The sequence below is a fragment of the Variovorax paradoxus genome, assembly GCF_902712855.1.
Lineage (GTDB): Bacteria > Pseudomonadota > Gammaproteobacteria > Burkholderiales > Burkholderiaceae_C > Variovorax > Variovorax paradoxus_Q.
This window is the reverse complement of the sequence record NZ_LR743507.1, coordinates 4710951-4767006: the sequence shown is the minus strand read 5'-3', so window position 1 is coordinate 4767006 and position 56056 is coordinate 4710951. Positions and strand designations below refer to the sequence as shown.

53 protein-coding genes and 7 tRNA genes (1 of these 60 running past the window's edge) are annotated in these 56056 nt (G+C 66.7%); 42 read left to right on the top strand and 18 right to left on the bottom strand.

The window, feature by feature from the left end; genetic code table 11:
- Positions 1-150: 150 nt before the first annotated feature.
- Positions 151-978, bottom strand: a complete 828-nt coding sequence (locus AACL56_RS22450) for an ABC transporter substrate-binding protein (RefSeq protein ID WP_339092009.1) — start codon at positions 976-978, stop codon at positions 151-153.
- 108 nt (positions 979-1086) lie between these two features.
- Positions 1087-1698, bottom strand: coding sequence for a hypothetical protein (locus tag AACL56_RS22445; protein WP_339092008.1), 612 nt, complete (start codon positions 1696-1698; stop codon positions 1087-1089).
- Between the two features lie 153 nt (positions 1699-1851).
- On the opposite strand from AACL56_RS22445, the gene fabV reads away from it, so the two are divergent.
- From fabV to AACL56_RS22425, 4 genes are all read left to right on the top strand, one after another.
- Entirely contained in the window at positions 1852-3048 is a 1197-nt protein-coding gene (gene fabV / locus AACL56_RS22440; RefSeq protein WP_339092007.1) for an enoyl-ACP reductase FabV, read from the top strand.
- Between the two features lie 26 nt (positions 3049-3074).
- A complete protein-coding gene (locus AACL56_RS22435) occupies positions 3075-3485 on the top strand; it encodes a group II truncated hemoglobin (RefSeq protein ID WP_339092006.1) in 411 nt (136 codons plus the stop codon).
- A 152-nt stretch (positions 3486-3637) separates the two neighbouring features.
- Entirely contained in the window at positions 3638-4861 is a 1224-nt protein-coding gene (locus AACL56_RS22430) for an NAD(P)/FAD-dependent oxidoreductase (RefSeq protein ID WP_339092005.1), read from the top strand.
- Between the two features lie 189 nt (positions 4862-5050).
- On the top strand, positions 5051-7120 hold the full coding sequence (locus AACL56_RS22425; protein WP_339092004.1) for a bifunctional 2',3'-cyclic-nucleotide 2'-phosphodiesterase/3'-nucleotidase: 2070 nt from the start codon (positions 5051-5053) through the stop codon (positions 7118-7120).
- Between the two features lie 131 nt (positions 7121-7251).
- Here AACL56_RS22425 and AACL56_RS22420 read toward each other — a convergent pair whose 3' ends face one another.
- Both AACL56_RS22420 and radC read right to left on the bottom strand, forming a co-directional pair.
- Positions 7252-7920, bottom strand: a complete 669-nt coding sequence (locus AACL56_RS22420; protein ID WP_339092003.1) for a Smr/MutS family protein — start codon at positions 7918-7920, stop codon at positions 7252-7254.
- Positions 7920-8597 (bottom strand): RadC family protein, encoded by a 678-nt coding sequence (radC, locus tag AACL56_RS22415; RefSeq protein ID WP_339092002.1) that lies wholly within the window; start codon positions 8595-8597, stop codon positions 7920-7922. The genes AACL56_RS22420 and radC overlap by 1 nt, the downstream gene beginning before the upstream one ends.
- Before the next feature lie 107 nt (positions 8598-8704).
- On the opposite strand from radC, the gene AACL56_RS22410 reads away from it, so the two are divergent.
- From AACL56_RS22410 to AACL56_RS22375, 8 genes are all read left to right on the top strand, one after another.
- Entirely contained in the window at positions 8705-9148 is a 444-nt protein-coding gene (locus AACL56_RS22410) for an FKBP-type peptidyl-prolyl cis-trans isomerase (protein WP_339092001.1), read from the top strand.
- Positions 9145-10113 (top strand): 4-hydroxy-3-methylbut-2-enyl diphosphate reductase, encoded by a 969-nt coding sequence (ispH, locus tag AACL56_RS22405; RefSeq protein WP_339092000.1) that lies wholly within the window; start codon positions 9145-9147, stop codon positions 10111-10113. The genes AACL56_RS22410 and ispH overlap by 4 nt, the downstream gene beginning before the upstream one ends.
- Positions 10110-11075 (top strand): threonine/serine dehydratase, encoded by a 966-nt coding sequence (locus AACL56_RS22400; protein ID WP_339091999.1) that lies wholly within the window; start codon positions 10110-10112, stop codon positions 11073-11075. Before ispH ends, AACL56_RS22400 begins: the two co-directional genes overlap by 4 nt.
- A gap of 23 nt (positions 11076-11098) precedes the next feature.
- A complete protein-coding gene (gene serS / locus AACL56_RS22395; protein WP_339091998.1) occupies positions 11099-12430 on the top strand; it encodes a serine--tRNA ligase in 1332 nt (443 codons plus the stop codon).
- A 57-nt stretch (positions 12431-12487) separates the two neighbouring features.
- Positions 12488-12577, top strand: a tRNA-Ser gene (locus AACL56_RS22390).
- A 251-nt stretch (positions 12578-12828) separates the two neighbouring features.
- Positions 12829-13353 carry an OB-fold protein gene (locus AACL56_RS22385; RefSeq protein WP_339091997.1) on the top strand — a complete coding sequence of 175 codons (525 nt, stop codon included), beginning with the start codon at positions 12829-12831 and terminating at the stop codon, positions 13351-13353.
- 234 nt (positions 13354-13587) lie between these two features.
- Positions 13588-15660 (top strand): carbon starvation CstA family protein, encoded by a 2073-nt coding sequence (locus AACL56_RS22380; RefSeq protein ID WP_339091996.1) that lies wholly within the window; start codon positions 13588-13590, stop codon positions 15658-15660.
- Between the two features lie 4 nt (positions 15661-15664).
- A complete protein-coding gene (locus AACL56_RS22375) occupies positions 15665-15871 on the top strand; it encodes a YbdD/YjiX family protein (RefSeq protein WP_339091995.1) in 207 nt (68 codons plus the stop codon).
- On the opposite strand, the gene AACL56_RS22370 is transcribed toward AACL56_RS22375, so the two are convergent.
- Complete coding sequence (locus AACL56_RS22370; RefSeq protein ID WP_339091994.1) at positions 15868-16797, bottom strand: AraC family transcriptional regulator; 930 nt, start codon at positions 16795-16797, stop codon at positions 15868-15870. The genes AACL56_RS22375 and AACL56_RS22370 overlap by 4 nt on opposite strands.
- A gap of 97 nt (positions 16798-16894) precedes the next feature.
- Between AACL56_RS22370 and AACL56_RS22365 the strand changes: the two genes are divergently transcribed.
- Positions 16895-17665 (top strand): SDR family oxidoreductase, encoded by a 771-nt coding sequence (locus AACL56_RS22365; protein WP_339091993.1) that lies wholly within the window; start codon positions 16895-16897, stop codon positions 17663-17665.
- Between the two features lie 24 nt (positions 17666-17689).
- On the opposite strand, the gene AACL56_RS22360 is transcribed toward AACL56_RS22365, so the two are convergent.
- Positions 17690-18592 (bottom strand): LysR substrate-binding domain-containing protein, encoded by a 903-nt coding sequence (locus AACL56_RS22360; RefSeq protein ID WP_339091992.1) that lies wholly within the window; start codon positions 18590-18592, stop codon positions 17690-17692.
- Between the two features lie 76 nt (positions 18593-18668).
- On the opposite strand from AACL56_RS22360, the gene AACL56_RS22355 reads away from it, so the two are divergent.
- Together AACL56_RS22355 and AACL56_RS22350 are read left to right on the top strand one after the other, a co-directional pair.
- The gene (locus AACL56_RS22355; protein WP_339091991.1) at positions 18669-19727 is read left to right on the top strand and encodes a YeiH family protein; all 1059 of its coding nucleotides are present in this window, start codon (positions 18669-18671) and stop codon (positions 19725-19727) included.
- Positions 19728-19848: 121 nt separating this feature from the next.
- Positions 19849-20262, top strand: a complete 414-nt coding sequence (locus AACL56_RS22350; RefSeq protein ID WP_339091990.1) for a sel1 repeat family protein — start codon at positions 19849-19851, stop codon at positions 20260-20262.
- Positions 20263-20276: 14 nt separating this feature from the next.
- Here the strand turns inward: AACL56_RS22350 and AACL56_RS22345 are convergent, their stop codons facing one another.
- From AACL56_RS22345 to AACL56_RS22335, 3 genes are read right to left on the bottom strand one after another with little or no spacing between them, the layout of a single operon-like run.
- On the bottom strand, positions 20277-21119 hold the full coding sequence (locus AACL56_RS22345; protein ID WP_339091989.1) for a hypothetical protein: 843 nt from the start codon (positions 21117-21119) through the stop codon (positions 20277-20279).
- On the bottom strand, positions 21116-21919 hold the full coding sequence (locus AACL56_RS22340; protein ID WP_339091988.1) for a DUF2314 domain-containing protein: 804 nt from the start codon (positions 21917-21919) through the stop codon (positions 21116-21118). The genes AACL56_RS22345 and AACL56_RS22340 overlap by 4 nt, the downstream gene beginning before the upstream one ends.
- Positions 21820-22554, bottom strand: a complete 735-nt coding sequence (locus tag AACL56_RS22335) for a hypothetical protein (RefSeq protein WP_339091987.1) — start codon at positions 22552-22554, stop codon at positions 21820-21822. The genes AACL56_RS22340 and AACL56_RS22335 overlap by 100 nt, the downstream gene beginning before the upstream one ends.
- A 459-nt stretch (positions 22555-23013) precedes the next feature.
- Here AACL56_RS22335 and AACL56_RS22330 point away from each other — a divergent pair.
- From AACL56_RS22330 to AACL56_RS22220, 23 genes are all read left to right on the top strand, one after another.
- Positions 23014-23090, top strand: a tRNA-Leu gene (locus tag AACL56_RS22330).
- Positions 23091-23114: 24 nt separating this feature from the next.
- Positions 23115-23192, top strand: a tRNA-Pro gene (locus AACL56_RS22325).
- 14 nt (positions 23193-23206) lie between these two features.
- Positions 23207-23282, top strand: a tRNA-Trp gene (locus AACL56_RS22320).
- Between the two features lie 209 nt (positions 23283-23491).
- Positions 23492-23565: transfer RNA gene (locus AACL56_RS22315), tRNA-Cys, on the top strand.
- A gap of 17 nt (positions 23566-23582) precedes the next feature.
- Positions 23583-23668, top strand: a tRNA-Leu gene (locus AACL56_RS22310).
- 42 nt (positions 23669-23710) lie between these two features.
- Positions 23711-24457, top strand: coding sequence for an SIR2 family NAD-dependent protein deacylase (locus AACL56_RS22305; protein WP_339091986.1), 747 nt, complete (start codon positions 23711-23713; stop codon positions 24455-24457).
- Positions 24458-24721: 264 nt separating this feature from the next.
- The gene (locus AACL56_RS22300; protein ID WP_339091985.1) at positions 24722-26953 is read left to right on the top strand and encodes a type VI secretion system Vgr family protein; all 2232 of its coding nucleotides are present in this window, start codon (positions 24722-24724) and stop codon (positions 26951-26953) included.
- Positions 26953-27513, top strand: a complete 561-nt coding sequence (locus AACL56_RS22295; RefSeq protein ID WP_339091984.1) for a DUF6484 domain-containing protein — start codon at positions 26953-26955, stop codon at positions 27511-27513. The genes AACL56_RS22300 and AACL56_RS22295 overlap by 1 nt, the downstream gene beginning before the upstream one ends.
- 21 nt (positions 27514-27534) lie before the next feature.
- Positions 27535-28653, top strand: a complete 1119-nt coding sequence (locus AACL56_RS22290) for a DUF2169 family type VI secretion system accessory protein (RefSeq protein ID WP_339091983.1) — start codon at positions 27535-27537, stop codon at positions 28651-28653.
- Positions 28650-29693, top strand: coding sequence for a hypothetical protein (locus AACL56_RS22285; protein ID WP_339091982.1), 1044 nt, complete (start codon positions 28650-28652; stop codon positions 29691-29693). The genes AACL56_RS22290 and AACL56_RS22285 overlap by 4 nt, the downstream gene beginning before the upstream one ends.
- Before the next feature lie 9 nt (positions 29694-29702).
- Positions 29703-30092: a DUF4150 domain-containing protein gene (locus tag AACL56_RS22280; RefSeq protein ID WP_339091981.1), complete on the top strand. Its 390-nt coding sequence runs from the start codon at positions 29703-29705 to the stop codon at positions 30090-30092.
- A 5-nt stretch (positions 30093-30097) separates the two neighbouring features.
- Positions 30098-31306, top strand: a complete 1209-nt coding sequence (locus AACL56_RS22275) for an HNH/endonuclease VII fold toxin-2 domain-containing protein (protein ID WP_339091980.1) — start codon at positions 30098-30100, stop codon at positions 31304-31306.
- A gap of 15 nt (positions 31307-31321) precedes the next feature.
- A complete protein-coding gene (locus tag AACL56_RS22270) occupies positions 31322-32320 on the top strand; it encodes a WD40/YVTN/BNR-like repeat-containing protein (RefSeq protein WP_339091979.1) in 999 nt (332 codons plus the stop codon).
- A 2-nt stretch (positions 32321-32322) separates the two neighbouring features.
- Positions 32323-33627 (top strand): hypothetical protein, encoded by a 1305-nt coding sequence (locus AACL56_RS22265; protein ID WP_339091978.1) that lies wholly within the window; start codon positions 32323-32325, stop codon positions 33625-33627.
- Positions 33624-34058, top strand: a complete 435-nt coding sequence (locus AACL56_RS22260) for a thioredoxin (protein WP_339091977.1) — start codon at positions 33624-33626, stop codon at positions 34056-34058. The genes AACL56_RS22265 and AACL56_RS22260 overlap by 4 nt, the downstream gene beginning before the upstream one ends.
- Positions 34059-34399: 341 nt before the next feature.
- Positions 34400-34882 (top strand): Hcp family type VI secretion system effector, encoded by a 483-nt coding sequence (locus tag AACL56_RS22255; RefSeq protein WP_339091976.1) that lies wholly within the window; start codon positions 34400-34402, stop codon positions 34880-34882.
- A gap of 24 nt (positions 34883-34906) precedes the next feature.
- Positions 34907-38080, top strand: a complete 3174-nt coding sequence (locus AACL56_RS22250) for a type VI secretion system Vgr family protein (protein WP_339091975.1) — start codon at positions 34907-34909, stop codon at positions 38078-38080.
- Positions 38081-38087: 7 nt separating this feature from the next.
- Complete coding sequence (locus AACL56_RS22245) at positions 38088-38528, top strand: hypothetical protein (protein ID WP_339091974.1); 441 nt, start codon at positions 38088-38090, stop codon at positions 38526-38528.
- A 58-nt stretch (positions 38529-38586) separates the two neighbouring features.
- On the top strand, positions 38587-39027 hold the full coding sequence (locus AACL56_RS22240) for a DcrB-related protein (RefSeq protein WP_339091973.1): 441 nt from the start codon (positions 38587-38589) through the stop codon (positions 39025-39027).
- A 15-nt stretch (positions 39028-39042) separates the two neighbouring features.
- Positions 39043-43530: an RHS repeat-associated core domain-containing protein gene (locus tag AACL56_RS22235; protein ID WP_339091972.1), complete on the top strand. Its 4488-nt coding sequence runs from the start codon at positions 39043-39045 to the stop codon at positions 43528-43530.
- 2 nt (positions 43531-43532) lie between these two features.
- Positions 43533-43859 (top strand): hypothetical protein, encoded by a 327-nt coding sequence (locus AACL56_RS22230; RefSeq protein ID WP_339091971.1) that lies wholly within the window; start codon positions 43533-43535, stop codon positions 43857-43859.
- Positions 43860-44040: 181 nt separating this feature from the next.
- Positions 44041-44220, top strand: coding sequence for a hypothetical protein (locus AACL56_RS22225; RefSeq protein ID WP_339091970.1), 180 nt, complete (start codon positions 44041-44043; stop codon positions 44218-44220).
- A gap of 9 nt (positions 44221-44229) precedes the next feature.
- Positions 44230-44556, top strand: a complete 327-nt coding sequence (locus AACL56_RS22220; protein ID WP_339091969.1) for a hypothetical protein — start codon at positions 44230-44232, stop codon at positions 44554-44556.
- Positions 44557-44702: 146 nt separating this feature from the next.
- Here AACL56_RS22220 and AACL56_RS22215 read toward each other — a convergent pair whose 3' ends face one another.
- Complete coding sequence (locus AACL56_RS22215; protein WP_339091968.1) at positions 44703-45086, bottom strand: DUF4431 domain-containing protein; 384 nt, start codon at positions 45084-45086, stop codon at positions 44703-44705.
- A 468-nt stretch (positions 45087-45554) separates the two neighbouring features.
- Here AACL56_RS22215 and AACL56_RS22210 point away from each other — a divergent pair, with 468 nt between their 5' ends.
- Complete coding sequence (locus tag AACL56_RS22210; RefSeq protein ID WP_339091967.1) at positions 45555-45830, top strand: hypothetical protein; 276 nt, start codon at positions 45555-45557, stop codon at positions 45828-45830.
- Here the strand turns inward: AACL56_RS22210 and AACL56_RS34345 are convergent.
- Together AACL56_RS34345 and AACL56_RS22205 are read right to left on the bottom strand one after the other, a co-directional pair.
- A complete protein-coding gene (locus tag AACL56_RS34345; RefSeq protein WP_425337074.1) occupies positions 45799-45945 on the bottom strand; it encodes a DNA/RNA helicase domain-containing protein in 147 nt (48 codons plus the stop codon). The genes AACL56_RS22210 and AACL56_RS34345 overlap by 32 nt on opposite strands.
- Entirely contained in the window at positions 45881-46165 is a 285-nt protein-coding gene (locus AACL56_RS22205) for a hypothetical protein (RefSeq protein WP_339091966.1), read from the bottom strand. Before AACL56_RS22205 ends, AACL56_RS34345 begins: the two co-directional genes overlap by 65 nt.
- Before the next feature lie 428 nt (positions 46166-46593).
- On the opposite strand from AACL56_RS22205, the gene AACL56_RS22200 reads away from it, so the two are divergent.
- Complete coding sequence (locus AACL56_RS22200) at positions 46594-47853, top strand: restriction endonuclease (protein WP_339091965.1); 1260 nt, start codon at positions 46594-46596, stop codon at positions 47851-47853.
- Between the two features lie 309 nt (positions 47854-48162).
- Here the strand turns inward: AACL56_RS22200 and AACL56_RS22195 are convergent.
- The 6 genes from AACL56_RS22195 to AACL56_RS22170 form a co-directional block, all read right to left on the bottom strand.
- Positions 48163-48238, bottom strand: a tRNA-Thr gene (locus tag AACL56_RS22195).
- Between the two features lie 25 nt (positions 48239-48263).
- Positions 48264-49277 (bottom strand): class 1 fructose-bisphosphatase, encoded by a 1014-nt coding sequence (locus AACL56_RS22190; RefSeq protein WP_339091964.1) that lies wholly within the window; start codon positions 49275-49277, stop codon positions 48264-48266.
- A 132-nt stretch (positions 49278-49409) separates the two neighbouring features.
- Positions 49410-52103, bottom strand: a complete 2694-nt coding sequence (pepN, locus tag AACL56_RS22185; protein ID WP_339091963.1) for an aminopeptidase N — start codon at positions 52101-52103, stop codon at positions 49410-49412.
- Entirely contained in the window at positions 52090-52776 is a 687-nt protein-coding gene (locus AACL56_RS22180) for an HAD family hydrolase (RefSeq protein ID WP_339091962.1), read from the bottom strand. Before AACL56_RS22180 ends, pepN begins: the two co-directional genes overlap by 14 nt.
- Before the next feature lie 6 nt (positions 52777-52782).
- Positions 52783-53887, bottom strand: a protein-coding gene (gene prfB, locus AACL56_RS22175) for a peptide chain release factor 2 (RefSeq protein WP_339091961.1) whose coding sequence is annotated in 2 segments (ribosomal slippage) — positions 52783-53805 and positions 53807-53887 — 1104 coding nt in all. Because the reading frame shifts where the segments join, the coding sequence is not laid out codon by codon here.
- A gap of 208 nt (positions 53888-54095) precedes the next feature.
- A complete protein-coding gene (locus AACL56_RS22170; RefSeq protein ID WP_339091960.1) occupies positions 54096-54917 on the bottom strand; it encodes a MetQ/NlpA family ABC transporter substrate-binding protein in 822 nt (273 codons plus the stop codon).
- A gap of 233 nt (positions 54918-55150) precedes the next feature.
- Here AACL56_RS22170 and AACL56_RS22165 point away from each other — a divergent pair, with 233 nt between their 5' ends.
- Positions 55151-56035 (top strand): methionine ABC transporter ATP-binding protein, encoded by an 885-nt coding sequence (locus AACL56_RS22165; protein ID WP_339091959.1) that lies wholly within the window; start codon positions 55151-55153, stop codon positions 56033-56035.
- Positions 56028-56056: the 5' end (the start) of a methionine ABC transporter permease gene (locus AACL56_RS22160; RefSeq protein WP_339091958.1), read on the top strand. 634 nt of this gene lie beyond the right edge of the window; the window shows 29 of its 663 coding nt (coding positions 1-29); its start codon is at positions 56028-56030; the stop codon falls past the right edge of the window. The genes AACL56_RS22165 and AACL56_RS22160 overlap by 8 nt, the downstream gene beginning before the upstream one ends.

The following is a 56056-nucleotide window of genomic DNA, read 5'->3' as shown; positions in this document are numbered from 1 at the left end:
ACCGCCGCGAGCGGGGCGCTCCTCCCCGCTGGGGAGGGTTGGGATGGGGGCATGACGGCGTCTGGAAAGACGCGGCGCTCATGCCAAGGCCGCCTGTTCCCCATCCCGGCCTTCCCCCAGCAGGGGAAGGAGAAAGACCCGGGGCCGGGCTCAGTCGATCTTGTCGCTTTCGAGCTTGAAGTCGCGCGTCTGGAAGCCCGAGGCCGTGTTCGGGCCATACCATTTGATGAAGATCTTCTCGGCCTCGCCCGACTTCTCGAGCTCGCGCAGCGTGTCGTCCACCACCGCCTTCAGGCCGCTCTCACCCTTCTTGATGCCGATGGCCAGCGCCTCGGTGCTCAGGTTCTGCTTGAGGACCACGTACTGCGCCTTCTGCGGGCCCAGCTTGGCGTAGCTGCGCAGCAGCGCGGCCTCATCGTCCACGTAGCCCACGCCCTTGCCCTGCTGCAGCGCCTGGAAGGCCTGCTGGCTGGTGTCGAAGGTCACGACCTCGACGTTGGGCACGGCCTTGCGGATGTTCGGTTCCTGCGTGCCGCCGCGGATGGTCAGCACCTTCTTGCCTGCGAGCTGTGGCACTTCGGTGATGCCGCTGTCCTTCTTCACGATGGCCTTCTGGCCGGTCACGAAGGTGGTGAGCGAGAAGTCGATCTGCGCCTCGCGCTCCTTGTTGTGGGTGAGGCCCGCGGCCACCAGGTCCACGTGGCCCTGCTGCAGCTCGGGAATGCGCGCTGCCACCGCGATCTGCTTGAGCACCGGCTTCACGCCGATCTTCTTCGCGATGGCGTTCACCAGGTCCACTTCGTAGCCGACGATCTGGCGCGTCTTGGGATCGACGAACGTCGCGGGCTCGTCCGTGCCGAGCACGCCGACGACCAGTTCGCCCTTTTTCTTGACGTCGGCCAGCTGGTCGGCATGTGCGGCCGTGCCGAGCAGCAGGGTGGAAGCGGCCAGGGCCGCGGCAATGATATTCAAGCGCATGTTCTTCTCCTTCATGGAAAGCAGGGCGAGACCATATCAATAAAACTTCGAATCATTAAATGGTCAATTCATATATCGACATGTGTGGCCGCTATGAACGCATGAGGCTCATTGTTGCGGCTCCCACGGCATGGGATTGTCCGTGCCGCTGCTTCCGCAGTAGGGCCAAGGTTCGGCACCACGTGTGCCCGCATAGGAGCCGCTGAAGTGGGTCTTGAACAAATACCAGCCAGGTGAGCCGGGAGGCTCCGGCGTGCGAAAAAGCCTGCCGAGGAATGAGCGCGGGACCGGGGCTGGTGGCGGCGCGGACTCGAAGATGTCCAGCATCGTTTCGAGCGCTTGCCGCCACTTCGGCCCGGTGTGGATCATGCCGCCGATCTGTCGGGTGTCGAGATGAACGTACTCGAAGTGCGTCTGCGCCAGCAGCGCCGCAAATTGATCTGCCCAGAGAGGAGCGATCTGGGGGAAGCGAATCATCAGTGCCGCGCGCCGCGCATTGAACATGTCCATGGCTCGCACTCTCCTTTTCGAGAGGTAAGGCCAGACGTCATCCGGCTCGTCGGACTCCTTGTGCTCGGAAATGTCCTCGGGACTGAACAAGGCAAACCAGAACAGGGGGACGTGGTACTTGGAGAGCAGGTAGGGCGATGCTTCCGAAAGTTCTCCTCGCCCGGGCGGCGTTCTCGCGTTTGAAAAGTACAGCTCTGAATAGTCGCCCATGGGTTGCCTCGAAAAGCCGATCGTTTGTGAGTGCCATCGGCGGCGCGATCGCCGCGTGAGTGGCATTCTGCCTTTGGGTGTCTGTTGAAGGGGCCGATCAGGGGCTGGGTTAAATTCGCGGGCTTCCCCCGGTATCACATCAGCGAGGTCTTCATGATCATCAAACCGCGCGTGCGCGGCTTCATCTGCGTCACGACCCATCCCGCGGGCTGCGAAGCCAACGTCCGTCAGCAGATCGACTACGTCAAGGCCCGGCCGCCCATCGCAGGCGGCCCGAAGAAAGTGCTGGTCATCGGTGCGTCTACCGGCTACGGCCTGGCCGCGCGCATCACCGCGGCCTTCGGCTGCGGCGCCGACACGCTGGGCGTGTTCTTCGAGCGCGTAGGCACCGAGAACCGCCCGGGCTCGCCCGGCTGGTACAACACCGCCGCCTTCCATCGCGCCGCTGCAGAAGAGGGCCGCTATGCGAAGAGCATCAACGGCGACGGCTTCTCTGACGAGGTCAAGCAGCTCACCATCGACGCCATCCGTGCCGACCTCGGGCAGGTCGACCTCGTGGTCTACAGCCTGGCCGCGCCGCGGCGCACCCACCCGAAGACGGGACAGGTCTTCAACTCGGTGCTCAAGCCCATCGGCAAGTCCGTGAGCCTGCGCGGTCTCGACACCGACAACGCGGTGGTGAAGGAGTCGGTGCTCGAGCCCGCAACGCAGGAAGAGATCGACAACACGGTGGCCGTGATGGGCGGCGAGGACTGGCAGATGTGGATCGACGCGCTGCAGCAGGCCGGCGTGCTGGCCGATGGGGCGAAGACCACGGCCTTCACCTACCTGGGCGAGCAGATCACGCACGACATCTACTGGAACGGCTCCATCGGCGCCGCCAAGAAGGACCTGGACGAGAAGGTGCTGGGCATTCGTGCGAAGCTGGCCGCGAAGGGCGGCGACGCGCGCGTGTCGGTGCTGAAGGCGGTTGTCACGCAGGCCAGCTCGGCCATTCCGATGATGCCGCTGTACCTGTCGCTGCTGTTCAAGGTGATGAAGGCGCAGGGCACGCACGAAGGCTGCATCGAGCAGGTGCACGGCCTGTATGCCGAGAGCCTGTATGGCAGCGCGCCGCACCTCGACGAAGAGGGCCGGCTGCGCGCCGACCACAAGGAGCTGTCGCCGCAGGTGCAGTCGCGCGTGCAGGAACTCTGGCCGCAGGTGACCGACGGAAACCTCGACGCCATCAGCGATTTCGCGGGATACAGGACCGAATTTCTGAGGCTCTTCGGCTTCGCGGTCGAAGGCGTGGACTACGAGGCCGACGTGAATCCCGACGTGGGCATTCCGAACCTCGTGCAGGCCTGAAGGCCCCCGGAGGGATACTCGCGCCCATGCAGATTCAAGAAAAGCCGCCCGCCGGCACGCCGTTCGACTGGATCGGCGGCGAACCGAAGGTGGAGGCGCTGGTCGAGCGCTTCTACGACCTGATGGACCTCGAGCCGGCCTATGCGCAACTTCGCGCGGTGCATGGCACCAGCTTGGACAACGCGCGCCAGCGCCTGTTCTGGTTTCTGTGCGGCTGGCTCGGCGGGCCGCAGCACTACACCGACCGCTTCGGCCATCCGATGCTGCGCGCGCGCCACCTGCCGCAGAGCATCGGCGGCCACACCATCGGCATCAAGGAGCGCGACCAGTGGCTGGCCTGCATGGACCAGGCCATGGGCGAGACGGGCGTACCCGAGGACTTGCGCGCGCGCCTGCGCGACTCCTTCTTCAAGACCGCCGACTGGATGCGGTCATAGGCTCGCCCCGCAGGCTGCGCGCAATTTCGTGTCGCTACGCCAACTCCCTGCCGGGGAAACACCTGCGGCCCGGCAAAGCCGTTCCGCGGTGTTTCACGAAGGGGCAAGGCCGCTGGCGAACTGAACAAACATCGACTCGAAGGATCTTTTCCATGAATTCCATCGTCATCATCGGCGGCGGCCATGCCGCTGCGCAGCTGTGTGCCGGCCTGGCTGAAGCGGGGCAGGGGGCGCGCGTGCACCTCGTCTGCGAGGAAGCGTGCGAGCCGTACCACCGGCCGCCCCTTTCAAAGGCGTTCCTGAAGAGCGCAGAGGAAACGACGCAGCCTCACAAGGCGGCCGACTGGTATCGCGAAGCGGGCATCACGCTGCACCTGGGCGACGCGGCCATGGTCATCGACCGCGAGGCGCACACCGTCACGCTGCGTTCGGGCGCGGTGCTGCCGTGGCAGCAACTGGTGCTGGCCACCGGCACGCGCGCGCGGCAGATGCCCGAGCTGCAGGCCGGCCTCGAGAACGTGGCGAGCCTGCGCGCGGCCGACGAGGCGCATCGCCTGCGCTCGCGGCTGGCTGCGGCCGAGAACGTCACCGTGCTCGGCGGCGGCTTCATCGGGCTCGAGGTGGCCGCCACCGCCAAGGCACTCGGCAAGTCGGTGCAGGTGATCGAGAGCGCGCCGCGCCTGCTGGGGCGCGCCGTGTCGCCCGACCTGTCGGCGCACGTGCTTGCCACGCACCGTGCGAATGGCATCGACATCGTGCTCGGCGCGCAGACCGGTGCCTTCGAGGTGGCGGGCGAACGGCTGCTGTCGGTGCAGGTCAATGGCGTGAAGCAGCCGGTGGACCTGCTGCTGCTGGGCATCGGAGCGGTGCCCGAGACCGCGCTCGCGCAGGCGGCCGGCATCGAGTGCGCCGACGGCATCGTGGTCGACGAACACATGCGCACGAGCGCGCCCGACGTGCTCGCGGTGGGCGACTGCACGCGCTTTCCCGATCGCCGCGCGGGACGCGCGCTGCGGCTCGAGTCGGTGCAGAACGCCAACGACCAGGCCCGCACGGCCGTGGCCACGTTGACCGATGCCGCGCGCGCGCACGACGCGGTGGCGTGGTTCTGGTCGGACCAGGGCAGCATGCGCCTGCAGATGGCGGGCCTGATGCCGGCCGAAGGCACGCCGGGGCTCGTCAGCGTGCGCCGCGCGGGGCCGAAGCCCGATGCGTTCTCGCTGTTCCACTATGTCGACGGACAGCTTGTTTGCGTGGAGTCGGTGAACGCGCCGGTCGACCACATGATGAGCCGCAAGCTGCTCGAAGCAGGGCGCAACCCCGACGCCGCGGCAGTGGCGGACGCATCCATACCACTAAAGAATCACCTTTCGTAAGGCTGCCGGAAAGGCAAGAGAAAAAGCGCCGGAAACACACCGCAGGTCAGGCCAGGTTCACCAGTCTGTCACTCTGCTTTCAGAGACTGGTCTTCCTCTAGATTGCAGGGAGACCTTTCGATGAAGAACGCAGCAGTTGCGGTACCTTCCAGTTTTTCAAACCTCTCGCCGCTTCGGCGTGTTGCCCCGATGACCACCTGCGCCGCCGTGCTGGCTGCCGTGCTCTCGGCCTGCGGTGGCGGCAGCGGCGGCGGTGGCAACGTGGTGCTGCCGCCGGTGTCGCCCGCGCCGCCGGTCACGCCCGCCCCCGCGCCGGTACAAGCCGGCACGCGCGCCACGGTCGCGCTGCTCGAGACCACCGACCTGCACTTCAACGTGCGCAGCTACGACTACTTCAAGCTCGCCGAGGACAAGTCGTACGGCTACGAGCGCACCGCCACGCTGATCAACGCGGCGCGCAAGGAATTCCCGAACACGGTGCTGCTCGACAACGGCGACACGATCCAGGGCACTGCGCTGGCCGACTACGAAGCGCTGGTGAACCGCATTCCGTGCACGCAGCCGCTGTCGATCTACAAGGCCATGAATGCCACCGGCTACGACGCCGGCACGCTGGGCAACCACGAGTTCAACTACGGGCTCGACTTTCTCAACCAGGTGATCGGCGGCGGCCTCGACGTCGACGGCGTCGACGGCACCAAGGAGTGCGCCGGCCCGAACTTTCCGATGGTGCTGGCCAACGTGCAGAGCGTGAAGAGCGGCAAGCCGCTGCTGGCGCCCTACACCATCGTCACGAAGCAGTTCACTGCCACCGGACCCGACGGCAAGGCCGTGACGGTGCCGGTGAAGGTCGGCGTGATCGGCTTCACCACGCCCGGCATCCTGAACTGGGACAAGCGCTTCCTCGAAGGCAAGGTGAGCACCGAAGGCGCGGTCGAGTCGGCCACGAAGTACATCCCCGAGCTGCGCGCGCAGGGCGCCGACATCGTGGTGGCGCTGCAGCACGGCGGACTCGATGCCTCGCCGTACTCGCCGACGATGGAAAGCCCCGGCCTGTACCTGTCGAAGGTCCCGGGCATCGACGCTCTGATGATGGGGCACCAGCACGGCGTGTTCCCCGATCGCGGCACCAACCCTGGCTACAAGCAGGCCGGCGTGGACAACGCGGCGGGCACCGTGAACGGCGTGCCGGCCGTCATGGCCAGCTCGTGGGGCAAGGCGATGGGCCTCATCAAGCTGGAGCTCGTGTACGACGGCAAGGCCTGGAGCGTGGACAAGAGCAAGACCTTCGTCGAGGCGCGCTCCACGCAGACGGGCAAGGACGACGCGGGCAAGGCCATCTACGTCGATGCCGACCCGACGGTCGCACCGCTGATCGAAACGCAGCACCAGGCCGCCATCACGTATGTGAAGACGCCCATCGGCAGCACCGACTTCCGCATGAACACCTACTTCGCGGACGTGGGCGACCCGGGCGCGATCCAGATTGTGAACCAGGCGCAGGCGGACTATGTGAAGGCCTATATCCAGGCCAACCTGCCGCAGTACGCGAGCCTGCCGGTGCTGTCGGTGAGCGCGCCGTTCAAGTCGGGCTACGAAGGCGGACGCGACTACACCGACGTGGCCGTGGGCAACCTGGCGATCTTCAACGCAGCCGACCTTTACCTGTACCCGAACACGGTGTACGCGGTGAAGGTGACGGGTGCGGAAATCAAGGCCTGGCTCGAAGCGGCCGCCAAGCGCTTCAACCGCATCGACCCGGCGCTCACCACCGACCAGCAGCTGATCAGCACCTTCCCGGGCTACAACTTCGACATGTTCACCACGCCCGACGTGCAGTACGAGATCGACGTGACGCAGGTCGTGGGCAGCCGCATCAGGAACCTGTCGTACCTGGGCGCGCCGATCGACCCGGTGAAGGAGTTCGTCATCGCGACGAACAACTACCGCGCGACGAGCGGCGCGAGCTTCATCCCGGCACTGGACGGACGCGCGACGATCTATGCATCGCCCGATGCGAACCGCGACGTGCTGATCGACTACATCAAGACCCACAAGACCATCACCCGGGCCGCCAATGGCGCGGAGCGCAGCTGGCGCTTCACGAAGGTGACGACAGCGGGCAACGTGGTGTTCACGTCGGGGCAGGGGCAACTGGGCGCCGCGACGGACGCGGGCTTGGCGAACATCTCGCTGCTGACCGCGGACGACGGCAGCGGCAAGGGACGCTCGGTCTACAGGCTCGATCTGGGCAATTAGTCTGCGGGAACTTTTCCCTCTCCTCTTGGGAAGAGGGCAGGGTGAGGGCCGGCGCCGCAGACGAGGTGCGGCGCCGGTCGGGCCGCCAATCCCTCACGCCACCTCTCCCCCTCAGTGGGAGAGAAAGCAGGTCAGCGCCGCACGGGGGCCAGCAGCACCACCAGCGCCCCGGCTCCGCCTTCGGCCGGCTTCGCCTGCACGAACGCGATCACTTCGTTCTTCTGGATCAGCCAGCGCTGCGTCTTGGTCTTCAGCACCGGTTGCTTGCCCGGTGAGCCCAGCCCCTTGCCGTGCACCACGCGCACGCAGCGCAGGCCCTGCTTGTGCGCGTTGCGAATGAAGCCGCCGAGCGCCTCGCGCGCCTCGTCGCTGCGCAGGCCGTGCAAGTCGACCTGCGCCTGGATCGCCCAGTCGCCCTTGCGCAGCCGCGCCGTCACGTCGGTGCCGATGCCGGGGCGGCGGAAGCTCATGGCGTCGTCCACGTCGAGCAGCGTGGTCACGTCGAACTCGTCGGAGAGCGACTCGCGCAGCACGCGCTGCTCGTCGAGCTGGTGCTGCACCGGGATCGGCGCGGGAGGCTCGGGCGCGAGCGGCACGACGGCCTTGCGCCGCAACGGCTCGGTGGCGCCGATGGCGCGGGCGAAGAGGTCCTTTTCGGCGGCGCGCTTGCGTTCGGCCGCAGCCTTGGCGGCAGCCTCCGCCGCTTCACGCTCGCGGGTTTCGGCCAGCGTGCGCTGCACCTGCTTGAGATCCGCCAGGTTCTTCAGCGACGGCGCCTTGGAGGGTGGCCGCGACGCCATCAGAGCAACCCTCCCTCTGCCATCGAGAAACTGCATCCGGGCGCCACGATGATGTGATCGATCACGCGCACGTCGACCAGCGCGAGCGCGGCGCGCAATGTCTGCGTGAGCGATTCGTCGGCGCGCGAGGGCTCGATGTTGCCGCTCGGGTGGTTGTGCGAGAGCACCACGGCCGCGGCCTGGTGCTGGATGGCGCGGGTGACGACCTCGCGCGGATAGACGCTGGTCTGCGTGAGCGTGCCGCGGAACATCTCCTCGAGTGCAATCATGCGGTGCTGCGCGTCGAGGAACACCACCGCGAACACTTCGTGGGGGCGCGTGCCGATGTGCATCTGCAGGTAATGTTTGACCGCGCCGGGCGAATCGAACACCGGGCGCGTCCTGAGTTTCTCGCTCATCGCGCGGCGTGCGAGCTCGAGCACGGCGACGAGCTCGGAGCGCTTGGTGCTGCCGCCCATGCCCTTGACGGCCTTGAGATCTTCAGGGCCGGTGTGCAGCAGGCCCGACAGGCCGCCGAATCGCTCGAGCAGCTGCTGCGCGAGCTGCAGCACGTTCTGGCCCGCCACGCCGGTGCGCAGGAGCAGGGCGAGCAGCTCGGCGTCCGCCAGTGCGGAGGCGCCGCGTGCGATAAGTTTTTCGCGCGGGCGGGCGTCTAGAGGGAGATCCTTGAATGCCATGAAACCCTGTGGAAACCTTGGAGGAGCCGGGTCGAAGCCCCGATCCTTAAAATGAAGCCCAGTTTATCGGGACACCCACCTTGTCTTTGCCCACCTCTGATGCCTCCATGTCCCAAGTCGTGACTTCCGGCTCCTTCCTGACCCTGCATTACCGGCTTGCCGGTCCGGCGGGCGACATCATCAACACTTTCGCCGACAAGCCCGCGACCCTGTCGCTGGGCACCGGGGAGCTTTCGCCGGCCATGGAGCAGCGGCTGATGGGCCTCGAAGAGGGCACCCACGCCACCTTCGAACTGCCGGCCGGCGAGGCTTTCGGCGAGCGCAATCCCGACATGCAGCAATGGGTGGCCAGGAAGCTGCTCGCGCAGATGGGCGACCCCGACGAGAAATACGCCGTGGGTGACGTGGTGCAGTTCCCCACGCCCGACGGCACCGGCAGCTACGCCGGCGCGGTCATCGAGTCGAGCGACACCGCGGTGCGCTTCGACTTCAACCACCCGCTGGCCGGGCAGCCCGTCACCTTCGAAGTGAAGCTGATCGGAGTCCTATGAATTCCGACATCTCGGAAGTCCTCCTCGCCGAGCCGCGCGGTTTCTGCGCAGGCGTCGACCGCGCCATCGAGATCGTGGAGCGCGCCATCGCCAAGTTCGGCGCGCCGATCTACGTGCGCCACGAGATCGTGCACAACACCTATGTGGTGAACGAACTTAAGGCCAAGGGCGCAATCTTCATCGAGGAGCTCTCCGACGTGCCGCCCGGCGCCACGCTGGTATTCAGCGCGCATGGCGTGAGCAAGGCCGTTGAGCAGGAGGCGCGCGACCGCGGTTTCTCGATCTTCGACGCCACCTGCCCGCTGGTGACCAAGGTGCACGTCGAGGTGGCCAAGCTTGCGAAGGAGGGCTACGAGTTCATCATGATCGGCCACAAGGGGCACCCCGAGGTCGAAGGCACGATGGGCCAGCTCTCCAGCGGCATTCACCTGGTGGAAGACGTCGAAGACGTAGCCCGCGTGGCGCCGTTGCAGACCGAGAAGCTCGCCGTGGTCACCCAGACCACGTTGAGCGTGGACGACGCGGCGGACATCGCCGCCGCCGTGCGCGCACGCTTTCCGGCCGTGCGCGAGCCCAAGCAGCAGGACATCTGCTACGCGACCCAGAACCGCCAGGACGCGGTGAAGATCATGAGCCCGCAGGTCGACCTCGTGATCGTGGTCGGCAGCCCCACCAGCTCCAACAGCAACCGCCTGCGCGAGCTGGCGCAGCGGCTGGGCACCGAGAGCTACATGGTCGACTCCGCCGCCGAACTCCAGCCCGAGTGGTTCGAGGGCAAGACGCGCATCGGCCTCACCGCCGGCGCTTCGGCACCCGAGGTGCTGGTACGCGAAGTGATCGACCGCGTGCGCGCGCTCGGTGCGGTGTCGGTCCGCAAGATGGACGGCATCGAGGAAACCATCAAGTTCCCGCTTCCCAAGGGCCTCAAGCTCGACGACATCCCGCCTCCAGGACATATCTCTTGAACGACACGCAAACGACCGGCTGGCGCTCTGAAATCGATAGCGCCTCCCAGAGACTGGGCGCCCGTGCAGGCCATTTCCTGCGCGAGACGCCGTTGTGGAAGCTGCCCGCGGCGGCATTCGGCGTCGCGGTGCCGGGCGCCGAGGTGTGGCTCAAGCTCGAGCACATGCAGGTCAGCGGCAGCTTCAAGGCGCGCGGCATGATGAACCGGCTGCTGGCCAACGACATCCCCGAGAGCGGCGTGGTCGTGGCCTCGGGTGGAAACGCCGGCATTGCCACGGCCGCCGCGGCGCAGGCGCTGGGCGTGCCGTGCCAGGTGTTCCTGCCTGGCGTGTCGCCCGAAGCCAAGCGTGCGCGCCTGCGCGCGCTGGGCGCCGAGGTGGTCGTCGTCGGAGAGCTGTACCCCGACGCGCTGGCTGCCTGCCTGACGCGTCAGAAGGAATCCGGTGCCTTGCTCACGCATGCCTACGACCAGCCCGAAGTGGTGGCCGGCGCCGGCACGCTCGGCCGCGAGATCGAGCAACAGGGCGGATTGCCGGATGCGGTGCTGGTGAGCGTCGGCGGCGGCGGCCTGATCGGCGGGCTCGCAGGCTGGTTCGAGAAGCGCGCCCGCGTGGTTGCGCTCGAGCCCGAGAAGGCGCCGACGCTATACCGCGCCCGCGAGGCCGGCGAACCGGTCGACGTGGAGGTTGGCGGCATCGCGGCCGATTCGCTCGGCGCGCGGCGCATCGGTGCCATTGCGTGGGAAATCACGCAACGGCAGGTCGAACACGCGCTGCTGCTGTCCGACGCCTCGATCCGCACGGCCCAGCAGTGGCTGTGGAAGGAACTCAAGCTGGCCGTGGAGCCGGCCGCCGCTTTGCCGCTGGCGGCACTGCAGACCGGTGCCTACGTGCCGCGCGAAGGCGAGAAGGTGTGCCTGATCGTGTGCGGCGCCAACGTCGACCCCGCCACCGTCGCCTGACCACCCACCCCTAGAATCGCCCGATGCTCGACATCACCCTGCTCCGCAAAGACCTGGCCTCCGCCGTGGCCGGCCTCGAAAAACGCAAGAAGAACCAGCCCTATCTCGACGTCTCGGCGTTCACCGCGCTCGAGGCCGAGCGCAAGACGCTGCAAACCCGCACCGAGGAAATCCAGGCGCGCCGCAACACGCTGAACAAGCAGATCGGTCCGCTGAAGGCCAAGGGCGAGCCGGTCGACGCGCTGATGGCCGAGGTCAATGCACTGAAGGCCGAGCAGGAGTCGCAGTCGAAACGCCTCGACGAGATCCAGCCCGAACTCCATGCGCTGCTGCTCGCCGTGCCGAATCTGCCGCACGCCAGCGTGCCGCTCGGCGAAGACGAAACGGGCAACGTCGAAATGCGCCGCTGGGCGCCGCAGGGCGGCGCGGGCGCAAATGCCGTGCCTCTGGGCTTCGCTCCCAAGGACCACGTCGACCTAGGCGCGCCGCTGGGGCTCGATTTCGAGATGGGAGCCAAGCTCGCCGGCTCGCGCTTCACCGCCATGAAGGGCCCGATCGCACGCCTGCACCGCGCGCTGGCGCAGTTCATGATCGACACGCAGACCGAGAAGCACGGCTATACCGAGTGCTACGTGCCTTACATCGTCAACGCCGCCACGCTCAGCGGTACCGGCCAGTTGCCCAAGTTCGAGGGCGACCTGTTCGCCGCCAAGAAGGGGGGCCAGGACGGCGAGCCAGCGCCCGACCACTCGGCGCTGTACCTCATCCCGACCAGCGAAGTGCCGCTGACCAACTTCGTGCGCGACGAGGTCGTTGCCGAGTCGCAGTTGCCGATCAAGCTCACCGCCCACACGCCGTGCTTCCGCTCGGAAGCAGGCAGCGCCGGCCGCGACACGCGCGGCATGATCCGCCAGCACCAGTTCGACAAGGTCGAGATGGTGCAGATCGTGCATCCCGAGAAGAGCTACGACGCGCTCGAGCAGATGACCGGACATGCCGAGGCCGTGCTGCAGGCGCTGGAACTGCCGTACCGTGTGGTGCTGCTTTGCACCGGCGACATGGGCTTTGGCTCCACCAAGACCTACGACCTCGAAGTGTGGCTGCCCGCGCAGGACACGTACCGCGAGATCAGTTCCGTATCGAACTGCGAAGCCTTCCAGGCCCGCCGCCTGCAGGCTCGCTTCAAGAACGCCAACGGCAAGAACGAACTCGTGCACACGCTCAACGGCTCCGGCCTGGCAGTGGGCCGCGCGATGGTTGCCGTGCTCGAAAACCACCAGAACGAAGACGGCTCGATCAACGTGCCGAAGGCGTTGCGTCCGTACATCGGTGGGATTGAAGTTTTGCGCGCCTGACACTTTTTGCCGAAACGCCCGAAATTTGCCTCTATAATCGAAGGCTCGACAGACACCGGAGAGGTGGCAGAGTGGTCGAATGTACCTGACTCGAAATCAGGCGTACTAGCGATAGTACCGAGGGTTCGAATCCCTCCCTCTCCTCCAAGAATGGCCCCGCAAGGGGCTATTTTTTTGCCTGTTCGTGTCGATATCCGTGTGAGCGAGGCGTCTTTCCGTGGTTGGCGTTCAAGGCCATCAGCGAACGCCGAAGCTTCGTTTTGCCAAGCCACGTGCCGGACGTTCCTGTCGTCGTTGCTGGCACCAAGTGCCTTGGCGCACGACGAGGCCAGCCTCGCACGACGTCATTCCAATCTTGCTTCGTCACCCCGGCCCCTGTGGCCACTTTTTCCCGATTCATGACGCCCCTCAGATTCTGTCCGCTGCTCGCCGTCCTCGCGTCACTCTGCATTGCCGCCCCCGCCATTGCCGCCGACAAGGCCGCATTCGATTCCCCGGAAACGGAAAAATTCGTCCGCCGCCTGACCGCCGATCTCGACGCAAAAAGGCTGGCGCAGGTCGACAGCGTTTCGCTCGGACGCGACTACCGCACGAATGAAGTCGCGGCGGACAGCAAGTACAAGGGCAAGTACCTCTTCGTGAAGGCGACTGTCGAGTCCGTGCGCAAGGATGCGTTCGGCAACATCGTGGTCATGGTGCGTTCCGACAACCAGTTCATGCCCAACAGTGCACGTCTCGACAAGACGGTTGCCGTGATCACCGGCCTCGAAAACAACGCCAAGCTCATATCGATGAAGACCGTGCCTGCCGCAGATGCCGCAGGCGCCCTCACGAAGGGGCAGAAGCTGCGCGTGCTCTGCCAGGGCGATGGCATGCTCATTGGCGGCGTGATGCTGGCGGTGTGCGACACGATCAGCCGATAGCAGCCATTCGATCCGGGCTCTTTGCCCGCCTGGCGCCTTTCGAATCGCAAGCCCCGCAAGGGGCTTTTTGCTGTGCCGGTCGGGAGCGGCGGCCAGCAGCGGCTGGCCGCGAAAGCGGCAGACCGCCAGGGTTTTCCATTACGCAAAGCCACGCACACCGCCCGCGCAGTCAGACGGATGCGCTCCAGTTCGCGCCGGGGAAAACTCTCCGGGTTCAATATTGGAGACAACCGCATGCAAAGCATCCGACGCCATCTGGTGTGGCTGGTCGTGGCCGTGGTCGGGGCGTTCGCGCTCGGCACCGTGGCGCTGACCCGTGGTGAGAGCGTCAACGCCCTGTGGGTGGTGGCGGCCGCGATCTGCACCTACCTCATCGCCTACCGCTACTACAGCCTGTTCATCGCCGACAAGGTGCTGGGCCTCGACGGCAACCGCAAGACGCCGGCGCACCGGCACAACGACGGCCTGGACTACGTGCCGACCGACAAGAACGTGCTGTTCGGCCACCACTTCGCGGCCATTGCGGGTGCGGGTCCGCTGGTGGGCCCGGTGCTTGCCGCACAGATGGGCTACCTGCCCGGCCTGCTGTGGGTGCTGGCCGGCGTGGTGTTCGCCGGGGCGGTGCAGGACTTCATCATCCTGTTCATCTCGACGCGGCGCGACGGCCGCTCGCTGGGCGATCTCGTCAAGCAGGAGATGGGCGTGGTGCCCGGCATGATCGCGCTGTTCGGCACCTTCATGATCATGATCATCATCCTTGCGGTGCTGGCGCTCATCGTGGTGAAGGCGCTGGCCGAATCGCCGTGGGGTACCTTCACCGTGGGCGCGACGATCCCGGTGGCGCTGTTCATGGGCGTGTACCTGCGCTACATCCGCCCAGGCCGCATCGGCGAGGTCTCGCTGATCGGTTTCGTGCTGCTGATGCTGGCCATCTTCGGTGGCCAGGCCGTGAGCCAGAGCGCCGAGTGGGCGCCGCTCTTCACTTTCGACGGCAAGGCGCTCACCTGGATGCTGGTGGGCTACGGCTTCATCGCCGCGAGCCTGCCGGTGTGGCTGCTGCTGGCGCCGCGCGACTACCTGTCGACCTTCCTGAAGATCGGCACGATCATCGCGCTGGCCATCGGCATCGTGTTCGTCATGCCGACGCTGCAGATGCCCGCCATCACGCAGTTCGCGCAGGGCAATGGCCCGGTGTGGTCGGGCAGCCTGTTCCCGTTCCTGTTCATCACGATCGCCTGCGGTGCGGTCTCCGGCTTCCATGCGCTGATCTCCTCGGGCACCACGCCAAAAATGCTCGACAACGAACGCCATGCGCGCTTCATCGGCTACGGCGGCATGCTGGCCGAATCGTTCGTGGCGGTGATGGCGCTGGTGGCGGCCTCGTGCATCGAGCCGGGCGTGTACTTTGCGATGAACAGCCCGGCCGCACTGGTCGGCACCACAGCGCAACAGGTCGCGCAAACCATCTCAACCTGGGGCTTCGTGGTCACGCCCGACATGCTGCTGCAGACAGCGAAGGACGTGGGCGAGACCACCATCCTCGGCCGTGCAGGCGGTGCGCCCACGCTGGCGGTCGGCATGGCGCACATCCTCCACCAGGTGATCGGCGGACAGGCCATGATGGCCTTCTGGTATCACTTCGCGATCCTGTTCGAGGCGCTCTTCATCCTGACGGCGGTGGACGCCGGCACACGCGCCGGCCGCTTCATGCTGCAGGACCTGCTGGGCAGCTTCGTGCCCGCGCTCAAGCGCACCGATTCGCTGCCGGCCAACATCGTGGCGACGGCGCTGTGCGTCGCGGCCTGGGGCTACTTCCTCTACCAGGGCGTGGTCGATCCGCTGGGCGGCATCAACACGCTGTGGCCGCTGTTCGGCATCTCCAACCAGATGCTCGCCGCCGTGGCGCTGCTGCTGGGTGTCGTGGTGCTGTTCCGCATGAAGCGCGAACGCTATGCGTGGGTGGCTGCCGCGCCGGCGGTCTGGCTGCTGGCCTGCACGCTTACCGCTGGCTGGCAGAAGATCTTCTCGGCAGACCCGAAGATCGGCTTCCTGTCGCATGCGGCGAAGTACACCGAGGGCATCGCCAACGGCGTGCTCGTTGCACCTGCCAAGACGACGGAGGCCATGTCACGCATCGTCTTCAACGACCGGCTCGATGCGGCGCTGTGCGCGCTCTTCATGTTCGTGGTGCTGAGTGTGCTGGTGTACAGCATCAAGGCCTGCCTGGCCGCGCGTGCCGCCAACCGGCCGACGACGCACGAGACGCCGTTCGAGCCCCTGGGCGCTGCGTCGTCCGCGGCGCACTGACGCCATGGGCCTCGCATTGCCGGAAGCCGGGCGCTATTTCGCGCGCTCGCTCACGCAGTCGCTGCGGCTCATGGTCGGCCTGCCCGACTACGACGCCTACCTGACGCACATGGCTGCCACCCATCCCGATGAGGCGCCGATGAGCTACGAGGCCTTCTTCCGCGAGCGGCTCGAGGCGCGGTACGGTGCCGGCAAGGGACGGTGCTGCTAGGTCGGTACGCCGTCGAGCGCGCTCCTCGCATAGCGCCCCGGCGGCATGCCGACATGGCGGGTGAACGCCACGCCGAAGGTGCTGACCGAGCTGTAGCCCACGCGCTCCGCGATCTCCGCAATCGCCAGCTCGCGCTGCCGCAGCATCTGCCGCGCGAGTGCCATGCGCCACGCCAGCAGGTACTCCATCGGTGAGACACCCACCGCCGCACTGAAGCGCGCGAAGAAGGCCGAGCGCGACATGCCGGCTTCCCGCGCCAGCTGCACGACGGTCCACGAATCGGCGGGACGCCCGTGCATGCACCGCAGCGCCAGCGCGAGCCTGGCGTCGGCCAGCGCACGCACCAGCCCGGGTGATGCCGCCGTGCTGGCCGATGAGCGGAACGCCTCGATCAGCAGCACCTCGAGCAGCCGGGCCATCACGATCTCGCGCACCGGCCGGTCGGCGCGAGACTCGTCGCCGACCAGCTGGACCAGCGTCGACAGGCGCTGCTCGCCGCGCACGTGCAGCCACTGCGGCAGCAGCGACACCAGCAGCGAAGCATCCGCCGACCCGAACACGCAGTTGCCCACGAGCATCCGCACGTCGATGGCGCCGTCGGGGTCGCCCACGCGCGCGCCGCCCGGCATCGGCACGATCGGCGTGGTCACGATCTCTCCCTCGCGCGGGGGCTGGCGGTCGAGACTCGACGTCGCGAAGCTGCGCGCTCCAGGAATCAGCGCGAAGTCGCCTGCGTGCAGCGTGAGGGTGTCGCTCTGCGTGGGCCCGTCGATCGTCAGGTGGCACTGGCCTTCGAGCACCACGAAGTAGAACGGCCGGCCCGTTTCGGTACGGCGCACCGCCCACGGCGCGGATGCGACGACGAGTTTCGAGAAAGGCGCTTCGGGGCGCAGAAGTGCCACCACTTCCGCCAACGGATCGACCATGCTGGACTCTCTCGACAAACCTATGGACCTTCGAGTGTAGTCAGTCCTGCTCCCGGTCCGTATTGTCGGTGCATCGACAACCCCATGGAGTTTCCCGATGTCCACCGCTTCGACCGCTCAGACCCCTTCCACCATCCTGATCACCGGCTGCTCTTCCGGTTTCGGCCTCGAAACGGCGCGATTCTTCCTCGACAAGGGCTGGCACGTCGTCGCGACGATGCGCACGCCGCGCGACGACCTGCTGCAGCATTCGGATCGGCTTCGCGTGCTGCCGCTCGACGTCACCGACGCGCAGAGCGTGCAGCACTGCATCGAGGCCGCGGGGCCGCTCGACGCGCTGGTGAACAACGCCGGCGTGGGCGTGCTGGCACCGCTCGAGGGCATGGCGCTGGCCGACGCGCGCGAAGTCTTCGAGACCAACACGCTCGGCACGATCGCGATGACCCAGGCCGTGCTGCCGCAGTTTCGCCAGCGCCGTTCGGGCGTGGTCGTGAATGTCACTTCGAGCGTCACGCTGCTGCCGTTGCCGCTGTTGTCGGTCTACACGGGCAGCAAGGCTGCCGTGAACGCGTTCACCGAATCTCTTGCCCTGGAATTGGCTGCGTTCGGCGTTCGCATGCGTCTGGTGCTGCCGGGACGAGCGCCGGGCACGAGCTTCGGCGACAACGCGCGCCGCAGGATGGGCGACAGCGCACCCGAGGCCTATGCAGACTTCAGGCAGCGCGTGTTCGACGCGGTGCGCGACACCAGCACGCCCATCACCCATTCGCACGATGTCGCGCAGGCCGTGTGGCAGGCGGTGACCGATCCGGGCGCACCGATGCGCCTGCCCGCCGGTGCCGATGCCGTCGCGCTCGCGCAGCGCTGAAGGCCGAGCGCTCACGCCACGAGGCTATCTGCCGGTGCGCGAGCGGTTGCGCTGAGCCTCGAGCAGCTCGACCATCTTGAGCGCTGCCGGCGCCAGCGGCCGGCTCTTCAGCGCGAGCCTGAAGAGCGGCCGCGACAGCACCGCGCCTGGCAGCTTCAGCTCGCGCAGCGTGCCGAGCGCGAGCATGTCGGCCACCACCACGCGCGGCAGCATCGACAGGCCGACGCCGCTGGCCACGGTGCGCGCAATGGCCTCGTTGCTCGCCATCTCCATCCAGGGCAGGGCGGCGATGCCGTGGGCCTCGCAGAGCGCTTCCGTGGCCTGCCGCGTGCCCGAGCCCGGCTCCCGCAGGATCCAGTTCTGCTCGGCCAGCAGCTGTGCAGTGACCGCGCGGCGGGGCAAGGCCGAGTTCGCTGCCACCACGATGGCGAGCGGATCTGCCTTCCACTCGCTGACCTCGATGCGCTCTTCGTCGACGCGGCCTTCCACCAGCGCGAGATCGATGCGGCATTCCAGCAGTTGCTCGCACACCCACTGCGTGTTGCCCACCGTCACGCGCGGCACCACCGACGGGTAGGCGGCGCAGAAGCCTGCCACATACGGCGGCAGCCAGTAGCTCGCCACCGTGGTGCTCGCGCCGATCGTGAGGCTGCCGCGCTGCACGCCGACACGCGCGCGCACGTCGTCGAGCGCAGCACGTTCCATCGCGAAGATGCCGCGTGCATGCGTGAGCAGCGATGCGCCCGCCTCGGTCAGCCGGAAGCCCTTACCGGTGCCGCGCTCGATCAGCGTCAGGTCGAGCTGGTGCTCGAGCTCGCGGATGCCCTTCGACACCGCGGGCTGGCTGATCCACAGGCTCTCCGCCGCGCGGGAGAAGCTGCCCGCTTCCGCGACCGCGACGAACAGGCGCAGCAGGTGTAGATTCATTGCCATAACTTAACTTCATGCATCGGTGAAGTTTATGTCTTTGACTCATGTATCGCCAGTTCCTAACCTCGGGTCCATGCAGTCTCCTGTCGCGTCCGCCTCGATCCCCGGCTCCTTCTTCGTCCGCACGCGTGGGCCCGGCGTGCTGCTGGCTGCGTTGCTCGCGGGTGCCGCAGCCTTGCTGTCTCTATGGAGCCCGATGACCCGGATGGGGCTGAGCGCGCTCACGCTCGCCATCGCGCTGGGCATGGTCGCGGGCAACACGGTGTTCGCTTCGGTGGCCGGCCATGCGGGTGCCGGCGTGGACTTCGCGCGCAGCACGCTGCTGCGCGCGGGCATCGTGCTGTACGGCTTTCGCATTTCGCTGCACGACATCGGCGCAGTGGGTTGGCCCGGCCTGCTGATCGCCGCGGCGATGGTGGCGCTGACGTTCGGCGTCGCTGTCCACGTCGGCACGCGCTGGCTCGGGCTGGACAGGCAGACCGCCGCGCTGATCGGCGCCGGCAGCGCCATCTGCGGCGCCGCCGCGGTGATGGCCACACAGCCGGTGGTGCGCGGCGAAGAGCACAAGGTGTCGATCGCCGTGGCCACGGTGGTGGTGTTCGGCACGCTATCGATGGTCTTGTACCCGCTGGTGTTCCCGTACCTGGGCCTGTCGGAGCACGCCTTCGGCCTGTTTGCGGGGTCGACCATCCACGAGGTGGCGCAGGTCGTGGCGGTGGGCGATGCGGTCGGCCCGGCCGCAGCCAATTCGGCCGTGGTCGAGAAGATGCTGCGCGTGATGATGCTGGCGCCGTTCCTCATGTGGCTGTCGTTCCGCACGGCTGCTTCGCTGAAGGGCGCAACGAGCTTCAAGGCGTGCTGCAGGCAGGTGCGCGTGCCGTGGTTCGCGGTGCTGTTCATCGCCGTGAGCGCCGTGCATTCGACGGGCGTGCTGCCGGCGTCGCTGGTGGCCGCGCTGGTGCAACTCGACACGCTGCTGCTGGCCACCGCCATGGCCGCGATGGGCCTGCGCACCAGCGCTGCGAGCCTGCGCCGGGCCGGCATGCAGCCGCTGAAGCTGGGGGCGCTGCTGTTCGTGTTCCTCACCGTGGGCGGCTACCTCGTGAACGCAGCGGTGCTGGCGCTGTACTGAAAATCCGGTCCGGCGACGCGCGAGCCTCAGGCGGCGACTGAGGCGGCCTGCGCGAATTCCAGCTTCCTTCGTTCGCGCGCGCAGCGCACCATCGCTTCCACGTCATTCGTGGAGAACGCCGATGTCATCCGAACTCGCCCAGATCGCCAGTTGGTCGCTGCGCTGGCGCATCGCGCTGTCGGGCACGCTGTGCCTGGTGGCCGCATTGTGTGCGGCGCATCCGGCCGGCGCAGATGTGCACGCCGAGCAGCGCTACCAGATGGCGCTCGAGGCCCAGGCCGACCGCGACTACCGCACGATGCTCGAACTTCTCAGGCAGGCTGCGGACGAAGGCCACGCCGAGGCGCAGGAGATGCTCGGCATGGTGCTGCTCACCGGCCCGACGCTCTACGGCGTGGCCGTGCGGGCCGATCGCTGCGAGGCGCGCCGGTGGATGCACCGCGCCGCAGCGCAGGGCAGCGAAACCGCCAGGGTGCAACTGACTTTCCTGAACCGGCTGCGCACCTCGCCGGCCGGCAGAAATCCCTGCGAGTGAAGCCTGCGCGCCGGCTATGCCGAAGAGGTGCGCAGCGCCGGCTCGCGGATGGCCGCGCGCGCCAGCCGCCACGCGGCGAACAGAAACACCAGCGGCAGCACGACGGTCTGCAGCACGAAGAGTGCGATCAGCTTCACGATGCGCTCGGCCCAGTCGGAGGCCGACTTCAGGATCTGGTCGTAGGTCGCCTTCAGGTTCGGCAGCTTCGGCAGCCAGCGCTCGATGCGGTCTTTCCAGCCTTCCTGCGCTGCGGGGGCTTCCTGCGTGGCATCGACCACGGCGGTGGGCGACTTCTCGATGCCCGACAGCGCCGCCTGGTAGTCGTTGGCCATGAACGCACGATAGATGCCTTCGTTCGCGACGGCGACCAGCGGCACCGCGAAGCGCACCAGCAGCAGGCCGATCAGAAGCGACTGCAGCCAGCGCGGCGAGCGCCCGCGCTGCCAACGCCAAGCCACCCACGCCAGCGCCGCGCCGCTCACCAGGTACGACATGAGGTGGTGCGCGCCGATGTTCAGCAGCATCAGCTGGATGCCGAACGACACGCTCGCCGCCAGCATGATGGCGGCGAACTGCTCGATGAGTTCGTTCAGCGGCTTCAGCGCCTGGCCCGGTGCAAAGCTCACGCCGACGCCACCCGGCGTTGCATCCACCTGTGTGCCCTGTGCCACCGACACCACGGCGCCGAGCGCGCGCGCCGCCGCGAAGGTGGTCAATGCGCGCTTGAGTCCCTCGTTCACCTGCTCGCGCGCGGGCGCGTCGATCGGCGCGATCCAGCAGCCGGCCAGCACCACGACCGCAACCAGCAGCAGGTAGGCGCGTCGCAGCACCGGGTTCATCGGCAGGGGCGTGTTCACTTCTTCGCGCCTCCCTGCATGCGCATGATGATCTTCGTGGTCTCGTTGCCTTCCTCGCGGCCGTCGGGGTGGTGGCGCACGTAGTCGAACACCTTTGCCTGCGACACCTTCACCATCTGCCCGCCGCGCAGGCCGGGCACGTCGACCGGTTCGTTCTTCAGCAGGCCCTCGATGGTGTCGCCGCTCCACTTCGCAACCTCGACCCACATCCATTCGTTGCCGCCGTCGCGCGTGGCGAACGGTGCCTTCACCAGGATGTACTCGCCGGGCTGCAGGCCCTTGGCGAAGGCATCGCGCAGCTTGGGCAACTGCGCGTTGGCGGCCTTGCTGGCGGCCAGCAGTTCGTCGTTGTGCTTCAGGCGCGTGACCGAGTCTTCGTCGGCGCCGAAGGCCGAGGTGAGCAGGGCGGATTGCTGGGCGTAGCGGTCGGGGCCGGGATAGCGGTCGAAGCGGATCTCGTACAGCCGGTTCTTCGGATCGCCGCTTTCCCACTTGCCGTTCACCAGCGACAGTTTGGCCACCGCGGCGGCGTTGGGCTTGAGATTGGCAAGCAGCGGATCGCGCGCGGCCGCATGCCTGAGCGCGCGCAGGTTCAGGTCGTACTGGCCGGGGCGTGCGAGCGTGGCGCCTTCGGCCATGGCCTGGGCAAAGGTGTTCACGAGGTGGCCCATTGGCCGGTTGGTGGACCACGAGAAGTCGCTCACCACCACGTCGGGCAGGCCGAACTTCGACATGCCCAGCGTGATCGCACGCACGAGGTTGTCGCTGCGGTAGGCGTGGATGACGGTCTGCTGGGACATGTCGGGCACGCCGCCGGCCCACGAATCGATGCGGCGCTTGCGCCACTCCTCGGTGTGAAGACCTCGCGCGTTTCCTCGTCCCACACCAGGCCGCCGGTGTCGCTCGCCACCTGCAGCGTGAGTTGCAGCGCCTTCAGCATGGCCGCGGAAGATTGCTGCGCGGGATGCGCGAAGTCGAGGATCAACGCGCGATCGGCCTTCTGCAGGGCCTCGGCCTGCTCGCGCGACAGGCCGCGGCCGAAGCGCGGCAGCTGCTCCATGTTCGGCGCGCGATAGTCCTGCAGCACGGTGGTGGTGTTCCAGTTCGCGAACACCACGGGCTCGGTGGCCGATGCAGGCGTGGGCGCCACGGCGAGCAGCTTGGGGCTTCCACCGAGCTTCGACAGGTTGCTGTGCAGTGCGGACATGGGGTCCGTCGTGGGCGCCTTGGCGTAGTAGATCGCGAACTGGAAGTGGATCGGGCCGGCCAGCGGCGAGCCTGCCGGCACGGGTGTTCCGGGCACGGCCTTGCCCGCACTCTGCGCAACAGCCTGTTGTTGTTGCTGCTGCGCAGCCGGTGTGGCGGCGATCACTGCGGCGCTCAACGAGAAGGCCAGCGTGGCGATTGCAATGCGACGGATGTGTGTCTTCGGCATGGGCATGGTGTGAACGTGTTCGATGCTGCGGATGCGCGCATTCTCGTTGCCGTGAAAGACACGCTGAAAAAAAGTTGGCCAAGGTTGTTGACGTTCCAGTAAACACTATTTACAGTACGCCTCACTCGCGGTTCAGGCCGCCAACCGATTCAAGCAGACAAGCAACCCAGGCAACGCAACAGGACATCCAGTGAACACCGCAGTCATCCGCCTCCACACCCTCCGCCCCGCATCGGGCCAGGTGCTCGCGTGCGCGCTGTCTGCGTGGCAGCTCGATCAGTATCCGTGCCCGATGCCCCAACTGCAGGCCAATCCGTTGGCATGCGACGTTCAGCATCAGGTGCAACCGGGTGGAGGCAGCGCGTAGGCGCACAGCTCCCAAACTCTTTCAGCAGAGGCCCGGACACCGCAAGGTTCCGGGCCTTTTTGTTTTCACTTCGCACCACTCATCCATATCCAGCCCTGGTGACGCAACTGGTAGACGTGTCCGCCTTAGAAGCGGAATTCTGGGAGTTCGAATCTCCCCCGGGGCACCAAACAACGAACGGCTTTTTTTATCTCTGGGTGTACTGTCAATCCGGTAGACGGCCTGCCTTGGAAGCAGGAGGCTGCAGGTTCAAATCCTGCCACCCAGACCATGGTCCCGATTCAAGCGTGTGTAGCTCAACTGGCAGAGCACTGGACTCCAAACCCAACGGTTGAAGGTTCGAATCCTTCCGCGCGCGCCAACGTTCTTGTCTTTCGTTTTGCTGGCCCTTCGCCAAGTGGTAAGGCACTGGGTTCTGATCCCGGCATCCGAGGTTCGAATCCTTGAGGGCCTGCCAGTTTTCAGGATGGATCGTGAGCAGCACTGGCGACTGCAGCGGGCTGTAACCCCGCCTCTTCGGAATACTTCGTTCGACTCGAAGACGATCCACCATTTCTTCAACCTCATCGCGGCGCGGTAGCAAAGCGGCCATGCAGCGGATTACAAATCCGCCCATCCCGGTTCGACTCCGGGCCGCGCCTCCATCGATTTCCTTTCCTTTCTCTCCATGGCGGAATCGGCAGACGCGCCAGCCTCAAACCCTGGAGCCTTCGGGCAGTGTCCGTTCGAGTCGGACTGGAGAGACCATGCAACCGCCGGGCCCGACGGCCTGGCCTACAGTCGCCCGCCATGTCTTCCATCCCGAGCCTGAACCAGGATCGCCCTTCGGGCAAGGCGCAGCCGCGCAAGATCGTCGTCCTCTCCGGCTCCGGCATCAGTGCCGAGAGCGGCCTGCCCACCTTCCGTGATGCGAAGGGGCTGTGGAACACCTATTCGTGGCAGGAGCTTGCGAGCCCCGCAGGGTGGCAACGGCACCCCGAGGCGGTGCTGGCCTTCTACAACGAGCGGCGCGCGAAGGCGTGGCAGGCGCAGCCGAATGCCGCGCACCGCGCCATCGCATCGCTCGAGGGCGCCTACGAGGTGGTCGTCGTCACGCAGAACGTCGACGCGTTGCACGAGCGCGCAGGTTCGAGCCACGTGGTCCACCTTCATGGAGAGCTCGCCTGTGTGCGCGGCTCGGCCGGTGCGAGCCCGAGGCGCTACCGCATCGACGGCGACCCCATCGCCATGGGCCAGCTGTGCGAGGATGGCACGCAGCTGCGCCCCGACATCGTGTGGTTCGGCGAAGCGGTGCAGCACTTCGACGACGCCGAGATGCATGTCGCCACTGCCGCGCGCGTGCTGGTGGTCGGCACTTCGCTCACCGTCTATCCGGCCGCATCGCTCCTGCAGTACGCCAGCCGCGATGCGGAGAAGGTGCTGGTCGCACTCGACATGGAAGAGGTGCCGCACGGCTACACCTTTCTTCAGGGCAAGGCTGGCGAGATCGTGCCCACGCTCGCGGCGCGATGGCTCGCGGAGGCCGGCGCGACTTAAGACTTATGGTTTTGTTCGCCTGCGCCGCGTGTCGGAGAAGCGCTCCAAATCGCGCCAATTGAAGCAATAGCACCCTCCGAACGTCCGAATGCAATCGATCTGTCACGGTTGATGCGGAACATGTCCACGCAGACTCGCGAGCGCCGGTGAACAGGCCGCCGCTTGCACCGCAGCAGTTCCGTCGAACGATTCGAATGTAGGGAGAGTGTCATGCCATCAGGCCCGGCGCGGTCCGTCCGCGTATTGACCGCGTCTTGCGCCGCCATGCCCATGCTGGGCGGCCGGCCGGCGTTGGAGCCGATACGCATCGAGGGCGAAGAGCAGCTCGGGCGCCTGTACCTCTACACGGTGACGCTCGCCACGCCCGAGCAGGCCGGCTACAACGAGCGCCAGGCCGCGAACGTCGACATCAAGCAACTGGTGGGAGAGACGCTCACTGTGCACGTATTGCTCGATGGACGTCCCGGTGCCGGCGGCGAGAAGCGGCACATCGGCGGGCTCGTCACGCGTGTGCGCTTCCTGCGCCTGGAGAACCGCCGTGCGCTCTACGAAGCGGTCATCGAGCCGTGGCTCACGCTGGCCACGCGCACCAGCGACTACAGGATCTTCCAGAACAAGAGCGTCGTCGACATCGTGGCCGAGGTGCTCGGCGACTACGACTTCGCGCACGAGATCAAGGCCACGCGCAGCTATCCTGCGCGCGAGTTCCAGGTGCAGTACGGCGAGAGCGACCACGACTTCATCGCGCGGCTGCTGCACGAGTGGGGCCTGTACTGGCACTTCGAGCATGCCGAAGGCAGCCACAAGCTGGTGATCGTCGACGACATGGCTTCGCACCAGCCCTTTGCCAATGCGGCGTACCAGAAGGTGCCCTTTCACGGTGCCGACGACACGGTGCGCGAAGAGCACTGCGACCGCTTCAATGCCTGCGAGGCCTTGCAGAGCGGCCGCTGGGTGACCGACGACTTCGACTTCAAGCGGCCCAAGGCGCGGCTGCAGCAGGTGAGCGCCATGCCGCGCAAGACCTCGCAAAGCGGCATGGAGCGCTACGGCTGGCCGGGCGACTACGTGGTGGAGTCCGAGGGCGAGCAGCTTGCACGCACGCGAATGGAAGAAGCCGGCAGCGACGGCGAGCGCGCGAGCGGTTCGGGCAACCTGCGCGCGGTGGTGCCGGGCTGCCTGCTCACGCTGGAGCGACATCCGCAGAACGAGTCGAACCGCCAGTACCTCGTGACCGGCGCGCGGCTGTGCCTTCAGGACATCGGCGACGCGAGCTCGCAGCAGGAGTTCGAATGCCGCGTCGACTTCGACGCGATTCCCGCGAGCAAGACCTTCCGCGCCAGCGCGCCAGCCGTGCCGCGCCCGCGCACCACCGGCCCGCAGACCGCCATCGTCACCGGGCCCGCGGGCCGCGAGATCTGGACCGACGAATACGGACGGGTGAAGCTCAGCTTTCACTGGAACCGCTACTGCAGCAAGGACGAGAACAGCTCGTGCTGGGTGCGCGTGTCGTCGCCGTGGGCCGGCACCAACTTCGGCGGCATCCAGATCCCGCGCATCGGGCAGGAGGTGATCGTCGACTTCGAGCACGGCGACCCCGACCGTCCGATCGTCACCGGCCGCGTCTACAACGCCGACAACATGCCGCCCTGGGCGCTGCCTGCCAACGCCACGCAGAGCGGCCTGCTCACGCGCAGCTCCGAGGGCGCGAGCGAGGCCAATGCCAACGCGCTGCGCTTCGAGGACAAGAAAGGCGCCGAGCAGCTGTGGCTGCACGCCGAGCGCAACCAGGACATCGAGGTCGAGAACGACGAGACGCACTGGGTCGGCCACGACCGCAGCAAGACCATCGACCACGACGAGACCGTGCACGTGAAGCACGACCGCACCGAGACGGTCGACCATGACGAGACCATCACGGTGCACAACGACCGCACCGAAACCGTCGACGGCAACGAGACCATCACCATCCACAAGAACCGCACGGAAACGGTCGACCTGAACGAGACCATCACGGTGCACAGGAACCGCTCCGAGACGGTGGATCTCAACGAGACCATCGGCATCGGCATGAACCGCAGCGAATCCGTGGGGCTGAACGAAACCATCCGGATCGGCGAGAACCGCGTGGTGACCATCGGCGGCAACAAGGCCGAGACCGTTGCCATGGCCAAGGCGGAAACCATCGGACTGGCCAAGGCGCTGACCATCGGGCTGGGCTACCAGGTGTCGGTGGGTGCCGCGATGAACACCACGGTGGCGCTGACGCAGGGCGAGCAGGTCGGGCTGTCGAAATCGGTCAACGTGGGCAAGAGCTTCGACATCACGGCGGGCGACGAATTCAGTGTGACCGTCGGCAAGTCGCGGTTCACGATGCGCTCCGACGGCACCATCATCTTCAACGGCCATACCTACAGCCTCGGAACCACGGGCGAGCAGATCTTCAACGCCGACGATCACATCAGCATCAAGGGGCTGAAGGTGCGGGAGAACTGATGAAAGCCACGACGATGACGGGCACGCCGGGCACTGCAGGCTTTCAGTCGTCTGCATCGGATGCATCGGCGGACGGCGTCGAGCGCAGCCTGCTCGAAGCCGTTCTCGATCGGCCGTCGCAACCGGCGCGCGCGTTGCCCGCCGCGAAGGTGGACGGCATCTCCATCGGCACCGTGACAGGCGCCGGTGCGTCCGGCGTCCGCGTCAGCGCCGACGTGCCTTCGCTGGCCGACGTACCGGCGTTCACGCTGCTGGAGGTGACGGAGGCGGACATCGGCAGGACCGTGGCACTCGGCTTCCGCGGCGGGGCGCCGGACCAGCCCATGGTGCTCGGCTTCGTTCTCGATGCCGAACCGCCGCGCAGCGCGCGTCCACCGGCGGAAGCGCTGATCGACGGCGAACGGGTGGTGCTGAACGCGCAGCACGAGATCGAACTGCGCTGCGGCGACGCCGCCATCGTGCTCAGCGCCGACGGCCGCATCGAATTCCGTGGCACCTACATCACGAGCCAGGCAAGCGCCACGCAGCGCATCCTGGGCGGCTCGGTCAACATCAACTGAGCCGGGCACCGCAGCACCACCATGGAAGTCGTCTGCAGCTCGAAGCATCTCGCCACGAGCATCACCACCGCACTGGACGTGGAGGGCCGCGAGCACCTCGTGGTCGTGGCCAAGGCCACCTGGCGCATTCCCGCGCCGGGCGAACGTCCGAGGCCGCTGCCGCCCGAGGCATTGGCCCACGCCGATCTCTTCCATGGCGCGCCCGGAGAGAGCGCCATGCGTTACGGCAGCGACTTCGTGCGTCACAAGCCACGCTGCGACGTGCTGTTCGATGCCTGTGCGCACAGCCCCGATGGCCGGCCCGTCAGGGAGCTGCAGGCCGGCTGGCGGCTGGGCGACCTGCAGAAGAGTCTTCAGGTCCATGGGCCACGCACCTGGCGCAGGCGCCTGGGCGGCGCCTGGGCCTTGAACGAGGCCGAGCCTTTCGAGCGCATGCCGCTGCACTACGGGCTGGCGTTCGGCGGCGCGCATGAAGATGCGCGGCAGCCCAGCGTCCTGCTGGCCAACCCGGTCGGCATCGGATGGCCCGGGTCCCTTTCCGATGCCCAGCTCGAAGGCCATCCCGCCCCCTGCCTGGAGGCGGTCGGGCAGCCGGTGCAGAAGCCGCGCGGCAACCACCAGCCGGCCGCCTTCTCGGCCGTGGCGCGTCACTGGGCTCCGCGCAAGGACTTCGCCGGGACCTACGACGCACAGTGGCAGGAGGACGTCTTTCCTTTCCTGCCCGAAGACCATGACGAGCAGTTCAACCAGTGCGCCCCCCGCGACCAGCAGATGGACTACCCCCATGGTGGCGAGGAGGTGGTGTTCCATCACCTGATGCAGGGCCGGCCCAGGGTGCATTTCAGGCTTCCGCCGCTCGACGGCATGGGCGTGCGCGTGCTGCGCACCGACTACAGCACCGAAGCGCCCGTGGCGGCGGTCGACACGCTCTTCTTCGAACCCGATGCCGGACGCTTCAGCGTCGTGTGGCGGGCCAGCACACCGATCCGCCGGCGGCTGCAGGAGTTCGACGTGATTGCCATCGGCCCCGTCGATCCGGCCTGGTGGGCCGCGCGGCAGAACGGCAGCGACAGCGGTTGCACCGGCTGCGGGGAGCCGAGCTTCTTCGCCGCGCCCGACGTTCAGGCGCGTGCCGCATGAGCGCGTCCGCACACCGTTCGTCGACAGTCCTGGAGATCGCCGCGGCCGGCCTCTGCTGCGCCGTCGGCTATCACCTGGGTGCAGCGAGTTGCGCGCTGCGGGCCAACATGGACCACTTCCAGGACAGTCACTTCGTGACCGACACCGGCGCCGCCATCAAGGTCGCGCCCCTGCCCGATACAGACTGCTGGGGCAGCGAGCGCGTGGCGCGCTGGGCCGCCCTGGCCATCGAGGACTGCCTGCGTGCGCAGCACGGCTTCGATGCGGCCCGCACGGCCTTGCTGATGCTCGCGCCCGAACCCGAGCGGCCGGACATGGCGGCGAGCCCCTACGCCGCGATCATCACGCTCACCGCGCGCCAGCTCGACCTGCGGTTTCACGGCAGCTCGCGCATCCTGCCCCTGGGGCGCGCGGGTCTTGCCGCGGCGCTGGGCCTCACGTTCGAATTGCTGGACGGCGGCGCGGTCGAGCAGGTGCTGCTCGTCGGGGCCGACAGCCTGCTCAACACCGCGGCCATCGAGCACTACCTGCGCGACGAGCGCCTCATGGTGCCCGGCAACCGCGACGGCTTCCTGCCTGGCGAGGCCGCCGGCGCCGTGCTGCTGCGGCGGCATTCACCCGCCGCCGGCCGCGGCGCGCTGCTGATCGGCGGCTGGAGCGAAGGCAGCGAGAGCGGACGCCCGGACGGCTCGGTGCCGTCGCGCGGACAGGGACTCACGGCCGCCGTGCGCGCAGCCTGCGCGCGGGCTGGCGTCGCGCCGGACGCATTGCAGTTCCGGCTCGGCGACCAGAACGGCGAGGTGTTCTTCGCGAAGGAGGCGGCCAACGCCTTCACCCGCCTCATGGCGCGCGGAGCAATGCCCGAACAGCTCACGCTGGCCGACAAGCTCGGCGAAATCGGCTCGGCCACCGGCCCCGCGGCGCTGGCCTGGCTGAGCGAACTCATGCCGCGCGCGGACACCCGCCCCGGCACTTTGGGCGTCGTGCACCTGGCCAACGACGATGGCCTGCGCTGCGCGGTCGTGCTGCATCAAACATAGGTTCGAACCATGGAAACCCACGTCTATGCGAACGACGACGAAATCTGCTCCCGCGCCGCGGACGGCAAGGCGGTCATCCCCGGGATGGACCCCTGCTGGAGCCCGCCCGCGCCGCCGGCCGGGCCCGTCGTCGTGCCGTACACCAACACCGCCTTCGCGAAGGACCTGAAGAACGGCACCACCACCGTCTTCATCTGCGGCACGCCGGCCGCGGTGCGCAACAAGTCCTTCCTTGCCAACAGCATCGGCAACGAGCCTGCCACGCGCGCCTTCCCGATGGGCGTTGTCAGCCACACCATCAAGGGCGATGCCTACTTCGTCGACTGGTCGCCCAACGTCAAGTTCGAAGGCTTGAACGTCTGCCGTCATACCGATCCGATGACGCACAACCACGGCTGAGCCCGATGGCCACACCCGCCAACACGCCGACCACCTACTACCTCGACACGCCCGACGTCAGGGCGGCGTGCGCGGACGACTTCAAGAAGATCGACAAGGCCTGCAAGCCCGAGGAGGAGCGCTCGGACAAGAACCGCCATCCGGTGCTCAAGAAGATGCTCGGCGCCAAGCGGGTCGAGGCGCTCGAGGCCATGGTGTCGAAGGTCAAGGCCAAGTACCCGTTCACCTCGACGGCCGGCAACGGCTGGATGTCGCATTGCGACGGCCTGTGGATGAAGCCCGATTCGAAGGAGTACGCCGACGAGTTCAACTCGCTGCTCAAGGGCATGTCCGACGACCTGGCAGGAACCATCGAGGCGCAGCTCAAGCCGCTGCTGGACAAGGTCGGCCAGGAAGTCAAGGACAAGGCCATCGCAGCCGCCAAGGAGAAGGCTCTCAAGATGGGTGCCCGCTCGGCCGCGCGCTGGGGCGTGGGGCTGGGCGGCGCGGCAGTCGGCGGCGTCGGCGCGATCGTGACCGAGGGCGTCGCGACGGCCTGGAACGTCTACGACTGGGGCAGCACGGCGTACGAGACCTACCAGATCAGCTCGGAGGCCTACGGCACCATCAAGGAGATGGGCTCCATCCTCGACATCGCGAAGAAGGCGCAGGACGAGCTGGCCGCGCTCGCCGGCAACATGGCCAACAAGACGCCCACCGACCTGATGGCCGACGGCATGGGCGTGCTGTCGCGCCTGAACGCGTGCACGCGTGCACGGCGCTGCAAGCTGGTGCCGTACAACAAGACCGGCGCCGCCGAGAGCCTGGGCGGCGACGGCTGCTGCCCCGGGCAGACGGGCCATCACATCCTGCCGGACGAGATGACCAAGAACGGCAACTGCCCCGGCTACACCAAGGGCTCGGCGCCCACGGTGTGCGTCGAGGGCGCCAACAACAGCAACGGCTCGCACGGCATGGCGCACCAGGCCCTGGACCGTGGCATCCAGCGCCATCGCAACGGATGGTTCGGCAGCGATACCCTCAGCTACGGCAAGGCCCGCGACATCGGCGTGCGCAGCGTGCAGGAGACTTTTCCGGAGTCGAAGTGCGACACCAAGTGCCTGCGTGCGCAGCTCGATGCGTACTACAAGAGCAAGTGCAACAAGCCGCTGCCCGCGGTCTCGGGCCTGGGCGGCGCCAAGGGCGGCGGCGGCTCCGGCGGCCCCGGCAAATGAATCGAAGGAACATTCATGATCACCCAAGCTGAATACGACAAGTGCCTGCGCGGCTACCAGATCACCGATTGCGCGGTGCGCAGCCAGGGCTACTTTCATTTCATCGCCCGCAACATCGAGGAAAGCGCCGAGGCCAGTCCGATCTCGGAGGCACGCGTCTCCAAGCGCGAGATCGGCTACTACGGCGACGAGCCCGCCGGCGCGCGCATGGGCTGGCAAGGCTTCGAGAATTTCGAGAGCACCTTCGTCGGTGCCGCGGCACTGCCGGTCGACCAGGTCGTGTGCGTCGACACGGGCGGCATGGTCTTCGTGCGCGGAGGAGGGAGTTCGGACTTCGAGTCGCCGATCCCCAAGCGCAGGGAAGGCCCGCGCCGAGGCGCCGTGCAGCGCATCCGCATGGTCCACGGCCAGCTCTACGTCGTCGGCAGCGGGCACACCGTGTGCCGCCGCCGGGGCCTCGACGACTGGGAATCGCTGGCCCTCGATCTGCCGCTGGAAACCCGGGCCGATGCCGACGATGCCGATCGCTCGGCCAACATGGCCTTCGAGGACATCGACGGCTTCTCGGCCAGCGACCTGTACGCCGTGGCGGGCCGTGGCCGCGTCTGGCATTGCGACGGAAGCCGCTGGACCCAGCTCGCCTTTCCCTCGAACATGCTGATGCATTCGGTGTGCTGCGCGGGCGACGGGCAGGTGTACATCGGCGCGCAGTCGGGTTCCGTGTTCCGCGGCCGTGGCCAGGAATGGACGCTCGTCCATCGCGGCGACATGACGCTGCCGTTCAAGGACATCGTCTGGCACGCCGGCAAGGTGTGGGCAACCAGCGACCACGGCCTGTGGCAGATCGACGGGAACACCGTGACCCGGCTCGAGCTGCCTTCCGAGATCACGGTCTGCGCCGGCAACCTGTCGGCGGCCGGCGGCATGTTGCTGATGGCAGGCATGCACGGTGCGGCGTTTCACGACGGCGCCGCGTGGCATGCCATCTTCAATCGCAACGAGATGGAGCCGTGACCTTGCCGGTGGCTTCTGTGCCGCGGTCTCCACCGCGGACGATCGATGCGCTCGTGCGGCGCCATGCCGAGGACGCGGCCTTCTACTGGACGCAGCTCGACGCGGCGGCCATGTCGCCGCGCATCGGCCTCGAAGGCATCGCGCGCTTTCAGGGCCTGCTCGGGGCGCACCTGGACGGCCTCTTCGTGGCGGGAGAGATTGGCCAGCTCGCCGCATTCAAGGCGCTCGACCGGTGGATGAAGCCAGGAGAAGCCTACGTGGCCGCCTGGCTTTCGCTGCGCCGGGACGACGCCGCGGCGCTGGCCGCGGTGATGCAGCTGGTTGCGCGCCAGCCGGCGGTGCTGCTGCGCGGCTTGATCGGTGCACTGGCCTGCCTGCCCGCGGACGCGGCGAGCCGCTCGCTGCGCATGCTCAGTGGCGCGCCGGACAACGAGATTGCACAGGTCGCTGCATTGCGCGCGGCTGTGCTGCGCGGAGCCAACGGCGTCCGTTCGCTGGCCCACCCCGTGTCGCACTACCTGCGCAGTTCCAGCATGCACGTCGCGGCCGCCGCATGCCGCGCCGCGCCGGTGGTGCCCGGAGATGAAACGTCGATGTTGCTGCTGCAAGGCCTGCTTGGCACTCCTGGTGCATCGGCCGCACCGGTGCGCGCAGAGGCCGCCATCGCGCTTCATGCCGGGCGTCGTGCCACCGGAGGCCCGGCCACCGCGGCGCTGTGGCAGAGCATCGCTTCGCAGGCGTCCGTTCTCTCGTCGGCAACGGGTTGGGAGCGCAGGCAGGCGCAGCGGCGATTGAACCGCTGGGTCCGATGCTTCGGCTGGATGGCACCGCATGGACACGGCAACCTTCCGGGCCTGTTCGAATTCCTACCGTCGCGGCTGGGGCTGGGTTTCGCACTCAGCCACGGCGATCCCGCGCATCTGCCCTACGTCGTGCGGCAGATGGCGCAGCCGGAGAGCGCCGCGTATGCGGGCTGGGTGTGGCAGACGCTGACGGGGCTGCCGCTTCCAGCCCGCGCGTCGCCCCTGACGCGCGAGGGCGCGGTGAGCGCAGCGCTCGACGGTGACGACACGTTGCCGCTTCCCGACATCGCCGCAGTGAATGCGGTCCATGTCGACGCACCAACCGGGGGGCGCATCCTGCTCGGCCAGCCGCTGACGGTGGAGCTGGCCGATCGGCTGCTGGCCGACGGCACGGCGGTCGAACTGCATGCACTGGCCTCGACGGCCCTGTATTTCCTGCAACCGGGCCATGCGCAGGCGCGCGTCGGCTTTCACACCTTGCGGCGCACGCCGCCTTCGCCATGAGCTTCGACATGCTGGACCCGTGGAGCGACGCCGCGACCATCGCCGGAAGGCTTCGCCAACCCGGCTCCTTCCTCGTCGTGCTGCTGGCCGCAGAGAGCTGGTGCCGCAAATGCAGGGAGTTCCGGCCGGTGTTCGACCGTGCGGCGCAGGGCGCGAATGCCGGCGAGGTCTGGCTGTGGCTCGACCTCGAGGACCACGCGGAGTTCGTGGGCGACAGCATTCCCGACGATCTGCCCTGGTTGCTGGTGTACCGCGACAAGGTGCTGTGGAAATCCGAGCTCGCCACCGAGGCGGCATTGTCCGGGGCGCTCGACCCCGGCGCCGTGCCGTCGCCAGCCTGGCCGCTGCACCTGGACACGCCGGACAGGCCGGACAGGCCGGACAGGCCGAACATCCGTGCGCGCCTGTTGCAGGACGACTGGGGCCGTTGAGGGTCGCCCTGCATCGGCGACGCACCGCCGTGCAGTGACGGCGACAGCGTCGCCTGGAATTCAGCCGAATGGATGCATTGAAAGCCCGTGAGTAGTCGTTTCTTCCGCTCTGGCAGGCTTTCGGGTCGATTCCTGTAGTCCTTTTTTCTCGTGCCTTTGTGCACTGGCGTGCACTGCGGGCTTCCCCTAAGGTTCGGGCTCCTGCGAAGGCATCCGCTGTCACGTGCCGATTTCGCATCCGGGGCTCCCGCTGCCGTGTCACCGGCACGCGGAAGCCGACATCAGAAGGTCACCGTAAGCAACCGTGCCCGTGGGCACACGAAACCAAGGGAGTTGAGCAAATGGCAGTCGACATGTTCATGCGCGTCGAGAGCGCAAACGGCGAATCGAAGGACTCGAACCACAAGGACTGGAGCGACATCAAGTCGTTCTCGTGGGGCGCCACCCAGCCCGGCAACATGGTCAGCGGCGGCGGTGGCGGCGTGGGCAAGGCCAGCTTCAACGACCTGCAGGTGCTCGCGCGCATCGACAAGGCCGCGCCTGCCGTGCTGAAGAACTGCGCCAGCGGCAAGCACCTTGCCAAGGTCGAGGTGTCGGTGTGCAAGGCAGGCGGCTCGCAGATCGAATACACGCGCGTCACGCTCGAGGAAGTGCTGGTCACCTCGGTGCAGTACACGGCCGAGCAGGGCTCCGATGCCGTGTTCGTGCAGTACGCCTTCCAGGCCGCGAAGGTGAAGCAGCAGTACTGGGAGCAGACCGACAAGGGCGGCAAGGGCGCCGAGACGGTCCTGGGCTGGAACATCAAGGAAAACAAGGAAGCCTGATCTTCCCCGGCGCAGCGCCTGGAAATGACCCGCAGCTTCATCGCCCACAGTGCGCTGGGCGAGCGCCTCAAGTTCCGTTCGATGACGGGGCAGGAGGCCATCTCCACGCTCTTCGAGTCGCGCGTGCGGCTCGTGAGCGACATGGCCGGCATCGCGCCCAAGCGCATGCTCGGCGAAGACATGACCATCGAGGTCAACCTGGCCACCGAGCTGGGCGGGCCGGGCACGCGCTTCATCAGTGGACAGGTCACGCGCTTTGCCTGCGTGGGCAAGGACGACGGCGACATGTGCGTGTACGAGGCCACGCTGCGGCCCTGGCTCTGGTATGCCACGCGGCGCTCGGACTTCAGGATCTTCCAGTTCAAGACCGCGCCGCAGATCCTGCAGGAGGTGCTCGCGCCCTACGGTTTCGCCATCGATGCGAGGCTGGCCGGCAACTACCGCACCTGGGAGTACTGCGTGCAGTACGCCGAGACCGACTTCAACTTCGTCAGCCGGCTGATGGAGCAGGAAGGCATCTACTACTTCTTCTCGCACGCCAAGGGCAGCCACCAGCTGGTGCTGTGCGACGGACCCGACTCGCACGTGCCGCTGCCCAGCGGTCCGGTGAAGGTGCCGTACCACGCGGGCGTGCTCGCGGCGCAGATCCTCGAGCAGGACTTCATCGACAACTGGCGCCATGGCGAGGACATCGCGCCGGGCAATTTCGCGGCCGACGACTACGACTTCAGGAAGCCCAACGCCGAGATCGACACCCTGCGCCGGCAGCCGGCCGGCCACAGCCGCGACGACTTCGAAATCTATGACTGGCCCGGCGGCTACACCGAGCTGGGCGATGGCGAGAACTACGCGCGGCTGCGGCTGGAGCAACTGGCCGGCCGCCGCGAGCTCGTCTCCGCCGAAGGCAACCTGCGCCACATGGCGCCGGGCTACCTGTTCGAGCTGGCGCGCCACCCCAATGCCGAGGACAACCGGCGCTACCTGATCGAGTCGGTGAGCCACGACTTCCAGGAGAACGCCCTGCGCGTGGTGGGCGCGGCCGACGCCGCCTACAGCGAATCGACCAGCAGCACGAGCTACCGGCAGGCCTTCGACGTGCTGCCCGACAGCGCGCCGTACCGCCCCGCGCGCAACACACCCCGTCCGCGCACCACCGGGCCGCAGACCGCGGTGGTGGTGGGCCCGGAAGGCGAGGAGATCCACACCGACGAGTACGGCCGCATCAAGGTGCAGTTCCACTGGGACCGCTACGGCCGGCGCGACGAGAACTCCTCGTGCTGGATCCGCGTGTCGCAGACCTGGGCCGGCAGCAACTACGGCGCCATGCACATTCCGCGCATCGGGCAGGAAGTGATCGTCGACTTTCTCAACGGCGACCCTGACCACCCGATCGTGACCGGCTGCGTCTACAACGCCGCGCAGATGCCGCCGTGGGAGCTGCCGCGCCACAAGACGCAGACCGGCTTCCAGACGAACTGGAGCAAGGGCGGCGGCGGCAAGCACATGCTGCGCTTCGAGGACAGCCGCGGCACCGAGCACATCGAGCTGTCGACCGACCACGGCAACACCCACCTGCACATGGGCTACCTGATGAACCAGGGCTCGGGCGTGCAGCGCAGCTACGGCTTCGAGCTGCGCACCAACGAGTGGGGCTCCATCCGCGCCGACAAGGGCCTGCTGCTGACCACCTACACGCAGGACTACGCGCAGAAGGTCTCCCGCGACAACCCCGACGGCCATGAGCACATGGGCGCCACGCTGGCGCAGAGCAACGCGCTCATGCAGTCGGCGGGGCAGGCGCTGTCGTCCACCAGGGCGCTGGTGAGTTCCATGGCGCAGGGAAAGAACCAGCAGCTCATGGGGCTGGTGCAGGGCGTGCAGTCGGCCGGTGGCGTGACGCAGGCCGTCGCGGCTCTGGCGGCGGGCGGCATGCCCGAGGCGGGTGTCTCGGACAACCCCGACCCCGCCATGGCCGACGCGCAGCAGATGCTCGACCTGTCGCGCAAGATCGACAAGCCCGTGGTCTCCATCGTGAGCCCCGAGGGGCAGACCATGATCAGCCCCAAGCCGATCGTCGTCAGCTCGGGGCAGAGCGTGTCGGTGCGCGCCACCTCCGCCATGACCCTGACCACCGGCGCGCAGCTCACGCAGCTGGTGGCCGGAGGCATGTTCACGCAGGTGAGCGAGGGCGGCCAGGTCAACGTGGTGTCGGGCGGCGATATCGTCTCGCATGCCAGCGCCGGTGCCATCAACCTGGTGTCGAAGACCGATGCCTCCGTCACCTCCACCGAGAACAACGCCACCGTCACTGGCCGCAAGTCGGTGGTGATCCAGGCGGCCGAGCAGGACGTGTTCGTCACCGGCAAGACCAGCATCTCGCTCATCTGCGGGAAGTCGTCGATCGTGCTGCTGGCCGACGGCACGGTGAAGATCAACGGCGTGAAGGGCCTCGTCAATTTCACCGAAGACCTCGACCAGCGCGGCGGCAAGATCTTCCTGAACTGCGAGGCACCCATCGGCAGCCAGAGCGAGGAAGCCACCACGGAGGACGCCGTGCCGGTGGCGCCCGCAGCAGCCGCCACGTCGGCCGAGGCCAGCGAGCGCAGCGTGCCTGCGGCGGCGCCGCCCGGCTACGCCAGGACCGGGCTGGGCACCGGCGTCGACGCCATCGCGGCGCGGTCGCCCACGCTGCAGCGGCAGCTCAAGTTCCTGCAGGGCCAGGGATGGAAGATCGGCTATGGCGCGGCCGGCGGAGGCACGTATGCCAACACCAGTCCGGGCGTCAAGAAGATCGTGATCGACAGCAACGAGGCGAGCGACCCCTACCGGACCGCCGCATCGCTCTCGCACGAGGTCGGGCACGCGGTGTATTCGTACCGGTTCAAGCCCGACGTGTCCTCGAAGTCGGCTTTCGTCAACAGCATGCTGGGCTCCGAGGGCGAGGCCGCGTTGAACCAGATCCAGGTGCAACGCGAGGTGTGGCGCGCGGCCAAGGTCGACATCCTCAAGGGATCGAACCCGGCCAACGTGGCCGCCTTCAACGATGCCTACAACGGCATGCTCAAGGGCGGTACGCGCGAGGCCGCGCGGGCTGCCGCCGGCAAGTACTACGGCACGCTGAACACGTCGACCACCGGCGAGCCGTACACGCAGTACTACGGCAACTCCTACGACAAGAGCTATGCCGGCAAGCATTGAGACCGCCATGACCGGAAACACCCACCTCACGCTCTGGCAGGCCATCGACGCGCTCGCCGCGCAGCTGCCGTTTTCCATGCAGGGCGTCGGCCGCACGCTCGGCACCACCCTGCGCGACACGCATGCAGAGGGCGGGGACGTCTTCCGGTTCTTCGAGGGCACGCCGGTGCGGCTGGCGGACGGCACCGAGCTGGCGCGCATCGACCTGCGCATCAAGCGCGAAGGCGCGCACCCGGGCTTCCTGGTGCTCGACATGGCGGGGCGCTGCGTGCCGATGCCCGAAGTGCGCCAGCACTACGCCGCGCTGGACCTCACCGACGTGCCGCGCGGCCGCTCGCTCGACGAGTCGACCAGCTACACCGCCGCGCTCGGCTGGGGCCGGCTGTCGTTCGGCTTCGCGCAGCGCAATCCCGACTGCCTGGCCCACGTGGCCTTCGATCCCACATGACCCGTGCAACCCGCGTAACCCTCACACCGCATACGCCGCACATCCGGAAAGCAGCGAGATGAGGTATCACATCAACGAAGGCCAGTTCGACGTGCCCGACGACGGACGCGTCGACCGCTCGATGAACGTGCTGGCCATGCCCGACGGTTCGGGCACCACGCTCATCGTGAGCCGCGACGCGCTGCGGACGCAGGAGAACCTTGCGCAGTTCGTCGCGCGGCAGATGAGCGACCTCACGCGGCAGGTGAGCCAGCTGAAGGAACTCTCGCGCGGCGATGTCGCCATCGGATCGCCCCTGCACAACCTTCGCGGCATCGAGCTCGCCACGCAGTTCAAGCAGAACGGGCAGGCCCTGTATCAGCGGCAGGCCGTGTTCCAGCAACGGGCCGGAAGCCCCGACGTGCTGGTGCTCACCGCCAGCAGCCCCGTGCCTTTCGACGCAGAGGCACTGGCGCTGTGGCAGCGCACGCTCGCGAGCTTCCAGCCCAGGGCGGCCTGACGCTGCACGCACACCATGGCCGGTAAACCCGCCGCGCGGCTGCACGACCCCATTGCCCACACCAACGCCCACGCGCGCTTCTGGGCCAAGTTCGCAGGCGGGCTGATCGGCGGCATCGCGGTGGGTTTCGCCGCCGGCGTGGCGGTGGCCGCGGTGGTGGGCACCGGCGGCCTTGCGGGCCCGCTGGTGGCGGGTGCCCTGGTGGTGGGCGCGCGCATGGCCGGTGGCTATGTCGGCGCGAGCCTGGGCGAATCGATTGCCGATGCGCTGGTGCCCGAGACCCTCACCGTCACCGGCATGATCACCAGCGGCTCGTCGGACGTGTTCATCGACAGCAAGGCCATCGGCGCCGCGCGCGCCTCGCCCGAGATCCCGATGGACACCGTGAGCTGCAAGAACGACTCGCCGCAGATCCTGCTGGCCGAGGGCGCGGAAACCGTCTTCATCAACATGGGCGTGGCCTCGCGCAAGGACGACCATACCGAGTGCGGCGCCAAGGTCAGCGAAGGCTCTCCCACGGTCTTCATCGGCGGGCCGACCGCGCGCGTGCGCGAGGTGGCCGACGAGGTGCCTCTGATATCGAAGGTGCTGGTGACCATCTTCAACGTGGTCATGATCTACCGCGGCCTGCGCTGCCTGCCCAAGCTCGCGCGGCAGGGCAGAAACGCGCTGCCTTGCCTGATCGAAGGCGCGGTGGGCGTGGGCATGGGCATCCACGGCCTGGTGAGCTCGTTCGGCAACCCGGTGCACGCGGCCACCGGCGGCAAGTTCCTCGGTGGCGAAAGCGAACTCGACTTCACGTTGCCGGGGCCGCTCCCCATCGCGTGGCAGCGCTTCTACAGCAGCCACGACCTGCGTCGCGACGGGCCGCTGGGGCAGGGATGGAGCCTGCCCTACGCGATGGAGCTGCGGCCCGGCACCAATGACGCAGGCGAACCGGTCGTCACGCTCATCGACGAGCAGGGCAGGCCGATCGAGCTGCCCGACATCGAGCCCGGCGAGCGCCAGTACAGCTTGCGCGACGGGCTGGACCTGTGCCGCACCGAGAGCGGCCATTACTTCATTCATGTGCCCGGCGGACTGTTCTTCGTGTTCGAAGCGCCGCGCGAGGAACTGCCCCGCGCGCAGACGCTGAAGCTCGCGCGTCTCGAAGACCGCAACGGCAACTTCATCGACCTGAGGCACGACGCGCTGGGCCGGTTGAGCGAGCTGACCGACAGCACCGGCCGCGTGCTCGCACTCGACCATGCGGGCGACAGCCCGCGCCTGAGCGCGGTGCGGCTCGCAGCGGGTGCGCCGGGAGAGTCCCCGGGCGTGCTCGTGGCCTACCGGCACGACGCCGAAGGCCGCCTGCTCGACGTGACCAACCGCAACGGCGACATCGTGCGCCGCTTCGGCTACGACGCACAGGGCTTCATGAGCCTCCACGCCGATGCGGCAGGCCTCGAGTGCCGGTACGAATGGCGCGGCGCCGGCAAGGACGCATACGTGGCGCGCCACTGGACCAACGACGGCGAGAGCTTCACCGTGCGCCGCATGCCGCCGGCCGCGGACGATGCGCTCGCGCTGGGCCAGACCCTGGTGGTCGACCAGCTCGGCCGCGAGTCGGCGTGGCACTGGAATGCCGACCTGCAGGTCACCGACTACACCGATCCCATGGGCCGCCACTGGCATGCGCAGTACAACGCGCTGCGCCAGCTCGTCGCCATCGTCGAGCCCGGCGGCACCATCACGCGCTGCGACTACGACCCCATGGGTCTGCTGGCCAGTCGCACCGACGCGCTGGGCCGCACCCACAGCACCGGCTGGACCGAGCTCGGCCTGCCCTGGCGCGAGACCCTGCCCGACGGCAGCGCGTGGACCTATGCCTACAGCGACGAAGGCAACCTCGTGCGCGAGACCGATCCGCTCGGCCAGGTCACCGAATACAGCTACGACCGTCGCGGCCTGCCCATTGCCGTGACCGACGCCAGGGGCGGCACCAACCGCATGGCCTGGAACGCGTGCGCACAGCTCGCGGCGCTGACCGACTGCTCCGGCAAGACCACGCGCTACGCCTACGACGGCTGGGGCCACCTGCAGAGCGTGACCGACGCCGCGGGCCAGCGCACGCGCCTGACCCACGACGTGATGGGGCGCCTGCTGTCGGTATCGCAGCCCGACAACAGCCACCAGTCCTTCAGCTACGACGCGGCCGGCCGCATCGTGGCCGCCACCGATGCGCTGAGCCGCAGCACGCGATTCGCGTTCGGTCTGCGCGGCCAGCCGCAGGTGCGGCAGGACGCCGAAGGCCGCCGCGTGGCGTGGCACTTCGACAGCGCGCAGCGCCTGCAGTCGCTCGTCAACGAGAACGGACTGCACTTCGAGTTCGTGCGCGATGCGGCCGACAGGGTCGTCGAGGAACGCCGCGTGGGCGGCACGCGCGTGCAGGTCGAATACGACGCCAACAGCTGGCCGGTCAGCATCACCCATGTGCCGGGCATCGGCGACGACGACCTCGAACTGCACGACAGCGCCGAGCCGCAACGCGCAACGCGCCCCCTGCGCACCGAGCTGCTGCGCGACGCCGCGGGCCGCCTCGTCGAGAAGCGCACCGCGAGCCATCACTACCGCTATCGCTACGACGCGCTCGACCGGCTGACGGAGGCCGTGAAGCTCGAGGCGGTGCAACCCGGCGCGGGCCATGAGCCCCGCGCCTTGCATCGCACCACCTTCGCCTACGACAGGCTCGGCCGCCTGGTAGAGGAAACCGCCGTCGACGAGCTCACTGGCGAAACGCACAGCCTGCATCACACGCACGACGAACTCGGCAACCGCACGCAGACGCTGTTGCCCGCCATCGTGGGGCAGCAGGGCGTGCAGCGCGCACTCAACTACCTGTACTACGGCTCCGGCCACCTGCACCAGGTCAACCTGCAGCAGCGCGCCGATGCGGTTGATGCGCCTGCGGTGCACCAGCTCATCAGCGACATCGAGCGCGACGACCTGCATCGCGAGGTGGGGCGCAGCCAGGGCGCGCTGTCGACCCGCTTCGCGCTCGACCCGCTGGGCCGCCGCGCCGCCGCATGGTGCCGGCCCGGTTCGTTGAACGGGGCTTTCTCGACACGCGACGCCGCATGGCGCGAGGCCCTCGACCGCAGCGGAACGCCGCAAGCGCACCTGCTCGACGGGTTGATGAAGGAATACGGCCACGACGCCGTGGGCGAGCTGCGCCAGAGCCGGCATTCGCTGCAGGGCGCCGCGGCGCACCGCTACGACGCCACCGGGCGCATCGAGGCGACCGCGCGCACGGGCGCGGCCGGCGCGGCCAACCAGGAACGCTTTGCCTACGACCCTGCCGGCAACCTGCTCGATGCGTCGATCGGCGGCCTGGCGCCGGGCAACGCACCCGGCTACGTGCGCGACAACCTCGTTCGCGTGTTCGAGGACAAGCGCTACAGCTACGACGGCCACGGCCGGCTGGTGCGCAAGAGGGCAGGCCGGCACACCGAGCAGCGCTTCGAATGGGACGACGAAAGCAGGCTCATCGCGGTGCACACCACCCGGCGCCCGCACACGCCCGAGGCCACCACGCAGGTCACGCGCTTCGACTACGACGCCATGGGGCGGCGCGTGGCCAAGCACGATGCCTTCGGCAGCACGCGGTTCATCTGGGAGGGCATGCGGCTCATCGAGGAGCGGCGCGGCGCGCAGGTGGTGAGCTATGTGTACGAGCCCGACAGCCATGTGCCCATGGCGCGGCTCGACGCGAAGTCTGAGCCCGAGCGGGTAGCGGACACGCGCACGGGTACGACCACCGCGCAGATCTTCCACTTTCACAACGACCCGTCCGGCCTGCCCGAGGAACTGAGCAACAACGAAGGCAACCTGTGCTGGCGCGCGAGCTACAGGACATGGGGCGCGACCGTTGCCGAGCAATGGGAAGTCACGGCCCTCGATGGCCGCCCGGCTGCATCGCCGACCGATGCAGCGCCCCAAGCCATCGAGCAGAACCTGCGCTTCCAGGGGCAGTACCTGGATCGCGACACCGGGCTGCACTACAACACCTTCCGGTTCTATGACCCGGATATCGGGCGGTTCATCAGCCCTGACCCGATCGGGCTTGCGGGCGGTGACAACTTGCATAGCTACTCGCCCAATCCGATCCGGTGGATCGACCCGCTGGGGTGGATCTGCGGCGAGACGCTTGCAAGGCCGGTCGGCTTCAACAGGGGCAGCCGCAACTTCACGCTGGAGCAGGGCAATGCCACGTCGGGGTGGAAGCACATCTACGACCGGCACGTCGACCCGGCGCGGTTCCCCAACAAATCGAAGTTCAGCTCCAACATGAGCCAGGGAGAGATTTCGTCGCTGCTGGGCAAGACGCTCAAGCATGGGAAGGAGTCGAGCTACGAGGGGAAAGCCGTATTCGAGTCGCGGCTGAAGTACGACGGACAATACAAACGCTATCGCGCCACCGTCAACGAAGACGGAACCGTTCGAACCTTCCACCCGCTGGACTGACTATGCTGGACATCTACTACACAGACCCCTCCACCACGGACATGCCCGAAGACCCAGGTAGCCTGGAACTGGCGGGTTCCATCGAACTCGATGCGCACCGTTCGCTGGCCGTGTTGTTCGACAAGGGCAGCAAGGCCGGTGCAAGTTTCAAGTACTTCGAGGATTCGCTGTTGACGCCTGCACAGGTTGCAACGCTGCTGAAGGTGTTCATTTCGAATGTGGGAGAACTCGGCGGCAATCGCCAGGCGCTTGCGGCGTTCGACGCGATGCGCGGCATCCTCGAAGGAGCGGTGGGCAAGGGCGTAGGGCTTGTGGCGTTCGGCGACTGAGCCTGTGGTCAGACCGAATGTTGAAGCAAACCATTGCCGGGCGGCTCGACCTTCCGCGCTACCTTGAGCGAGGCGCCGTGTATTTGGCCGCTGGCATGAGCATTCCGGAGCAGGCAGCCTGCGAGCAAGAAGCCGACGAGCAATGGCGTACTGGATCGGGGTGCGTCTACACCTTTGATCGGTGCAACTGTCGCATGCAGACAATGGCATCTTCGAGATGGGCGAGGCCGAGGAAGCCCAGGCCGTCGACTTCTTCCAGTGGCTCGAGTCGCTGGAGCCGAAGCTGGGCGTGCCGCTGACTCCGTATGCCGACGGCCTCGACCTGACCCGCGCCGAGCTGGCGAAGCGGATGCCCCGATAGCGGTGCCGGATGCTCGACATCTGCTTTGTCGAACCGGAACGCAGGCACCTGCCGAAAGACCCGGGTGGCCTGGTGCATGCGGGCTGCGTCGATCTTGATGCGCATCGCTCGCTCGCAGCGCTGTTCGATCGATGCATTCAGGGCGGCGCGAACCTCAAGTACTTCGACGACACGCTGCTGCGTGCCGAGCAGGTCGTGACCATGCTCGCGATATTCACTGTCAACGCCCCCGAACGTGGCGCCCCACGCGGGCAGATTGCTGCCTTCAAGTCGATGCACGCGATCCTGACCCGTGCCGCGGCGCAAGGCGTGGGGCTTGCGGCGTTCTGCGACTGACGTCCAAGCACCGCAGGCCGGTGACGCCTTCATTGCGGCGATCCAGGCACGCGCCTTGTTGAAGCCCACAGGCGACGCTCGAAGCTGCGCCGCGCTCGTCATCGCATCGAGTGCGGCGACGATGTCCGGAGCACTGCGTCTGCTGACTAGCGGACGGGCGTGATCGACACCGGAAAGATCAGCACGTTCGTCTGGTGGTTGCCATTGTCCGAATGAAAGAGCTTGCCGGTGACCTTCACCGGCTTTCCCTTCAGGCGCTTGAACGCCGCCATGTTCTTTTCGTCGAGCGCCATGTGCAGCAGCACCACGTCTTTTTCGGCGGACCAGTCGCGCGGCTCGTCTTCCGGCACGGAGATCGGCTCTGCGAGCCGTATCGCCGGGAACTTGAGCTTCTTGCCGTCGGGCGTCATGCCGTTGCCGGAAAGCAGCGTGCCTTGCAGCGTGACGACGGCGGGGTCGTAGGGCAGGGTCTTGGCGCTTGCGACCGAGGCGAAGAGCGTAAGGGCCAGTGTTGCGAGGAGGTGGTTCATTGTGCGGAGGGTGTGTTGATGTTCAGCGTTGTTGTTTGAGCTCTCGGCATGCGGGCCACGATGCCACGCAATGACCTGTGCGGGAAGTGCAAGAGAGCTGCCGTCCTTGCGCCGAACAGGATGTTCGTGGGCAAGTGATCTCTTTGTCTCTTCGACGGGCCTGGCTCTTATGAATCACTCGATTGCGAAGGCTGGCCGACGCGACGCGTGCTGTCGTCGGCAATGCAGGTTTTTGGTTTTCCGATGTGGGAAAAGTTGGCTTGATGCGCGGTTTGTTCGCCGCATCGCAGCGCCGATCTGGCGCTTCTGTTCTTACATTTGAACGGCCGCCGCGCCTCACGGCGGGACATCGAAATGCACACCGCAGCGATGTCGATGTGAGGCACAAAAAGGCGACGGCCAAGGTGCGCTAACACCATGGCCGTCTGACCAATCAACGTGCACTAACTTTGCAGGAAAGCACATCAAATGGCTGACGAAATTATCGCCGGGCAAGCCACGCCCGCATTCCGCACCGCAACCACCCTCGTCGACACGGCCGACCTTCTTGAGAAAAAGTCGACTCAATTGCAATCATTGCTGAAATGTTGCTACGGCGACTGCAGCGCATGGTTCGACGCGATAGGAAACGTGAACCGCGACAGCGTGATGTGGATCGCGTCCGATCTTGCAGACGAAGTCGCGGAGCTTTCGCAGCGAGTGCTGATGCGGCTCAACGAGGCGGACCTGTCGGCGCCTTCGTGATCGCAGCAAAGGGTGACGACCGCGCGCGAAAGTAGTTCGCAGTTTCTTGGTCACTGCAGTAGACGTAGCACCCCTTCATGCCCCGCGTCACCAGCGTGCGGTACGTGTTCTTGATGATCAGGTCCGCCTTCCGCGGCGGCCCTCGTCGGATCGGCCTTGAGTCGGACCCCGTAGCTGCGCAACGTCGTGTCGTGTCGATCTCTTGCCTTCGGCACGGTCACGACTTGACCATTCCGAACGACGAGGTCGGGGCCGATGATCACGCCGATGTAGTTGACCTCCGCCTGGGCATGTTTGGACGCAAGCACTTCGTTGATCGAGTCGGGCGCGATCATTCAGATGCTGCAGTTGACTTCGTGCAGCAGGCCATTGGCGAGTCGGTCCTAGGCAGCTTTCGTTCTCTGTGAGACTCGGGCGATGCGCACGGATGCTTCTTCTGGCATCCGCTGGAAGACTCCGTTCGGTTCGCCGACTTCTTCGAGGCATGACCAAGCTCTTGGGGAGTGAATTCAGTCATGCTGTCTAGCGAGTGCTTGAGCTATTCGGCCCGCCGACTTGCGGGCTGTTCAGGCGTGTCGTTGCGCCCCAGCCCGTAATAGCTGGCGCTACCCCGCTGTTGCGTTTCCGGCTGAGGCCGCGCAAGTAGCAAATGTTACGGGGGGCTCCAAAGAGCAACTACAGCCATCGCACGTCGGAAACAGGCCGTTTTTCAGGGCGCGGCTCCTGTGCGTTAGGCTCGACCGGTTAAAGATCGTTAAATTAAATGCACGCCAGCTTGTTTGCGGCGCGCCGTCGACGACCACACCGGGATGCCCTGTTCGATATGACTCGCATATTCAGCTTCGACGATCTACCGACTGCGGACCTCGTAGTCGATGCGATCTATGAAGGGGGGAATGCGGGCAACGCGAGCAGTGATCCCATCGCCAAGCTGCTTCCCGGCGCAGGCAATCAGGGTGGTTTCAGGGCCTCAGGTCCAGGTCTGAAGAAGAGGTTCGTAGTGCTCTATTCCAGTGGCGAAGAGGGCGATTGGCCCGACCGCTTGGATTTGAATACAGGGCAGTTCGTCTACTACGGCGACAACCGCACGCCGGGTCATGATCTTCATGACACGACGCGCCGCGGCAATCTGCTTCTCAAGGCGGCTTTCGAGAACGCGCATGGCGATGCAGCGAAGCGGGCGGAGGTGCCTCCATTCTTCGTCTTCACCAAATGCCCGACCGCGAAGAGCAGCAGGTCTGTTCAGTTCAAGGGGCTGGCCGTGCCCGGATTTCCTGGTCTTCCAATGACTGAAGATTTGGTTGCCGTATGGAAGACGACTTCCGGAGAGCGGTTCCAAAACTATCGCGCGGTCTTTACGGTGCTCAACGCAGCCACTGTTCCGCGCGTCTGGATCGACAGCCTCGCCTCGCAAGAGGTTGCTCTGGGAACTGCACCCGGCGCGCTGCGCGCTTGGGGCGAATCGGGCGTGTATGCCCCGTTGACCTCGGAGCCCACGAAAGTGATCCGGACGGAGAGCGAACAGAAGCCAGACACGCCGCTCAAGGCCGCGATCTTGGCGCGTGTCTGGGCTCACTTCAAGGACTCGCCTCTTGCTTTCGAGTCATTTGCTGCCCGGATTTATCAATTGACGGATCGGCGCGTGATCATCGATGAGATCACCAGAGGCAGCGTCGATGGCGGACGAGACGCCATCGGGAGGTATTTGCTAGGCCTCAGCGCCGACCCCGTGTATGCAGAGTTTGCGCTGGAGGCCAAGTGCTACCGCCCCGGTTCTGAAGACGCGTCGGCAAATACGGTGGGTGTGCGGGAGGTCGCACGGTTGATTTCCCGCATTCGGCATCGCCAGTTCGGCGTATTGGTCACAACCTCTGCAATTGCACGGCAGGCGTACACGGAAGTGAGAGATGACCGTCATCCCATCGTTCTCATCAGTGGACGGGATATTGCCGAAATCTTGATCCAAGCTGGCTACGGCTCGGTTGAGCGAGTGACGGAGTTGCTTGGCGAGTGGCCGGCTTGATGAGCCAATTTGGGATTGGCTGCGCGACGAGAACATGTTGTCGAATCGCTTTGTGAGGGCGCGCTTACGGCTGCTGATGCGGGAACGTAGAGGTCTCATGGCATTGGCCGGATATGCCAATTGCGCCAAAGCGGTAACGGTGACCGGTAATTGCCGGCCATCCGCAAGAGGGGCAGGAGAACAATGGCGCAATTAAAACTGCAGCCATGAGCCCAATTGAACAAGTCCTATGAGCGCACACGCAGACCTGCGCAAAGCGACCGAGAAATAGAAAAAGCCCGCTACCTTTTGGATAGCGGGCTTTTCAATTGGTGCCGGAGAGATGAATCGAACACCCGACCTTCTCATTACGAATGAGCTGCTCTACCGACTGAGCTACACCGGCGAAGCCTCAGATTATAGCCACGAAATCACGGCTTCTCAGTGTGGTACTGCGTCAAACGCTCAACTTCGTTTCGTGAACCCAACATCACGCTGACGCGCTCGTGCAGTTTGGTGGGCTTCAGGTCCAGGATGCGCTGCTTGCCGTTGGTGGCGGCGCCGCCGGCCTGCTCGACCAGCCAGCTCATGGGGTTGGCCTCGTACATCAGGCGCAGCTTGCCGGCCTTCTCGGGCTCGCGCTTGTCCCACGGGTACATGAAGACACCGCCGCGCATCAGGATGCGGTGCACGTCGGCCACCATGCTGGCGATCCAGCGCATGTTGAAGTCCTTGCCGCGCGGGCCTTCCTTGCCGGCCAGGCATTCGTCGATGTAGCGCTTCACGGGCTCGTCCCAGTGGCGCATGTTGCTCATGTTGATCGCGAATTCCTTGGTGTCTGCCGGAATCTGGATGTCTTCCTGCGTGAGCACGAAGCTGCCTTGCTCGCGGTCGAGCGTGAACATGGCCACGCCGTTGCCCACGGTCAGCACCAGGGTGGTCTGCGGGCCGTAGATGCAGTAGCCGGCGGCCACCTGCTGGGTGCCGGGCTGCAGGAAGTCGCCTTCCTGCACGCCGGGGTGGTCGTCGGGCTTCTTCAGCACGCTGAAGATGGTGCCGATGCTCACGTTCACGTCGATGTTGCTGCTGCCGTCGAGCGGGTCGAACATGAGCAGGTATTCGCCCTGCGGGTAGCGGTTGGGCACCACGTGGATGGATTCCATTTCCTCGCTGGCCATGGCCGCGAGGTGGCCGCCCCATTCGTTGGCCTCGATGAGCACTTCGTTGGCGATGATGTCCAGCTTCTTCTGGATCTCGCCCTGCACGTTCTCGCTTTCGGCCGTGCCCAGCACGCCGCCCAGCGCGCCCTTGTTGACGGCCTGGCTGATGCTCTTGCAGGCGCGAGCGACCACTTCGAGCAGCAGGCGCAGCTGGCCGGGAATGAGCCCATCGGCGCGTTGCTGTTCGACGAGGTAGCGGGTGAGGGAAATCTTTTGTTGAGCCATGGAATGTGTCCTATGCAAATGTGAGGGTCTGTTCGCGGAACACCGCGGAACCGGCTTTGCCGGGCCGCAGGTGTTGCCCCCGGTGAGGGGGAGGGCGAAGCGACACGAAGTGCGCGAAGCCTGGGGGTGGGCTCAGTTCCCAGCAAGAGCGCGGGTCACCACTTCATGGGTGTCCTTGCTCAGGTCGGGCTTGGCGGCCACGCGGGCGATGGCTTCGCGCGCGGCGCTGCGGTAGGGCTCGGCCAGCTTGCTCCAGCGGTCGAGCGCACGCGCCAGGCGGGCGGCCACTTGCGGGTTGATGGCGTCGAGCTCGATCACGCGCTCGCTCCAGAACACGTAGCCGGCCGCGTCGGGCCGGTGGAACGCACCCGGGTTGGCGCTGCAGTAGCTGAAGATCACACTGCGCGCGCGGTTGGGGTTCTTCAGCGAGAAGTCGGGGTGCTTCATGAGCTGCTTCACCAGCGGCAGCACGTCGCCGCCACGGTCGCTGGCGCCGGCCTGCAGGGAGAACCACTTGTCGATGACCAGTGCCTCGTCCTTGAAGATGGCGTGGAAGCGTGCGAGCGCTTGTGCCGCCAGGGTGTGGCCCGAGGACACGAGCGCATTGAGCGCGTTGAAGCGGTCGGTCATGTTGCCCGCGTCCTTGAAGCGCTGCAGCGTCCGGCCCGGCCACACGACGTCGCCCGAGGCGCGCGCCGCCAGGCACAAGAAGTTGAGCGCCATGCCGGCCAGTGCGCGGCGGCCCGACGACGTGGGGTCGGGGGTGTAGGCGCCGGTGTCCTTGTTGGCTTCGTACACCTGTTCCCAATCGCTGAAGAGGGCGGTGGCCAGTTGGGCGCGCATGGCTTCTCGCACCAGGTGCACGCGCTGCGGGTCGACCACGTCGAGCTGCTCGGCAATGTAGGTTTCCGAGGGCAGCGTGAGCACCAGTTCCTTGAAGGCGGCGTCGAGCTGCGGGTTGCGCAGCACGCTGCGCATGGCCTCGATGTAGGCGTCGTTCAGCACCGGTGCGGTGTCGGTGGCCAGGGCGGCGATGCCCTGCAGCGCGGCGCGCAGGCCCAGGCGCTGGCCGGCTTCCCAGCGGTTGAACGGGTCGGGGTCGTTGGCCAGCAGGGTGAGCAGCTGGGCATCGGTGTATTCGAAGTCGAGGATCACCGGCGCGCTGAAGCCGCGCAGGATGGACGGCACAGGCTCGGCGTCGAGGCCGACGAAGGTGATCTGCTCGCCGGCGCGCGACAGCACCAGGGTGCGCGTGCCGCGCGTGACGTCGTTCTCGCCTTCGAGCTGCAGCGGCAGTTCGCGACCGCCGGCATCGAGCAGGCCGATGTTCAGCGGAATGACGAAGGGTTCCTTGACCGGCTGGCCCGGGGTGGGCGGGCAGCTCTGCACCACGCTCAGCGTGTAGCTGCGGTTCTGCGCGTCGTACACGCCGTGCGCGGCCAGACGGGGCGTGCCGGCCTGGCTGTACCAGCGCTTGAACTGGGGCAGCAGGCGGGCCAGTTCGGAATCGGGGTTGGCGTCGGCAATGGCCTGGGCGAAGTCGTCGCAGGTCACGGCCTGGCCGTCGTGGCGCTCGAAGTACAGGGTGATGCCCTTTTCGAAGCCCTTGCGGCCGACCAGCGTCTGCATCATGCGAACGACCTCGGCACCCTTTTCGTAGATGGTGACGGTGTAGAAGTTGCTGATCTCGATGTAGCTGTCGGGCCGCACCGGGTGGGCCATGGGGCCGGCGTCTTCGGGGAACTGGGCGGTGCGCAGCACGCGCACGTCCTCGATGCGTTTCACGGCGCGGGCCGAGGCGTCGGCGCACAGGTCCTGGCTGAATTCCTGGTCGCGGAAGACGGTGAGGCCTTCCTTCAGCGACAGCTGGAACCAGTCGCGGCAGGTCACGCGGTCGCCGCTCCAGTTGTGAAAGTACTCGTGGCCGACCACGCTCTCGATGTTGCTGTAGTCGGCGTCGGTGGCGGTGGCCTGGTTGGCCAGAACGTACTTCGTGTTGAAGATGTTCAGGCCCTTGTTCTCCATGGCGCCCATGTTGAAGTCGCTGGTGGCGACGATCATGAAGCGGTCGAGGTCCAGCGGCAGGCCGAAGCGCGCCTCGTCCCACAGCACGGAGTTGATGAGCGAGTTCATCGCGTGCTCGGTCTTGTCGAGGTCGCCGGCGCGCACGTACACCTGCAGCAGGTGGTCCTTGCCGCTGCGCGCCTTGATGCGCTGCTCGCGCGCCACCAGCTTGCCCGCCACCAGGGCGAAAAGGTAGCTGGGCTTCTTGAATGGGTCGACCCACTTGGCGAAGTGGCGGCCTTCGGGCAGCTCGCCATGGTCGACCAGGTTGCCGTTGGACAGCAGCACCGGGTATGCGGCCTTGGCGGCGCGCAGCGTGACGGTGTACATCGCCATCACGTCGGGGCGGTCGAGGAAGTAGGTGATGCGGCGGAAGCCCTCGGCTTCGCACTGCGTGAAGAAGGTGTCCTCGCTCACGAACAGGCCCATCAGCTTGGTGTTCTTGATGGGGCAGCAGGTGGTGAAGATCTCGAGCTCGAAGGCGTCGGGCAGGCTGTCGATGACGAGCTGGTCGCCTTCCATGCGGAACGACGCGCCCTGGCCGTTGACCAGCACGCGCGCCAGGTTCAGCTCGTCGCCATCCAGGCGCAGCGGCTGCACCGGCACCTCGGGGTTGCGGCGCATCTGCATGCGGTTGAGCACGCGGGTCTTGGCGGGGTCGAGGTCGAAGGTGAGGTCGACGGTGTCGATCCAGTACGCCGGGGCGGCATAGTCTTCGCGGCGGATGGCGATGGGTTGCCCTTGGGCGTCACGAAACATCATCGAGAGTCTCCAGAAAATTCGAATGGGCGAGTTCGTTGTAGTCGCGAACCGCAGCGATCACGTGAGGGCCTGCGAGTTCGGCCGCGGTATGGGTGCTGCACACGGCCACGGCACGCATGCCGCCGCGGCGCGCGGCCTCGATGCCGAAGGGCGCGTCTTCGAAGACGATGCAGCGTTCGGGCGCCACGCCGATGCGGCGCGCGGCTTCCAGGAAGATGGCGGGCGTGGGCTTGCCGCTGAAGCCTTCGTCGCCGCCCACGATGGCCAGCGGCAGCGGGTCCATCTTGAGGCGCGACATGGCGAACTCGATGTTGCCCTTGTCGCCCGCGGTGCCCACGGCCACCTTCAGGCCGCGTGCGACGGCGGCCCTGGCGAATGCGGTGAAGCCGGCAACCTCGGTGAAGTTGTCGTGGAACATGGCGCGGTAGATCTCTTCCTTCTCGTGCACCAGGGCCTGGCACTCCTCGTCGGACAGCTCGCGCTCGAAGAGCTCGCGCATGCACTCGGTGCCGGTGCGGCCCGTGGTGCGCGCGAGGATGTCGCTCACGTCGAGCTCGAGCCCGTGGCGCGCCACGAACTCGACCCACGAGCGCGCATGCCAGGGCATGGAGTCGATCATGGTGCCGTCCATGTCGAAGATGAAGGCCTCGACCTTGCCGTGCTTCGGGCTCATGGGTTGCTACACGCCTTGCTTCAGGGAAGCTTCGATGAACACATCGAGGTCGCCGTCCAGCACCTTCTGGGTGGCCGAGACTTCGACGTTGGTGCGCAGGTCCTTGATGCGGCTGTTGTCCAGCACGTAGCTGCGGATCTGGTGGCCCCAACCCACGTCGGTCTTGCTGTCTTCCAGCTTCTGCTGCTCTTCCTGCCGCTTGCGCATCTCGTGGTCGTACAGGCGCGAGCGCAGGCGCTTCCACGCCACGTCGCGGTTGCTGTGCTGGCTGCGGCCGTCCTGGCACTGCACCACGATGCCGGTCGGGATGTGCGTCAGGCGCACGGCCGAGTCGGTCTTGTTGATGTGCTGGCCGCCCGCGCCGCTGGCGCGGAAGGTGTCGGTGCGCACGTCGGCCGGGTTGATCTCGATCTCGATGGAGTCGTCGATCTCCGGGTACACGAAGATGCTGGCGAAGCTGGTGTGTCGGCCGCCCGAAGAGTCGAACGGCGATTTGCGTACCAGGCGGTGCACGCCGGTCTCGGTGCGCAGCAGGCCGAACGCGTAGTCGCCCTCGACCTTGATGGTCGCGCCCTTGATGCCGGCGGTATCGCCGGGCGTCTCGTCCTCGATCTGCGTCTTGAAGCCCTTGCGCTCGGCGTACTTCAGGTACTGGCGCAGCAGCATGCTGGCCCAGTCGCAAGCCTCGGTGCCACCGGCGCCGGCCTGGATGTCGACGAAGGCGTTCAGCGGATCGGCCGGGTTGTTGAACATCCGGCGGAACTCGAGCTGCTTGATGTCGGCTTCGAGCGTGGCGGCGTCATCGGCGATGGACTGCAGGCCGTCCATGTCGCCGTCTTCCTTCGACATCTCGTAGAGCTCGGTGTTGTCCGACAGCCCATTGGTGAGGCGGTCGAGCGTGACGACCACGTCGTCGAGCGACTTCTTCTCGCGCCCCAGCTCCTGGGCCTTCTTGGGGTCGTTCCAGACGTTCGGGTCTTCGAGCGATGCGTTGACTGTCCTCAGTCGTTCGGCTTTGGCATCGTAGTCAAAGATACCTCCGTAAATCGACCGTGCGGACGCTCAGGTCCGAGAGCATTGCGCCGATTTGGTTGATCTGTTCTGCGTCCATGGGGTGTCCTGACTGTGAGGGTTGGTGTTCGGGGGAACCCGACATTTTCTCACGGTCTGCAAACCGGCCAAGGGGCGCGCCGGTATTGCTCCTTCCCCCTTTGGGGGAAGGCCGGGATGGGGGCTTGCGGCCTTCAAGGCTGCGACTGTCGTCGAGGCCGCTTGCCCCCACCCCGACCCCCCCGGGTGGGAAGGGAGAAAAACAAGACTCAGAAAGCCGGAACCAGCGACCCCTTGAACTGGGTCTCGATGAAGCTCTTCACCTCGGGCGACTGGTAGGCCGCCACGAGGCGCTTGGCCCAGGGCTTGTCCTTGTCGGCGCGGCGCACGGCGATCAGGTTGGCATAGGGGCCCTTGGGCGCTTCCTTGATCACCGCGTCCTTGGCGAGCGACAGGCCGGCCTTCTCGGCGTAGTCGTTGTTGATGGCGGCAATGGTCAGGTCGTCGAGCGAGCGCGGCAGCTGGGCGGCGTCGAGGGCGACGAGCTTGAGCTTCTTGGGGTTGGTCACCACGTCCAGCGGGGTGGCGGTGTTGTTCTTGACCGCCTCGGGCTTCAGCGTGATGAGGCCGGCCTGCTGCAGCAGGAGCAGCGCGCGGTTGCCGTTCGACGGGTCGTTCTGGATGCCCACGGCCGCGCCGTCGGGCAGCTGGTCGATCGACTTGAGCTTGCGCGAGTAGAAGCCCAGCGGCGCGGTGATGGTCAGGCCCACGGGCACGATGTCGAAGCCGCGCGCCTTGTTCTGGTTGTCCAGGAAGGGTTGGTGCTGGAACGCATTGGCGTCGAGGTCGCCCGAGGCCAGGGCCGCGTTGGGCAGCTGGTAATCGTTGAACACCACGAGCTGGATGTTCAGGCCGTCCTTGGCGGCGACCTTCTTGACCACTTCGAAGATCTGCTCGGCGCTGCCGACGGACACGCCCACCTTGAGCGTGTTCTTGTCTTGGGCGAAGGCGGCGTTGCCGCCGAAGAGCGCGGCGGCCACGGTGGCGAGCGCAAAGAGGTTGAGGCTGCGGCGGCGGAAAAGGGTGTGCATGTTGTCGCGAAATCAAAAAAGAAGACGCGAATGTGGCATCGTCCCGGCCCCGAGGGAACGAACCAATCTTCATATCGATATGGCTTGACCTTGGGCTGCAAGGGTTTCTTTATCTCGTTTCCAATATAAGTACCAGCCGATTTGTTCGTTCCCTTTCGGCTTTTTTCTTTTCATACTCGGCACCTTTTTGCGAACCTGCGCGGCTGGCTTCCTTGCCGGAGCGCCTTTCCCCCATGACCCATTCCACGCCCGATGCGGCCCGCGGCAACGCGGATGAGCCGGTCATCCGTCTGCAATCGGTGCAGAAATCTTTCGCCTTGCCCAGCGGCGAGGTGTTCGACGCCGTGCAGGCGCTGTCGCTCGACATCCCGCAGGGCGACGTGTTCGGCCTGATCGGGAAGAGTGGCGCCGGCAAGTCGACGCTGCTGCGCCTCATCAACCTGCTGGAGCGGCCCGATGCGGGCAAGGTCTTCGTCGGCGGGCGCGACCTCACCACGCTCTCGCGCCGCGAGCTGCGCGACACGCGCCAGAACATCGGCATGATCTTCCAGCAGTTCAACCTGCTGCAGAACGCCACGGTGTTCGACAACGTGGCCTTTCCGCTGAAGATCCACGGCCGCCATTCGCGCGCCGAAATCGACGCCCGCGTGCGCGAGTGCCTGGCCCTGGTGGGCCTGGCCGAGAAGATCGACACCTACCCGGCGCAACTCTCGGGCGGCCAGAAGCAGCGCGTGGCCATTGCCCGTGCGCTGGCGCCGCGTCCGCAGGTGCTGCTGTGCGACGAGCCCACCTCGGCGCTCGACTCCGAGACCACGCGCTCGCTGCTGGAGACGCTGCGCGACATCAACCAGAAGATCGGCGTGACCATCGTCATCGTGACGCACGAGCTCTCGGTGGTCGAGGTGCTGTGCCGCAACGTGGCCATCCTCGAGAAGGGCCGGCTGGTGGAGCAGTTCGCCGTCGAAGACGCGCCCAAGGCCGAACGCAAGACAGCACTGGGCCGCGAGATCGACGAACTGGTGCGCCGCCGCGAGCGCGAATCGCGCGAGGCCGGCAACGGCACCGCCGCGCTGCGCACCGCGCCCGACCTGAACGCCACGGAACCCGCCTATGTTTGAAAACATCGCCCCCATCCTTCC

Coding starts and splice junctions, on each gene's coding strand:
- AACL56_RS22450 (WP_339092009.1), bottom strand. CDS start 978: ATGCGCTTGAATATCATTGCCGCGGCCCTGGCCGCTTCCACCCTGCTG.
- AACL56_RS22445 (WP_339092008.1), bottom strand. CDS start 1,698: ATGGGCGACTATTCAGAGCTGTACTTTTCAAACGCGAGAACGCCGCCC.
- fabV (WP_339092007.1), top strand. CDS start 1,852: ATGATCATCAAACCGCGCGTGCGCGGCTTCATCTGCGTCACGACCCAT.
- AACL56_RS22435 (WP_339092006.1), top strand. CDS start 3,075: ATGCAGATTCAAGAAAAGCCGCCCGCCGGCACGCCGTTCGACTGGATC.
- AACL56_RS22430 (WP_339092005.1), top strand. CDS start 3,638: ATGAATTCCATCGTCATCATCGGCGGCGGCCATGCCGCTGCGCAGCTG.
- AACL56_RS22425 (WP_339092004.1), top strand. CDS start 5,051: ATGACCACCTGCGCCGCCGTGCTGGCTGCCGTGCTCTCGGCCTGCGGT.
- AACL56_RS22420 (WP_339092003.1), bottom strand. CDS start 7,920: ATGGCGTCGCGGCCACCCTCCAAGGCGCCGTCGCTGAAGAACCTGGCG.
- radC (WP_339092002.1), bottom strand. CDS start 8,597: ATGGCATTCAAGGATCTCCCTCTAGACGCCCGCCCGCGCGAAAAACTT.
- AACL56_RS22410 (WP_339092001.1), top strand. CDS start 8,705: ATGTCCCAAGTCGTGACTTCCGGCTCCTTCCTGACCCTGCATTACCGG.
- ispH (WP_339092000.1), top strand. CDS start 9,145: ATGAATTCCGACATCTCGGAAGTCCTCCTCGCCGAGCCGCGCGGTTTC.
- serS (WP_339091998.1), top strand. CDS start 11,099: ATGCTCGACATCACCCTGCTCCGCAAAGACCTGGCCTCCGCCGTGGCC.
- AACL56_RS22385 (WP_339091997.1), top strand. CDS start 12,829: ATGACGCCCCTCAGATTCTGTCCGCTGCTCGCCGTCCTCGCGTCACTC.
- AACL56_RS22380 (WP_339091996.1), top strand. CDS start 13,588: ATGCAAAGCATCCGACGCCATCTGGTGTGGCTGGTCGTGGCCGTGGTC.
- AACL56_RS22375 (WP_339091995.1), top strand. CDS start 15,665: ATGGGCCTCGCATTGCCGGAAGCCGGGCGCTATTTCGCGCGCTCGCTC.
- AACL56_RS22370 (WP_339091994.1), bottom strand. CDS start 16,797: ATGGTCGATCCGTTGGCGGAAGTGGTGGCACTTCTGCGCCCCGAAGCG.
- AACL56_RS22365 (WP_339091993.1), top strand. CDS start 16,895: ATGTCCACCGCTTCGACCGCTCAGACCCCTTCCACCATCCTGATCACC.
- AACL56_RS22360 (WP_339091992.1), bottom strand. CDS start 18,592: ATGAATCTACACCTGCTGCGCCTGTTCGTCGCGGTCGCGGAAGCGGGC.
- AACL56_RS22355 (WP_339091991.1), top strand. CDS start 18,669: ATGCAGTCTCCTGTCGCGTCCGCCTCGATCCCCGGCTCCTTCTTCGTC.
- AACL56_RS22350 (WP_339091990.1), top strand. CDS start 19,849: ATGTCATCCGAACTCGCCCAGATCGCCAGTTGGTCGCTGCGCTGGCGC.
- AACL56_RS22340 (WP_339091988.1), bottom strand. CDS start 21,919: ATGTCCCAGCAGACCGTCATCCACGCCTACCGCAGCGACAACCTCGTG.
- AACL56_RS22335 (WP_339091987.1), bottom strand. CDS start 22,554: ATGCCGAAGACACACATCCGTCGCATTGCAATCGCCACGCTGGCCTTC.
- AACL56_RS22305 (WP_339091986.1), top strand. CDS start 23,711: ATGTCTTCCATCCCGAGCCTGAACCAGGATCGCCCTTCGGGCAAGGCG.
- AACL56_RS22300 (WP_339091985.1), top strand. CDS start 24,722: ATGCCCATGCTGGGCGGCCGGCCGGCGTTGGAGCCGATACGCATCGAG.
- AACL56_RS22295 (WP_339091984.1), top strand. CDS start 26,953: ATGAAAGCCACGACGATGACGGGCACGCCGGGCACTGCAGGCTTTCAG.
- AACL56_RS22290 (WP_339091983.1), top strand. CDS start 27,535: ATGGAAGTCGTCTGCAGCTCGAAGCATCTCGCCACGAGCATCACCACC.
- AACL56_RS22285 (WP_339091982.1), top strand. CDS start 28,650: ATGAGCGCGTCCGCACACCGTTCGTCGACAGTCCTGGAGATCGCCGCG.
- AACL56_RS22280 (WP_339091981.1), top strand. CDS start 29,703: ATGGAAACCCACGTCTATGCGAACGACGACGAAATCTGCTCCCGCGCC.
- AACL56_RS22275 (WP_339091980.1), top strand. CDS start 30,098: ATGGCCACACCCGCCAACACGCCGACCACCTACTACCTCGACACGCCC.
- AACL56_RS22270 (WP_339091979.1), top strand. CDS start 31,322: ATGATCACCCAAGCTGAATACGACAAGTGCCTGCGCGGCTACCAGATC.
- AACL56_RS22260 (WP_339091977.1), top strand. CDS start 33,624: ATGAGCTTCGACATGCTGGACCCGTGGAGCGACGCCGCGACCATCGCC.
- AACL56_RS22255 (WP_339091976.1), top strand. CDS start 34,400: ATGGCAGTCGACATGTTCATGCGCGTCGAGAGCGCAAACGGCGAATCG.
- AACL56_RS22250 (WP_339091975.1), top strand. CDS start 34,907: ATGACCCGCAGCTTCATCGCCCACAGTGCGCTGGGCGAGCGCCTCAAG.
- AACL56_RS22245 (WP_339091974.1), top strand. CDS start 38,088: ATGACCGGAAACACCCACCTCACGCTCTGGCAGGCCATCGACGCGCTC.
- AACL56_RS22240 (WP_339091973.1), top strand. CDS start 38,587: ATGAGGTATCACATCAACGAAGGCCAGTTCGACGTGCCCGACGACGGA.
- AACL56_RS22235 (WP_339091972.1), top strand. CDS start 39,043: ATGGCCGGTAAACCCGCCGCGCGGCTGCACGACCCCATTGCCCACACC.
- AACL56_RS22230 (WP_339091971.1), top strand. CDS start 43,533: ATGCTGGACATCTACTACACAGACCCCTCCACCACGGACATGCCCGAA.
- AACL56_RS22220 (WP_339091969.1), top strand. CDS start 44,230: ATGCTCGACATCTGCTTTGTCGAACCGGAACGCAGGCACCTGCCGAAA.
- AACL56_RS22215 (WP_339091968.1), bottom strand. CDS start 45,086: ATGAACCACCTCCTCGCAACACTGGCCCTTACGCTCTTCGCCTCGGTC.
- AACL56_RS22210 (WP_339091967.1), top strand. CDS start 45,555: ATGGCTGACGAAATTATCGCCGGGCAAGCCACGCCCGCATTCCGCACC.
- AACL56_RS22205 (WP_339091966.1), bottom strand. CDS start 46,165: ATGATCGCGCCCGACTCGATCAACGAAGTGCTTGCGTCCAAACATGCC.
- AACL56_RS22200 (WP_339091965.1), top strand. CDS start 46,594: ATGCACGCCAGCTTGTTTGCGGCGCGCCGTCGACGACCACACCGGGAT.
- AACL56_RS22190 (WP_339091964.1), bottom strand. CDS start 49,277: ATGGCTCAACAAAAGATTTCCCTCACCCGCTACCTCGTCGAACAGCAA.
- pepN (WP_339091963.1), bottom strand. CDS start 52,103: ATGATGTTTCGTGACGCCCAAGGGCAACCCATCGCCATCCGCCGCGAA.
- AACL56_RS22180 (WP_339091962.1), bottom strand. CDS start 52,776: ATGAGCCCGAAGCACGGCAAGGTCGAGGCCTTCATCTTCGACATGGAC.
- AACL56_RS22170 (WP_339091960.1), bottom strand. CDS start 54,917: ATGCACACCCTTTTCCGCCGCCGCAGCCTCAACCTCTTTGCGCTCGCC.
- AACL56_RS22165 (WP_339091959.1), top strand. CDS start 55,151: ATGACCCATTCCACGCCCGATGCGGCCCGCGGCAACGCGGATGAGCCG.